The organism is Zarconia sp. (assembly GCF_057467645.1).
Genome location: NZ_JBRJXU010000021.1, coordinates 1 through 54,677, shown reverse-complemented (window position 1 = coordinate 54,677; position 54,677 = coordinate 1). Strand labels below are relative to the sequence as shown.

General features: G+C 50.6%; 37 protein-coding genes and 1 pseudogene. 15 read left to right on the top strand and 23 right to left on the bottom strand.

Annotated elements, in window-relative coordinates; genetic code table 11:
- Positions 1 to 531 precede the first annotated feature (531 nt).
- The 3 genes from AC2215_RS03565 to ybiA all read right to left on the bottom strand — a co-directional run bounded on the left by AC2215_RS03565 (position 532) and on the right by ybiA (position 6,218).
- On the bottom strand, positions 532 to 1,920 hold the full coding sequence (locus tag AC2215_RS03565; protein ID WP_486808577.1) for an ankyrin repeat domain-containing protein: 1,389 nt from the start codon (positions 1,918 to 1,920) through the stop codon (positions 532 to 534).
- A 231-nt stretch (positions 1,921 to 2,151) separates the two neighbouring features.
- Positions 2,152 to 4,839 (bottom strand): GAF domain-containing sensor histidine kinase, encoded by a 2,688-nt coding sequence (locus AC2215_RS03560; RefSeq protein WP_486808576.1) that lies wholly within the window; start codon positions 4,837 to 4,839, stop codon positions 2,152 to 2,154.
- A gap of 911 nt (positions 4,840 to 5,750) precedes the next feature.
- Complete coding sequence (ybiA, locus tag AC2215_RS03555) at positions 5,751 to 6,218, bottom strand: riboflavin biosynthesis intermediates N-glycosidase (RefSeq protein WP_486808575.1); 468 nt, start codon at positions 6,216 to 6,218, stop codon at positions 5,751 to 5,753.
- Positions 6,219 to 6,365: 147 nt separating this feature from the next.
- On the opposite strand from ybiA, the gene AC2215_RS03550 reads away from it, so the two are divergent.
- Positions 6,366 to 6,560 (top strand): hypothetical protein, encoded by a 195-nt coding sequence (locus tag AC2215_RS03550; protein ID WP_486808574.1) that lies wholly within the window; start codon positions 6,366 to 6,368, stop codon positions 6,558 to 6,560.
- 126 nt (positions 6,561 to 6,686) lie between these two features.
- Here the strand turns inward: AC2215_RS03550 and AC2215_RS03545 are convergent, their stop codons facing one another.
- The 4 genes and pseudogenes from AC2215_RS03545 to bioF form a co-directional block, all read right to left on the bottom strand.
- Positions 6,687 to 7,130, bottom strand: coding sequence for a hypothetical protein (locus tag AC2215_RS03545; RefSeq protein ID WP_486808573.1), 444 nt, complete (start codon positions 7,128 to 7,130; stop codon positions 6,687 to 6,689).
- Between the two features lie 908 nt (positions 7,131 to 8,038).
- Entirely contained in the window at positions 8,039 to 9,415 is a 1,377-nt protein-coding gene (locus AC2215_RS03540; protein ID WP_486808572.1) for a cytochrome P450, read from the bottom strand.
- Between the two features lie 349 nt (positions 9,416 to 9,764).
- Positions 9,765 to 10,496: pseudogene (locus AC2215_RS03535) on the bottom strand (polyprenol monophosphomannose synthase); the annotation flags it as partial.
- A gap of 661 nt (positions 10,497 to 11,157) precedes the next feature.
- Positions 11,158 to 12,312 (bottom strand): 8-amino-7-oxononanoate synthase, encoded by a 1,155-nt coding sequence (gene bioF, locus AC2215_RS03530; RefSeq protein WP_486808571.1) that lies wholly within the window; start codon positions 12,310 to 12,312, stop codon positions 11,158 to 11,160.
- Between the two features lie 407 nt (positions 12,313 to 12,719).
- Here bioF and AC2215_RS03525 point away from each other — a divergent pair, with 407 nt between their 5' ends.
- Positions 12,720 to 13,592, top strand: coding sequence for an MBL fold metallo-hydrolase (locus AC2215_RS03525; protein ID WP_486808570.1), 873 nt, complete (start codon positions 12,720 to 12,722; stop codon positions 13,590 to 13,592).
- A gap of 62 nt (positions 13,593 to 13,654) precedes the next feature.
- Here the strand turns inward: AC2215_RS03525 and AC2215_RS03520 are convergent, their stop codons facing one another.
- From AC2215_RS03520 to AC2215_RS03500, 5 genes are all read right to left on the bottom strand, one after another.
- Positions 13,655 to 14,395, bottom strand: a complete 741-nt coding sequence (locus AC2215_RS03520; protein ID WP_486808569.1) for a chitin deacetylase family protein — start codon at positions 14,393 to 14,395, stop codon at positions 13,655 to 13,657.
- A gap of 78 nt (positions 14,396 to 14,473) precedes the next feature.
- Entirely contained in the window at positions 14,474 to 14,761 is a 288-nt protein-coding gene (gatC, locus tag AC2215_RS03515; protein ID WP_486808568.1) for an Asp-tRNA(Asn)/Glu-tRNA(Gln) amidotransferase subunit GatC, read from the bottom strand.
- 225 nt (positions 14,762 to 14,986) lie between these two features.
- On the bottom strand, positions 14,987 to 15,493 hold the full coding sequence (locus AC2215_RS03510) for a photosystem I assembly protein Ycf3 (RefSeq protein ID WP_486808567.1): 507 nt from the start codon (positions 15,491 to 15,493) through the stop codon (positions 14,987 to 14,989).
- A 1,187-nt stretch (positions 15,494 to 16,680) separates the two neighbouring features.
- Complete coding sequence (locus tag AC2215_RS03505; RefSeq protein WP_486808566.1) at positions 16,681 to 18,189, bottom strand: UbiD family decarboxylase; 1,509 nt, start codon at positions 18,187 to 18,189, stop codon at positions 16,681 to 16,683.
- A 155-nt stretch (positions 18,190 to 18,344) separates the two neighbouring features.
- A complete protein-coding gene (locus AC2215_RS03500; protein ID WP_486808565.1) occupies positions 18,345 to 18,590 on the bottom strand; it encodes a hypothetical protein in 246 nt (81 codons plus the stop codon).
- Positions 18,591 to 18,714: 124 nt separating this feature from the next.
- Here AC2215_RS03500 and AC2215_RS03495 point away from each other — a divergent pair, with 124 nt between their 5' ends.
- The gene (locus AC2215_RS03495; RefSeq protein WP_486808580.1) at positions 18,715 to 18,927 is read left to right on the top strand and encodes a helix-turn-helix domain-containing protein; all 213 of its coding nucleotides are present in this window, start codon (positions 18,715 to 18,717) and stop codon (positions 18,925 to 18,927) included.
- A 206-nt stretch (positions 18,928 to 19,133) separates the two neighbouring features.
- Here the strand turns inward: AC2215_RS03495 and AC2215_RS03490 are convergent, their stop codons facing one another.
- From AC2215_RS03490 to AC2215_RS03480, 3 genes are all read right to left on the bottom strand, one after another.
- Positions 19,134 to 19,778 carry a leucine-rich repeat domain-containing protein gene (locus AC2215_RS03490; RefSeq protein ID WP_486808564.1) on the bottom strand — a complete coding sequence of 215 codons (645 nt, stop codon included), beginning with the start codon at positions 19,776 to 19,778 and terminating at the stop codon, positions 19,134 to 19,136.
- A gap of 15 nt (positions 19,779 to 19,793) precedes the next feature.
- Positions 19,794 to 20,339 (bottom strand): leucine-rich repeat domain-containing protein, encoded by a 546-nt coding sequence (locus AC2215_RS03485; RefSeq protein WP_486808563.1) that lies wholly within the window; start codon positions 20,337 to 20,339, stop codon positions 19,794 to 19,796.
- A gap of 196 nt (positions 20,340 to 20,535) precedes the next feature.
- Positions 20,536 to 21,852: a glycosyltransferase family protein gene (locus AC2215_RS03480; RefSeq protein ID WP_486808579.1), complete on the bottom strand. Its 1,317-nt coding sequence runs from the start codon at positions 21,850 to 21,852 to the stop codon at positions 20,536 to 20,538.
- A 189-nt stretch (positions 21,853 to 22,041) separates the two neighbouring features.
- On the opposite strand from AC2215_RS03480, the gene AC2215_RS03475 reads away from it, so the two are divergent.
- From AC2215_RS03475 to AC2215_RS03460, 4 genes are all read left to right on the top strand, one after another.
- Positions 22,042 to 22,512 (top strand): ankyrin repeat domain-containing protein, encoded by a 471-nt coding sequence (locus AC2215_RS03475; RefSeq protein ID WP_486808562.1) that lies wholly within the window; start codon positions 22,042 to 22,044, stop codon positions 22,510 to 22,512.
- 660 nt (positions 22,513 to 23,172) lie between these two features.
- Entirely contained in the window at positions 23,173 to 24,927 is a 1,755-nt protein-coding gene (locus AC2215_RS03470) for an adenylate/guanylate cyclase domain-containing protein (RefSeq protein ID WP_486808561.1), read from the top strand.
- 309 nt (positions 24,928 to 25,236) lie between these two features.
- Entirely contained in the window at positions 25,237 to 26,931 is a 1,695-nt protein-coding gene (locus AC2215_RS03465; RefSeq protein WP_486808560.1) for an adenylate/guanylate cyclase domain-containing protein, read from the top strand.
- A gap of 427 nt (positions 26,932 to 27,358) precedes the next feature.
- Positions 27,359 to 30,262, top strand: a complete 2,904-nt coding sequence (locus AC2215_RS03460; RefSeq protein ID WP_486808559.1) for a PD-(D/E)XK nuclease family protein — start codon at positions 27,359 to 27,361, stop codon at positions 30,260 to 30,262.
- Between the two features lie 360 nt (positions 30,263 to 30,622).
- On the opposite strand, the gene AC2215_RS03455 is transcribed toward AC2215_RS03460, so the two are convergent.
- The 3 genes from AC2215_RS03455 to AC2215_RS03445 all read right to left on the bottom strand — a co-directional run bounded on the left by AC2215_RS03455 (position 30,623) and on the right by AC2215_RS03445 (position 32,951).
- Positions 30,623 to 31,285, bottom strand: a complete 663-nt coding sequence (locus AC2215_RS03455) for a DUF2834 domain-containing protein (protein ID WP_486808558.1) — start codon at positions 31,283 to 31,285, stop codon at positions 30,623 to 30,625.
- Positions 31,286 to 31,340: 55 nt separating this feature from the next.
- The gene (gene deoC / locus AC2215_RS03450; RefSeq protein ID WP_486808557.1) at positions 31,341 to 32,066 is read right to left on the bottom strand and encodes a deoxyribose-phosphate aldolase; all 726 of its coding nucleotides are present in this window, start codon (positions 32,064 to 32,066) and stop codon (positions 31,341 to 31,343) included.
- 342 nt (positions 32,067 to 32,408) lie between these two features.
- A complete protein-coding gene (locus AC2215_RS03445; protein WP_486808556.1) occupies positions 32,409 to 32,951 on the bottom strand; it encodes a sigma-70 family RNA polymerase sigma factor in 543 nt (180 codons plus the stop codon).
- A 58-nt stretch (positions 32,952 to 33,009) separates the two neighbouring features.
- On the opposite strand from AC2215_RS03445, the gene AC2215_RS03440 reads away from it, so the two are divergent.
- The 3 genes from AC2215_RS03440 (at position 33,010) to AC2215_RS03430 (ending at position 43,484) form a co-directional block, all read left to right on the top strand.
- Positions 33,010 to 33,255, top strand: a complete 246-nt coding sequence (locus AC2215_RS03440; protein WP_486808555.1) for a peptidoglycan-binding domain-containing protein — start codon at positions 33,010 to 33,012, stop codon at positions 33,253 to 33,255.
- A 441-nt stretch (positions 33,256 to 33,696) separates the two neighbouring features.
- Positions 33,697 to 36,399 carry a type I DNA topoisomerase gene (topA, locus tag AC2215_RS03435; RefSeq protein WP_486808554.1) on the top strand — a complete coding sequence of 901 codons (2,703 nt, stop codon included), beginning with the start codon at positions 33,697 to 33,699 and terminating at the stop codon, positions 36,397 to 36,399.
- Positions 36,400 to 37,100: 701 nt separating this feature from the next.
- Entirely contained in the window at positions 37,101 to 43,484 is a 6,384-nt protein-coding gene (locus tag AC2215_RS03430; protein WP_486808553.1) for a translocation/assembly module TamB domain-containing protein, read from the top strand.
- Positions 43,485 to 43,974: 490 nt separating this feature from the next.
- Here the strand turns inward: AC2215_RS03430 and AC2215_RS03425 are convergent, their stop codons facing one another.
- From AC2215_RS03425 to AC2215_RS03415, 3 genes are all read right to left on the bottom strand, one after another.
- Positions 43,975 to 44,781: an amino acid ABC transporter substrate-binding protein gene (locus AC2215_RS03425; RefSeq protein WP_486808552.1), complete on the bottom strand. Its 807-nt coding sequence runs from the start codon at positions 44,779 to 44,781 to the stop codon at positions 43,975 to 43,977.
- Between the two features lie 158 nt (positions 44,782 to 44,939).
- On the bottom strand, positions 44,940 to 45,284 hold the full coding sequence (locus AC2215_RS03420) for an anti-sigma factor antagonist (protein ID WP_486808551.1): 345 nt from the start codon (positions 45,282 to 45,284) through the stop codon (positions 44,940 to 44,942).
- Positions 45,285 to 45,341: 57 nt separating this feature from the next.
- Entirely contained in the window at positions 45,342 to 45,758 is a 417-nt protein-coding gene (locus AC2215_RS03415; RefSeq protein ID WP_486808578.1) for a secondary thiamine-phosphate synthase enzyme YjbQ, read from the bottom strand.
- A gap of 77 nt (positions 45,759 to 45,835) precedes the next feature.
- On the opposite strand from AC2215_RS03415, the gene AC2215_RS03410 reads away from it, so the two are divergent.
- From AC2215_RS03410 to dnaA, 5 genes are all read left to right on the top strand, one after another.
- Complete coding sequence (locus tag AC2215_RS03410) at positions 45,836 to 46,048, top strand: hypothetical protein (protein ID WP_486808550.1); 213 nt, start codon at positions 45,836 to 45,838, stop codon at positions 46,046 to 46,048.
- Between the two features lie 874 nt (positions 46,049 to 46,922).
- Positions 46,923 to 49,937, top strand: coding sequence for an ATP-binding protein (locus AC2215_RS03405; protein ID WP_486808549.1), 3,015 nt, complete (start codon positions 46,923 to 46,925; stop codon positions 49,935 to 49,937).
- A 197-nt stretch (positions 49,938 to 50,134) separates the two neighbouring features.
- On the top strand, positions 50,135 to 51,430 hold the full coding sequence (locus tag AC2215_RS03400) for a sensor histidine kinase (RefSeq protein ID WP_486808548.1): 1,296 nt from the start codon (positions 50,135 to 50,137) through the stop codon (positions 51,428 to 51,430).
- 185 nt (positions 51,431 to 51,615) lie between these two features.
- Positions 51,616 to 51,861: a 2TM domain-containing protein gene (locus tag AC2215_RS03395; protein ID WP_486808547.1), complete on the top strand. Its 246-nt coding sequence runs from the start codon at positions 51,616 to 51,618 to the stop codon at positions 51,859 to 51,861.
- Positions 51,862 to 51,906: 45 nt separating this feature from the next.
- A complete protein-coding gene (dnaA, locus tag AC2215_RS03390; protein ID WP_486808546.1) occupies positions 51,907 to 53,265 on the top strand; it encodes a chromosomal replication initiator protein DnaA in 1,359 nt (452 codons plus the stop codon).
- A gap of 166 nt (positions 53,266 to 53,431) precedes the next feature.
- On the opposite strand, the gene AC2215_RS03385 is transcribed toward dnaA, so the two are convergent.
- A complete protein-coding gene (locus AC2215_RS03385; RefSeq protein ID WP_486808545.1) occupies positions 53,432 to 53,785 on the bottom strand; it encodes a hypothetical protein in 354 nt (117 codons plus the stop codon).
- A gap of 305 nt (positions 53,786 to 54,090) precedes the next feature.
- On the bottom strand, positions 54,091 to 54,677 hold a 587-nt coding region (locus tag AC2215_RS03380; RefSeq protein ID WP_486808544.1), incomplete at its 5' end, for a transposase.

The window sequence follows — 54,677 nt, the reverse complement described above, 5'->3', positions numbered from 1 at the left end:
CGCCCCAGTCGCAACCGGCTTCACCCCCCTCATCTTCCCCAGACGATGACTGGACGAGTTCGAGCAAACCCAATAAAGAAGACTGGTAAGAGCGAGTTGGGTTGAATGTGAAGCTAGGCAGAGGTGGCTTCGGGGGTAGGGAAGGAAGAGTACGAGCGTCATTGAGATTGAAGAGCTAGTGCTGCTACACAGAATTAACAATCTGTGAGTTCGGGATAAGCTGAACCCCTGATTCTGCCGTTACGGATTTTCAGCATTTGTCGGTCTCAAACCTGCATTCTCTCGTTGAGGCAGTTAAAAATCGACTCTTAACCCGAACTGACGTTAACGATGCATCTTGAAAAGTTGAACGGGACCCAAACCGACACATCCTGCGCCCACTTTTCGTAAAATGCAAAATGCTTACTATGCATAGCTTTGGGCGGTTGAGAACTGGGTACTTATTTCTGCCACACTGCACTAGGAGGGTCAATGCGTGACGAGCGCCTCATCACCGCGTCTCCGCGTCTCCGTCTCTCCCCCAGCTCCCCTTCAATCCTGCGCGCCATGGGCTTTGAGAAATTTGACGACCTCGGGATAGCCGTTAAATTCAGCGATCGCTAAGGCCGTGTAACCCCCGCGATTTTTTAAGTTGACCTGCGCTCCGGCTTTCACCAACTGCCGGACTGCCTCGAGATGACCTAAATGTGCCGCCCACATGAGGGCCGTTGCTCCCGCCTTATCTTGTTGATTGGGATCGGCTTCCCCAGCCAGTAGTGCCGCGATGACTGCGGTATCGTCGCGATCGGCCGCTTGCATGAGGGGGGTCTGTCCTTTTTTGTTCGTAACGTTGGCATTGGCCCCCAGTTCGAGCAGTACTTTTACCGTATCTGCATGTCCGGCTTCAGCAGTCAGAGCGATCGGCGTTTCCTCGAAATTGCGCGAGTTCACCGAGGCACCCTTGGCACCCAAAAGGGAAACAATTTCCGTATAACCGTGCATGGCCGCGACCAGTAACGGCGTATCCCCCAAGCGATTGCGATGTTGGGCGTCAGCACCGCGCTCGAGCAGTAATTTCACCATCGAGGTGTGACCTTCAACCACCGCCAAGTTTAATGCCGTGTCGTCTTCGCCATCCTTGGCGTCGATCTGCGCCCCGGCATCCAGCAAAAAGGTGGCGATCGCGGTGTATCCTCCTGCCGCTGCAGCCATGAGAGCGGTGGCTTCCGTTCCGTTGCGGGCGTTGACATCCGCTCCCGCAGTTACTAACGCCTGGACGATCGCCGTTTGACCGAGATCTGCCGCCAACATCAATGCGGTTTCCCCATCTTTATCTTGGGTTTCCAGAGCTACCCCAGCGGCAATAAAAGCCTCAACGGTGGCCATCTGCCCCATTTGAGTGGCTTGCATCAACAACGTGCGACTGTTGCCAAATCGAAGACCCGCATCTGCCCCCGCAGCTAAGAGGAGTTGCACCATTGGCGGATGCTGGTGGATGACCGCCAAGCGCAAAGCGGTATCTTTATCGTTATCTTGTAAATTCACTTGCGCCCCGGCTTCTAGCAACAAATGAGCGCACAACCGATCGCCGTTCAGAGCCGCTGCCATTAAGGCGGTACTACCATCGTCATTTCGGGCATTCGCATCGGTTCCAGCGGCGAGTAAATCTCTGACCGCGTCCAGGTGACGGTTAGCCGCAGCTAACATTAATGCCGTCACCCCGTGAACCCGGCGATGCAGGTTGAAATCAGCTCCGGCGGCGAGCAAGATCCGCAGGATTTCCGTAGTTCCGTTGGCGGCTGCAAACATGAGCGCGCTCGTGCCATCTTTATCGATCGCATCGACATTCGCTCGTCCTCGCCCGAGTATCTCTCGAATTAGTTGGAGTTCGCCTTGCCGAGCGGCTTTTAGCAGTAAAATATCGTCTTGAGAAGATGCCATGCCGAACCCCGAATTGTCCTGTGGGAGTGCCGCCATTTAGTATATCGGATCGCCGTTAGATATCTGGAGGAAAAGGGAGCTGGAGGGGACAAGGGGACAAGGGGACAAGGGGACAAGGGGACAAGGGGACAAGGGAGATGAATTGTGCCGACATCCGTTCACCCCATCCCCAACACCCCACACCCCATCACCCTAGGTCTATTTAGAATGTCAGGACCTGACGATCGGCTCTCAAACGCCGGCACGAATGGGAATGGAAATCCGAAACGTCGTTCCCAAATCGGGTTGCGAGTGACAATCAAATTTACCCCCATGTTTTTCCACGACAATTTGCCGCGCGATCGATAACCCAATTCCCGTTCCTACCCCAGGCGGTTTGGTGGTAAAAAATGGCTCGAAGATCCGAGAACGAACGGATTCGGGAATGCCGCAGCCATTGTCGGAAATTTCCACGATCGCCCACTGTTTCTCGACCCGTTGAGTCCGCACCAGTAGGGTGGGTTGGATGCAGTTGCCCCGTTCGATCGCCTCTTCTAGAGCATCGATGCCATTACTGATGATATTCATAAACACCTGATTGAGCTGACCGGCGTAGCATTCAACCGGGGGTAGGTCGGCATAGTCCTCAATGACTTCAATTTTGCCGCGATTGCTATTGGCCTTCAACCGATAGTGCAAAATCAACAGCGTGCTCTCGATCCCCTCATGAATATCCACCGGGGTCATCTGGGTCAAATCCAAACGGGAGAAGTTCCGCAGCGACAGCACGATCTGGCGGATTCGATCGGCTCCCATCTTCATCGAGGCGACCATTTTTGGCAAGTCTTCGATCGTAAACTCGAGATCGATATCTTCTGCAAGCTGTTCGATCTCTTCTGGGGGAGAGGGATAGCACTCTTGATAGAGCTTCATCAGCTCGATTAAATTATCGACGTATTCTAGGGTGTGGATGGAGTTACCGTAGATGAAATTCACCGGATTGTTAATTTCGTGGGCGACTCCTGCCATCAATTCCCCCAAACTCGACATTTTCTCGCTTTGGATGAGTTGCGCTTGAGCCTGTTTCAACTCATCGAGAGCCCGTTGAGCCCGTTGAGCTTGCGCTCGAGCGATGGTGGTGGCTTGTTTGCTTTGTTCGTAGAGTTCGGCTTGTCCGATGGCGATCGCCGCTTGGTTGGCCAGCTGTTCGAGCAGTTCGATTTCTGCCGGCTGCCACGCGCGGGTGCTGCGACACTGATGCAAAATTAACAACCCCCATAACTGTGCGTTCCACTCGTGGCGAATGGGAATCGTTAAATTGGCCTTCACCTGCAGCGACTGCAAAAATTCTCGATGGCACGGGGCCAAACTTTCATCGTCAGTATCTTCAATCGCCCGGATTTTACCTCTCGATGCCAGCCGCATCGAGTCGTTGGGAAAACATTCTGAGGGTTCTTTTTGTCCTAAAATCGACGACCATTGGCCCCGAACTTCTTCGACGGTGACTTCCCCCCACCCTTCGCGATTGAGTTGGTAGATGACCGCGCGATCGACATCGAGAAGCACGCTCACCTCCCGGACGATCGCCGATAAAATCGTGGGAATATCCAAAGTGCTGCGAATGCGATCGGTAATTTGTTTGCGCAGTTGACCGAATTGGAGGGATTGCTGTAATTTCGCGGTGCGCTCTCGCACTTGCAATTCCAGTGTGGCATTGAGCGATCGCACCTGTTGGTAAAGCTGGTATTGCTCGACGGCCATGGAGAATTGCTCCCGCAATGCTGTCGCCAGTTCCAGATCTTGAGCCGTCCAGGGTTGGGTTTGAGCGGTTTTTTTCTCCCGCCAGGTTTCAAAAGACGGTCGAGGATGCTGTTGTTTTTCGCGAGGGTCGAAATATCCCGCCCACAACCGCTCGGTTTCGACTTCGGCGCGGAAAATACTTAAATAGCCCAGATGCTGCTGGCGATATTGTAGGGGCAGAACCAGCAGACCGCGAAGGGCAGTGGAACGAAAGCTGGGGGCAACGGACTCTAAATGGGGTGCGATGTAGAGATCGTCAATGGCTTGGATGCAATCGCCACTCGACTCCTTCTCCCATTGCAACCATAATTCTTCGAGTTGAGTGGGGCGATCGAATTTGGGTTGCTCTCCCCAACAAATCAAATGAGCGTCAGCACTCAAGAACAAACGTCCCCCCGCACCGTTGAGGGCGTTTACCGTTCCTTTGAGGGCCGTCGCCAGTTCGATCGTCGGTTGAGCGTGCAGTAACGTGGCAATTTGGGTAATTGTGGCATCCCGTTGGCTTTTTGCTTGAGCCTGGGCTAAGAGGTTGGACTGAGCGATGGCGAGGGAAACGCGATCGACCACCATCTGTACCAATTCCACATTGAGTGGGGAAATTTCTTGCGGCTGGGAGTGATGAGAGACGAGTAACCCCCAGAGCCGATTTCGACCCGGTTGAGAGCCATCGAGCGCGTCTTCGTTCGCTAAAATCGGGACGACGAGGGAGGAAGCGACCCCCATGGCTTCGAGATACTCTCGATGGCACGGATCGAGGGTCCGATCGTCGATTTGTCCCGGTCGTTCTTCCTCAAACGAACTGCGAGAGATGGAGTTGGTTTGGCGATCGACAATGGAACGAACCCGCAGCTTGACGAACATTTCGCGGGCGGATTGAGGAATGTCATCGGCGGGAAAACTCAAACCGAGCAAAGAAGGTAGGCGATTCTCGTCTAGGGATTCCGCGATCGCTTTGCCACTGCCATCCTCGCGAAACCGATACACGAGCACTCGATCGGTTCCCAAGACCGATCGCACTTCAGCGGCCGTGGTCGCTAAAATTTCCTTGAGATCTAAAGACTGGCGAATGCGATGGGTAATACGGTGTAGCAACACTTCCCGCTCCAGTTGCTTGGGCGGTACTGGCGTGCTTTCTTCCATAGGGGTAAACCTTCCTTCCTAACGTTCACCGTTAGCTCGCTTTTGGCGAGATGCACGATTTATGGAACGCAATGTCAAGTTTGCACGCTCTAAGGGTGACGAGCGCCCAATCGACTCCCATCCTCTTCATCCTCGAGCGCCGATCTTGTGTTCTTCAAATGGGTAAACGACCCAGAGCGCTTGCACGTACGCCTCGTCTCAAAATGGTTTCGATCTCTCGATGGTGCAAGAATGGGATTTTTGTTGCGATCGAGATGTTGGCGATCGCACGCATCTAAGATCGCACTCGGATTGCTCAATTCAAAATTGACACCACAGCGACTAAATTGAAACTGATTTTGTAGGACGACGAGGTTTCAATATTATAAATAATAAATTAACGTTTTAGGCGACCTCAATCGATTCAAAAGAATTGACTTAGGCGAGATTATTCATCAAAACCTCAAATCCCGATCTCTCTCGAATCGCAAAAAACAGACTGTTTTTTCGGTAAATTGCCAATCTGCTTGCGAGGCAAGGGTTGGGAAAATTTTCGTCGAACCTCATGAATAATGCCGGTTAGGCGCAAAAATGGCGAACCGATCGAGAGCATCCTACTGACTTCTGAGGAATTGAACGTGTGGCGCCAAGAGCAGTCTGAAATCGTCTCCAGCTCCGATGCGACTCATTGAAAGTGTCCGATCTTCGCCGTCAGTGGTCCGATTAAAACCCCGATACAGCTTTTAACTTCAACTTCTGTCCAGCTAAAACGCCTGAAATTATGGCTGTCTTGCGAGAGTCTAAAGCTGTTTCGCACAAGGGACATAAAACCCATAGTGACCCCGTTGGCGTAGCCGTCCTGAAAGGGCGAGGAGTCTCTCATAACTGCTCAATGCTGACCGTGATGCTCTGTGTCATGAGTCGCGAATGGGTCAACGATGCTCAAAGTCTCGATCTTTCTGGCGAATTGCCTCGCGCACGCTCATAAGAATTTTCCCCAGGTGATTTTGACCGGTTTTATCCAAACCGCAACCCCAAAAGTAATCTCTCGGAGAATCTTCGACGATGGTTTCATCACCCGTTGCCAGTAACGTCTGTTGAAGCTCGGAATGGGTGATAAATTTGGCGAACACTGCCTCTCGCATCACCACCGTTTTCACCGAGTTCCAGTCTGGACGACAGGTGCGGGCGAGATCTCGACCTAATTGTGCCGCTTCCTCAGGTGTTGGAGCATTTCGGATCGTCACCATCAGAGGTTCGTCCGTAGTGCCAAGGAATTTATGAGCTTGGTAGTAATGTTCGACGGTCTGCCAGTCCTGACCTCCCAGATAAATACCGTGGGGCGAAAAGTTTGAGAAACAGCCGTAGGGATCGCTGACTTTATAAAAATAGATCGTCATACTTATCGAATGGGCAACACTCCCATTTCATCATCCCCGATAATGGGTAGAAGGTAAGCACTTCGCCTTGGGCGATTCGCTCTTCGCTAAAAATAGGCAAAGGGGAACGGGGAATGGGGAATGGGGAATCGGGAATCGGGAATCGGGATGAAGTACTTTGCTCCCCAGCAACCAGATGTAGCCAGTGCGATCGCTTTGCTCATCAAGAGGCTTGCCAACCGCCCGAATCTCATCCAGAGTCGGCATCCCGTCGACGTCGCGGTAGCAAAACTGACGTTATTACTGCAAAAAAAATCGATCGCGAATGATTCCAATGCGATCGATAACAAAGATAGTGTGTGATGTTGTTGATTCGAAACCGATCGAAAGAGTAATTCGATACAGAAATATCAAGCATATAAAAGACCGATTGATATTTCTGTATCGACCGATCGATCGAATCTCGATCTCCATACATTTTTAATTTGATTACTCAACAACCTCTTCAATAACTTCTTCAACGTCTTCGATGACTTCAATCATCTCAAGTCCTTCAAAAGCGTCAGCGTCTTCAACTCCTTCCATGTCTTCAAAAGCTTCGACTTCTTCAGTTTCGGTCTCGTCGATGACTTCAAGACTTTCAACTTCTTCAGTTTCGGTCTCGTCGATGACTTCAAGACCTTCAACTTCTTCAGTTTCAGTTTCCTCGATTATCTCAAGACTTTCAACTTCTTCAGTTTCGGTTTCCTCGATGATTTCAAGCCCTTCGACTTCTTCGATTTCTTCATACTCTATCGTTTCAAACGAAGTCATACCTTCGAGATCGGGGTTCGCCGGATTCGCATTCAACGGCGACATGACTCCCAAAGTACAACTGGCAGCAGCAATTGACAGTAAAACTTGCACGCGGATCGTAAATAAAGATGTAGACATATTTGTGAACTCTCCCCAAATTTAAGACTACATCCTAGTACGGATATTTAGTTTTTTCAACTTTAGTTTTAATAAAAAAAACTTATACTTTAAACAAACGTCAACATATTGAGAATCGATTGCAATTCTCGTCGAACTCTAATCTTTACAAATATGAGAAGGACTGGAATTCTTATATCTTAACGCCAGTTTTTGATAAGCCAAAACCCTGATGCTACCGTGACCCAGAAATCGGCAAAAACCAGATTCTGTCGTTGAAGCATTGAAAATTTACCACTTAACTAAAACTCAGGTTATCTTAATATTCTCAATATTTTTTCGATGGCAAGTCGGCTGAGAGTGGCGATCGAAACTTGAGTTTAAATGAGAATGAAACTCCATACTGGCAAAACGAATGTAGATTCATAACATGGACTTTCCATGACAAATGCTTCTGGCGGCAGAAAAATAGTCGATCGCCTGGGGTAAATCTCCGAGCGGGTGAGGAAAGCACTCCATTCCCCATTCCCGATTCCCTATTAACGTCAGTTTTGGTTAAGTTGTCTCACCCCAATGCTGACTCCGAGCGATGTTCGGGCAGGCTAGAAATTCGAGAGCAAGTCGATCGCACTGGGATGAATTTCCTTGCTAGTGAGCTGGGAACTTCATTCCCCATTCCCCACCTTCACCCGAAGCTATCTTATCCAAAACTGACGTTATTACTGAAAAAGTGTCATGAAAAGGGCCCAAACGGCTAGAACCCAAAAAAATCCCCATCGATGAGATGGGGGTCAGGTTGCCACTTACTATCTGATTACTCTTAAGGTATCCTGGCAATCTAGGTGACGCATCACCCTTGGTGGGTACTTTGCGAGGAAAAGGTATTACCCGATCGAACATGGTTTCCGTTTCCCCGCACCCAGAGATTGCTAACGCCAACCTTCCAACACCATCCGCACCCCTCCCGATGGACTCATCGTCAGACCCCGACGCACGGGACGCATGGGACGCCGATTGGTAGGGGTGAGTTTCATCTGCGAGAGTGCCGTTGCCAGTACCAGCTTCATTTCATACTGCGCGAACGCATAGCCGATGCAGCGACGATTCCCGCCACCAAAGGGCAAAAACTCGTAGGCCGAATACTTCTGCTCTAAAAAGCGATCGGGGTTAAAGCGATCGGGTTCCGGGTACAAATCTTCGCGATGGTGTATCAGATAGATATGGGGTAACAGTGCCGTTCCCGGTTCGCAACGATAGCCCATCACCTCAAACGGGGCTTGCAACACCCGCGCGAAGGTTGCCACCGCCACGGGATAAATCCGCAGGGTTTCGCTGCAGACGGCATTGAGATAAGGCAGTTTGGTAATTGCAAAGGGATCGGTTTGCCAATCGACGCTGTCAAGTTCCGATCGCAGCTTTTCGAGGATTGCCCGATCGCGATGCACCCAATAAAACGCCCACGCCAGCGCCGTTGCTGTCGTTTCGTGGCCGGCAAACAGCAGCGTCATCAACTCGTCGCGCAACTCCACATCACTCATGGCTTCTCCCGCTTCATCCCGCGCGGCCATCAGCAAGCTGAGAATGTCTTCTCCGGCGAGATCGGGATTTTGGCGGCGATCGGCAATTTCGGCATAAATGAGTTCGTCGACTCGTTGCTTCAAGCGCAAGTAGCTTCCCCAGGGACTCCACGCTCCCAAATCCTGGCGCAGTATCGGCAAAAATGTCATCGCCGAACCCAGGAGAGTGCCGCTTGTATCGAGTAACGCTTTGAGTAGTTGCCGCAGGCGATCGTACCGTCCCCCCACATCCAAACCAAACACCGCGCGCAGGATAACTCGCAGGGAAATTTCTTGGGTCGCTTCCCGAATAATAAAGGGTTTCCCGACTTGCTGTTGATGCATCACCTCTTCGGTAATCTCGCACATCAACTGACCGTAAGCCCGCATCCGTTCCCCGTGAAATGGCGGCATCAACAGTTTGCGCTGGCGTTGGTGGCGCTTGCCATCAAGGAGGAGCATGGAGTTATCCCCCATACTCGCTTGCATGAACTGTCGATTGGCCTCGCCGGATTTAAACAAATCGGGATCTGCTGTAAAAATGTCCTGTACCCCTTGCGGATGAGCCACCATCGTATAGGAAGCGTTGGCAAATTCGAGTGTAAATATATCCCCGTAGCGTTTGTGGAGTTTTTCAGCATAGGGCAGAGGACGGAAAATGCCAATGAGGGTTTGTAGCACTGCTGGCATATCCGCTGCCACAGGGGGTACAGATGATGGAGAAGCTGGAGGGGGAACGAGAGTCGTCATAGTTTAAATCTCCTGAAACGGAACGACACAAAACCCGTATATTTTTACTATCTAACTTATCCACGAACCTGACCAGGGAAGATCGGAAAGTTAAGCGGGAAGTTAATGGAACGTCAGTTCGGGATAAGACCGGTTTCCGGTGAAGGTGGGGAATGGGGAATGGGGAACGGGGAATGGTTTTAGATTTTGGGTGTGGGATCTCAGGATCGATCCGTCATCGGAAACCGTCTAAATCTCAATCGTCAATCGACCAGTCACACTAAATCTGGAGCTTGACAAACGAGCAATTTTCGCGCGCGTTTCACCCATACAGTCGCACCTACACCCGATCGTGTACTCTTCCCGATCTCCTAGAAAATCGCAATCGCCACAGGTGTTGCAAATATTCGATCGATTGCCGCAGCGTCACTTTACTCGCCCCTTCCTGGCGTTCTTGAAACACGTATCCCACTTCGGCAATTCGCTCGATATTGCCCCGTCCCAATACTTCAATGGCAATTTTGTACCCCACCGGGTCTAAAATGCGATCGGCGATCGCATCCCGACGAACGATAAAATAGCCACTCATCGGATCGCTCACCCGACTCACCACGCCCGGTAATATCAGCAATCCCAGTAACTGCGCCCCGCGAGAGAGAAACCGGCGAGAAAAACTCCATTCGCTTACCCCCCCATCTTTGACGTGGCGGCTGGCAACGGCAAAATCCACCCCACCATCGAGGGCCGCGAGCAGTTTGAGCAAGGTTTGCGGGGGATGCTGGAGGTCGGCATCGATCGCCCCTAACCATTGTCCCCGCGCCACTTGCCAACCCCGTACGATCGCCGTCGAAAGTCCTCGTTCTCCCTGACGGCACATCACCCGCAGTTGAGGATATTTCTCCATCAACGCGCACGCCACATCCCAAGTGCGATCGGGACTGCGATCGTCCACAACGATTAATTCGTACTCTCCGGGCAATACTCGATCGAGGAGTTGCGTCAGATTCTCGATCAGAGTGGGGAGGTTCTCTCGTTCGTTGTAAGTCGGAACCACCAGCGAAAACTGAATTGAGGTGCGATCGGTCTTGGCAATCGCCGGAATCCGTAACGGAGTCGAGGGTTCGACCCAAAAATTTGGGGTCGGGAGACGGTCTTGGGAAAGAGCATCTGGCAACAGTTCGATGGCTGCGATCGAGGGTGTCGCACGACTCGAAGATTTTGAAAGATCGGTGTCAGTCAGCTTGGAGAGCATGGAACCCTGAGATAGAGACGCTCGCTTATTTTATCGCTCCGTCTTCATCGATCCACCCACTTCTCTAGCTCAATCTTTCCAATCTTTGCGGTTTCTGGGAGCACACCCATTCGTCAGGAGCAGTGTGGTAGGCCATGACGGATTCGTTATTCATGGGAAAAAATTGATGAGATCGGCGATTATCTTCATGTTTTGAGTTTCGTAAATAACGTCAGTTCGGGATAAAAAGTGTCGTTTGGGGGTGGGGTGTGGGGTGTGGGGTGTAGGGGGCGATCGCGAGTGCTTAGAGTCGATTAGAGCTAGTGGGGTGAGAGGTTCTTCTACTGATGACTCGAATCGACATCAGTACGCTCGACTTTCAAGTATCCTTAACCCGAACTGACGTTAACCGTAGTGGCGACTGCTATATTTTTCCTACTTGTTCACCTCAGGATTTGCCACTTATTACTTATCACTTATCACTTGTCACTTCTTACTTATTACTTATCACTTCTTACTTATTACTTATTACTTAAAACATCTCTCCCAAAACCTCCACCAATCGCTCGAGATGGGCGGGTTCGTGGGTTGCCATCACCGTCAACCGCAGACGACTGGTGGGAACGGTAGGAGGACGTACCGCAGAGGCGAAGATGCCGGATGCTTGCAACTGTTTCCCCGCAGCGACGACGCGGGCGGGATCGTCGAGGGGCAAACAGACGATCGGGGATTGAGAAGGAAGTGGTGCAACCGGTAAGTGACGCTTGAGTAACTGTTGCAGATCGGCGACATTTTGCCAGAGTCGTTCCCGACGCTGGGGTTCTTGGCAGACGATCGCGATCGCCTCTCGGGCAGCTGCGGTATCTGCTGGAGATAACCCAGTGGTATAAATCCAACTCGACGCTCGATTTCTCAGAAAGTCAACCAGCTTTGCCGAACCGGCGACGTAACCCCCCAAACTCCCTAGGGCTTTGCTGAGGGTTCCCATTTGGATCGTGGGGCGATCTCGAATGCCGAAATGCTCGGCGCATCCAGCCCCCGTTGCCCCCAGTACCCCCGTAGCGTGAGCTTCGTCGATGAGTAACATACACTCAAATTGCTCGGCCGCATCCAACAGTTCCGGTAGCGGACATAAGTCGCCATCCATGCTGAAAATGCTATCGGTAAGAATTAACGCCCGTCGGTATTGGTGTCGGTAGGCTTCAAGTTGGCGTTGCAAGTCAGCGATATCGCCGTGGCTGTATTCCACTACCCTTGCCCCCGACAGAATTGCCCCGTTTTTCAGGCTAGCGTGATTATAGCGATCGCTCAATATCAAATCCCGCTTACCCACCACTGCGGCGATCGTGCCTAAATTTGCCAGATAGCCGGAACTAAAGACGATCGCATCTTCCGTCCCTTTGAGCTGGGCGATCGCTTCTTCTAAATCTCGATGGAGTTGCCGATGTCCGCTCAGCAGCCGGGAACCGGTACTACCGGTGCCGAACTTCTCGGTGGCAGCTACCGCAGCCCGAATCAAGCGCTCGTCTCCCGCTAAGCCGAGATAATCGTTACTGGCAAAATTCAGCAGCGATCGCCCATCGACTTTAACGATCGCACCGGGAGGTGTTTCGAGGGTTTGAGGCGCTCGATACCAGTTGGCTTTGTGGATGGCGGCAAGGGATTTATCGATCCAGGCATAAACCATGATTTGATGTCTCGTTCCAAGTCTGGTAGGGGCGATATCGAGTTCGGTTGAAGACTGAATAAATCGCTCGCAAATTCACCGTGAGGTGGGTACCGGGGGCGTGGAGAGTACGAGCGGAGAATTGGAGATTGAATCCGCGAGAGTGTCCTCGATTATAACTTTAAGCGTCAATTCAATCGATTGAGTATTTCTGCTGATTGTTAATCCATAATCGTTATGATTACAATTTAAACATTCGGAAAAAACTCAAAAATCGATCGAATCTCAAACGGATGCAAAGCTCCCGTGTGGGGGATGGCAATCTTTCTCCACTTCTCAACCCATCAGAAATCATGGGTTCGGGCAACAGGAGTTAAATCCTGAAGTGTATTCAACAACGTTATTCAATCACTACTCTCAATCAGACTATGGCTACTCTCACCGAACGTCGTCCTCAAAATATCGAAGGGGATTTCTACGTCGATCGCACCTGTATCGATTGCGATACCTGCCGCTGGGTTGCGCCGGAAGTCTTCCATCGGGCCGGGGAAAAGTCGGCCGTTCACCACCAACCCGCGAACGAAGCCGAACGCCTCCAAGCGATGCAGGCTCTTCTGTCCTGTCCCACTGCCTCTATTGGCACGGCGGAGAAGCCCAAAGATATCAAAACCGCCCAGCAAAGTTTTCCCATCCCCGTCACCGAGAACGTCTACTACTGCGGCTATCATTCCGAAGCCTCTTTCGGTGCAGCCAGCTATCTGATCGTCCGTCCCGAAGGCAATGTTTTGGTGGACTCTCCCCGCTTTGCGCCGCCATTGGTGAAGCGCCTAGAAGAACTGGGCGGCGTGCGTTATATGTACCTGACTCACCGGGATGACGTGGCCGATCATCGCAAGTTTCGCGATCGCTTCGGGTGCGATCGCCTGTTGCATACCGACGATATTACGGCAGATACCCAGGATGTGGAAATTCCCCTCTCTGGAACCGAGCCGATCGAATTTGCTCCGGATTTGCGGATTATTCCCGTTCCCGGACATACCAAAGGTCATACCGTCTTGCTATATGGCGATCGGGTGTTATTTACCGGAGACCACCTCGCCTGGTCTGCGCGTTTGAACCATCTGGCTGGGTTCGATCGCTTTTGCTGGTATTCCTGGCCCGAGCAAATTCGATCGATGCACAAACTCAGCGAATACTCTTTTGAATGGGTTTTACCAGGTCATGGTCGCCGCTACCATGCAGATCGTGCGACGATGCAGCAACAAATGCAACAGTGCCTTGATTGGATGGAAACTGTTTAGCGAAACCTGGCCATAATCCCTGCTCTCTCGTTGACGGTACATCAGGGATATCGATCGCGGTTTTAACGCTCGGAAGGGGGCAGCAGTTCTGAGAGGGTAACGATGCGGTATCCCTGGCGTTGGAGTTCTGGCAATACGATCTCGAGTACTGATGCGGTGCGATCGCCTCTATTTCCCCCATCGTGCAGAACGATTATATCGCCGGGGCGCACGTTGGTGAGGATGTGACGGACAGCAAATTGGGTGGAGGGAATGCTGGTATCGTAGGGAAAGACAGAACCGAGAGCCACCCGATAGTTATGTTTTTCAGCGGTGGCAATCATTTCTTTGTCGTACCATCCCGATGCCGGACGCAACCAACTGGGGGTTACGAAGTTCGATAGTACTGCCTCGGCTTCGAGGAGGTTGGCTTCAAAGTCTGCGGGGGAAAGGTCGATACTGGGTTCGTCTTCCGTGAGGTGGTTGCCCAGCTCGTGTCCTTCGCGCATCGTGCGCATCACGAGAGATTCGTTGCCCGAAATTCGAGAACTGATGAGAAAAAAGGTGGCGCGGGCTTGATGGCGGGCGAGGACTTCCAGGATTTTGGGGGTGGCGATCGCATCGGGGCCGTCATCGATGGTAAGGGCGACAACGCGATCGTCGGTATCGCTAAAGTAGACGACCCCCGGCGCGATTGCAGAAACGATCGACAGCAGCCACCGGGGTTGGAAAAATAGCAGGGCTATTGTAACTAAGGCGATCGAACCCGAACCCACGAATCCCAACCCCAACCATCGCCAATTTAGACTATTTAAAAATGTCATGTATGGTACTGCGTGCAGATATCGTTACATGTTTTCTGGGTTGGGGAATGGGAGTCGGGAAATCGGAAACGGCTAGTCCTATAAAATCTTTGGCACTCGGAAGTAGTCACCCTCTTGTTCCGGTGCTGATTCGAGAATATCATCCCGGTTTGCATAGGGTTCGAGATTATCCGCTCGAGTGACGTTACTCACATCGATCGCCCGAGCGGTCGGCGGTACATCATCGGTATTAAGTTCGCTCAACTGATTGAAATAGTCCAAAATACTGCTCAATTGCGTTGTAAATTGCTCTTCTTCTGTTTCTGTCAGTTCCAGTCGCGCTAGATGAGCGACTTTGCGAACTTGTTCTCGATCTATAGTACTCATAGTTCTTGGGGAGTCTTATTAGAATTTAACGATTTTGAGGAACTAACAATAACCGATAAAGCTATTCTTTTGATATAAAAAAAAACGAAGCAATATCGATTAATTATTGGCGTTTTATTGAAAACTTAGCGACGATTTGAGTCACAATTCGATTGTTTTCGATCGCCAAGCAGAATGCACTCACATAGATTTTCTCGACCTATTTTATCGAGAAGAACCAGCCAATTACATCGAACGACCAGTATTTTTCAACCAGTTTTGGGCCTCGATGTAGTTATTCGGCGCGAGGCTGACGGCTTGCTTCCAGTAATCTGCCGCCCGATCGAAAAAATCTTCCGCCCCTTCATTATCCCCCGCTTCCTTTGTCTTTTCTCCTTTGTAATGGTAGATGACGGCGATGTTGTTGAGCGCTTGGGGCATCTGGGGGTTGAGTTCGAGGGCTTTGTTGTAGTCTTCGAGGGCGCGCTCGTGTTCGCCGTTACTGGCGTGAATCAGCCCCATATTGTAGATAATATAGCTGCGATCGGTGGGATCTTCTTCGAGTTTGAGGGCTTCTTCGTAGTTGTCCATCGCCTCCGCATACTCGCCATCGGCTTGGGCGGACATCCCATCGCGATAGTAGGCAAAGGCTTCTTTCGATCGTTTGTTTGTCGGCAGCATCTTGAGAATGATGTCTGCCATGACGGTGAAGCTTTTGTCGATAAAGTTATCGTTTTTCTGTGTCCGAGGCATAACAATACCGTGGGTTTTCAAGCGTAGATTGTTTATACGTGGATCTTACTACCATTTTCCGACGCGATCGATATTGCGACTTCAATCTACACACCTGGGGCGATCTCTGAAACTCTTTAGATTTGGTTTAGGTTTGTCGATGTCTTACGGGTTAAAGGTTTGAGGGGTGTTGCCAGTTTTGTCGTGGCGATCTGGCGATTGTCATAAAAATAAGGACTAGGAATCATTCTTGGTTTTGGATTCCTAATCCTGACTTTTGAATTTGAGGGGTTTCCATTAATTCGGCTTCTTCTGAAGAAGCCTAGTGCAATGCGGCAGAAATAACTACCCAGCTCTCAATTGGTGAAAGCTATACACAGTAAGAATTTTTAATTTTGCATTTTGCATTTTTAATTCTGCGTAGCAGCACTAGGAGCTTCGAGAAGCTGAAATTCAAGCTTTTTACGAAGAGTTTCCATTAATTCGGCTTCTTCTGAAGCCTAGCAGTTGGCTCGAACGATGGATCGCGTCGTCAGCGATGTCAAGTTTCCATTAATTTGGCTTTTTCTGAAGCCTAGCAGACGCCGGACTGCACCAACATGCTGACGATTACCACCAGTTTCCATTAATTCGGCTTTTTCTGAAGCCTAGCAGATGGAGGAAGAAAAAATATGAACTGCAACTCTGCTTAGTTTCCATTAATTCGGCTTTTTCTGAAGCCTAGCAGGGCGCATCCTGAGATGCTTGCCCTAAAAGAACCCTACCACAAAAATACAAGCACCTCCCCTGTTGTTCGTACAACCTCATACACCTTCCCTTTAAAAATTTCCCAAACCCAGACCTGGTAAGGCGCGGGCGTTTTGCAAACATCTGAATCGCTCAAACCTCGAATCCGGAAGCGTTTCCAGGTTTTTGCTCTCAAGAAGATCGATCGCAATCATTGGTGCTTGTATTTTCTCGGGGGAAGACATATTCGATCGGGCATTTTCTTTCTCCCTCTGCCTACTGTGCGGAGGGCGTTAGCGTTAGCGCAGCCATGCCGCAGGCTATAGCCTACGGCATGGCTATAGCATTTGGATATTTCAGATGTCGTTTCTCCAATAATTTATCGCCCAAATGCGCGCGCCCCTACAGCCTCCTCTACCTTTCCAACTGCCTACCTGCAAACTCTCTTAAATTCCGAATTCGGAATTCGGAATTCCAAATTCTTACCCCATCTCGTATCCGAACTTATTGGGATCGACTTCGCTTAAATCTACATCTGCCAAACCGTACTCAGCCCAGCGACGTTCTACCATTGCCGCCACATCGGCATCGGATTCTAGGGGTTCTCCCCATTCATGTTCCGTTTCCGGAGCAACTTTGGTGGTGGCATCGATACCCATGCGTCCCCCCAAACCCAGCTTCTGACTGGCAAAATCCAAGGTATCGAAGGGGGTATTCGGGAGGATAAATACGTCGCGGGAGGGATCGACTTTCGAGGAAATCGCCCACACCACCTGACGGGGATCGCGAATGTTGATTTCCTTATCGACGACGATGACGAATTTAGTGTAGGTAAACTGGGGCAGGGCACTCCAAAATGCTAATGCCGCCCGCCTTGCTTGCCCCGGATAGGCTTTATCGATCGAAATAATCGCCGCTTTGTAGCTGAGGGCTTCCATGGGCAGGAAGAAATCGATAATTTCCGAGACTTGCTGGCGCAGAATCGGGGTATAAATGCGGTTGAGGGCGATCGCCATCATCGCTTCTTCTTTGGGGGGACGACCGCTAAACGTCGTCATATAAACCGGGTCTTTGCGGTGTGTCATGCAGCCGAAGCGAATCAGGGGCGAGTCTTCTACGCCGCCGTAGTATCCCATGTGGTCGCCGAAGGGGCCGTCGGGCAACATTTCCCCCGGTGTAATCGTGCCTTCGAGGACGAACTCGGAATCCGCCGGCACTTCCAAATCGACGGTTTTGCACTTGGCGAGGGGAACCCCCGAACCGCCGTAGAGTCCAGCAAATAGCCATTCTGAAAGGTCGACGGGAATCGGCGTGGCGGCGGCCATGATAATCAGGGGGTCAACCCCGAGGGCGATCGCAATTTCGAGCTTCTTGCCTTGTTCTGCGGCTTTGCGTAAATGCCGCGCCCCCCCGCGCACCGACAGCCAATGCACGGTCATGGTATTCTTCGACTGCAACTGCAACCGATACACCCCCACGTTCGGCGTTCCCGTTTCGCAGTCTTTGGTAATGACCAGTCCCAGGGTGATGATTTTGCCCGCATCGCCGGGATAGGGGCGAATCAGCGGCAGTTTGTTGAGATCGAGATCGTCTCCTTCAACGACGACTTGCTGGCAGGGGGGGAAGAAATTGCGTCCCGGTTTGGCTTTGACGACATCGAAGAGAACTTTGCCAAATTCGATCGCCTGAGAGATTTTCTTCGGGGGTTTGGGTTGCTGCAACATCCCCAACTTCTTACCGAGTTCTTCTAACTCCTGGGGTTTTTCCATATTCATCGCCCAGCAGACCCGTTCTTCGGTTCCCATCAGATTCACGGCGACGGGATGGTCTGCCCCTTTGACGTTCTCGAATAGCAGTCCGGGGCCGCCTGCTTGCAGCATCCGGTTGGAAATCTCCGCAATCTCCAAATCCGGATCGACGAGGGCGCTAATGCGTCGCAGTTGTCCCCGGTCTTCGAGCAGTTTCAGAAATCCCCGTAAGTCTCTCGCCATCGGTCTGTTGTCTGGGTGAAGGGTTATTAATATAACTTAACATTATTTGTTGATGGGGAATTGGGGAGAGGGCGAAGCATTTGGACTTGTCAGATTTCGTTTTTCTCATTATTTATCGCCCAGATGCTTTGCCCCTACAGTGTCCTCGGCCTCCTCTAAACGGGATCGAAAATTAGAACGTAAGAGACCTCGGGATGGAGGCATTTGAGGGTATTGAGGTAATGTTCGGCGACGTTGCGCTGGCGGGTGCGGGAGACGACGGTGCGCTGCATCTTCGGTAACAGGCGGATGACGCACCAGGGATGGAGGCGATTTCGGTAGGATGTATCGAGGTTGGGTTTGTCTGAATTCGGACAAACTAAACTTGTTGCCGTTGCGATCGGCAATTGAGTTGGTATCATGGTTTTACCTTCTTTTTTGAGGAAGAAAGAACGATCGCTTTACGGGTTTTCCAGGCACGAAGGCGATCGCTTTTCAAGATTAGAATTATCAAAGAACGAATACTCGTTCTTTGTCAAGTGCTACATGGGCTTAGTTAGGCTGCGGATTCGAGAACTGGCACGAGAGAGCAACTGGACGCTCAAAGAAGTTTCCCATCGTTCGGGGATTCCCTACACCACAGTTACCACCTACGCGCGATCGCCGGGAATGGCGACAGTGGATGCCACGGCGTTAATCAAACTGGCGCGGGTATTTGACGTGATGCTCGAAGATTTAATTGAAGTTGTGGAAGAATAGACGAGGTTGATGCTTTGACGGGTTTGATGGGAATGCGAGATCGCCCACTCCTAACCTTCGAGGGGCTCAAACATGCCTTTTTTAGAATAGGTACTGATTCCAAAATTCGATCGCTCGTGCTTTTTAGATTAATTTTTCCCAAAAGTCGAAATTATTTTTTAACTCGATTGCCTTTGATGCCATGGAAGTAGGGTTGTTCGAGGCGATTACATCTCGGAAGAAATCGGCTCGAGCGGGTGTTCGTCTTTACAAATAGATTCTGGCTTAACAGGGCAAGTGTCGTCACCAGACAGTGGATTACCGCCGATAATTAGAAACGTCAAGTTTGTCAGAGTCGACAAAGGCGTGACATCGCGAATTTGATTTCCACTCAGAGTCAGAGAGGTTAAATTTATTAAAGAAGAGAAAGAGGAAATATCAGTAATTTCGTTTTCGTCTAGAGCTAAATGATTCAAATTGGTTAGGCTCGATAGAGGATTTACATCGATGATTTGATTCCCAAACATTATAATTTCTGTCAAGTCCCTCGAAGACGCTAAAGGTGAAATATCAATAATTTCATTCCAGACTAAATTAATTGCCTTTAAATTCTGTAAGGAAGATAAGGGTGTAATATCGCTAATTTTATTGACTCCCAAAGCTAGGAACTCTAAGCTATCTAAAGAAGAGAGAGGAGTCAGATCGGTAATTTGATTAATACCTAAGTTAAGCGATGTTAGATTTGTTAGAGAAGATAAGGGTGCGATATCAGCGATTTTATTTTCGAAAAGTGTCAGGTCAGTTAATTGAGTCAAAGAAGCCAGAGTTGTAATATCCTCGATCTGATTTTCATCTAAACTGAGTTCGGTCAAATTGGTGAGATAAGATCAAGACTGGATATCTCGAATTGAATTTTGAGTGAGATTCAGCTTTGTTAACTGCGTCAATGATGATAAAGGGGTAACATCGTGAATTCTATTATTATCTAGATGCAGTTCGGTTAATTTAACGAGAGTAGATAGGGAAGAAATTGTTTGGATTTGATTCCACCCTAAATTAAGCTTAGTTAAATTCTCTAAATAAGAAATGGGAGATAGATCCTGAATTCCATTCCCGAATAAATTTAGCTCCGTTAAATTATTCAACGAAGATAACGGAGTAATATCTTGAAGTTGATGGTTTTCTAGATCGAGTTTGGTGAAACTAGATAACTGTTGCTCTGCCCTTTGGCAATCTTGCGTTTTGACAATTTCCAGCAGCACTTCAACCGTGCGTCGTGACGCGGGTGTTAAATTTGCTTTTCGATCGCACCAATCGGCAAAGCGATCGAATTCTAGATCTTGGGCTGGTACAATCCCACTCTGTCCGATCGCGATAAGAGAAATAAGAGCGATCGCTCCGTTTTTAATATTCAGTATTTGAGAGATTTTCATTGTGTCGATTGCCAAAATATGATACATCTTGGCGGCCAAGAATGGGGTCGTACTATGTTATCGACCAAATACATTATTTTTATTCAAAAAAAGATGCATCTTTCAAGCAAATTTATAAAGCGTCTCTAAAAACTCAATATCGATCGGAAAATTAGGAGTGGATATGCTCAATAATTCGAGGTTGCGATCGCATAATTTAGCCTTTACTTCGATCTCTCAAAACCTCTCCCACTAGTCCCGCCAGCTTTTTTGCCGCCCCCAGTTGACCCCGCACCTGCCGCAAACGAATTCGCATCGCCTCCAATCGTTCCGGATTTTCGAGATAGTCGCAGGCGAGACGGGCGACGGCATCCGGTTCCAAACGACCGATGAGTTCCGGGACAATTTGTTCTTGCGCCCAAATATTCGGCCAGGCTAAGCAGGATGCCCCGGCTTTGCGAGTCAACCACTGCCACGCACACCAGTTCACCAGCTTCGCCATCCCCGTTCCGACAACTGGTAGATTTACTAGTAAACCCGGCAATCCATCCCAGGCGCGCATAGCATCGAGTTGTTGAGTGGGAATCAGAACCAGCATCGGCACGGCTAGAGAACCGAGTTCGGCGGTATTTGCCCCCACCGTCGTCAGACACAAGCGGCACTGGGAGAGCAAATCGTAGGGGGGAGTATGAGGCCACAAATAGACCTTCAATCCCGATCGCGTTTCTAAGTACGCCGAGGTTGTCTGTTGCCCGCAACGAAAACAATCTGCCTCGAATTTGAGTTCGGCTGCCGTCCAACCGAGGGCGCGAATGGTCCGGTTGTGTTGGGGGTTGGCGAACCGGGCGAGGGTTTCGATATCCAGGGTGGGGGCCACGGGAACGACGAAGCGGGTGTGGGGGCGCACGCTGCGGATACGTTCGGCGATCGCTAACTTCAAGGGAACGCCCTGAGTAAGTTTGAGAGATTTCGATCCTGGAAGAATGCCGATGAGTTCGTCAGGATTGTCGGATTTGTTTGCTGGGGGGGGTTCGTCATGCGATCGCGACACGTCCGCCATCAAATCCCCCACCACGGTAAACTTATCGGCATATTTCGCCGCTACCCCAGCCATCACCGTCGGTTTCATCACCCCAAACCGATCGATCCAGCGATGCCACCGCGCCTCCCATTCTGCATACACCACCGTCCGATATCCCAATCGACGGCTTAAAAGTACCGGAAAAACTTGGTCTCCCCCCAAAAATAGGATCGCCCCATGTTGCCGCCAGTCCCAATTCTGGGCCGTTTCCCCCCGCAGCAGAAATTGCCAAAATGCTTGGGGGCCCTGAACGCGATCGACTTCTGGATACGATCGGGCAATCTCCGCTTCCCGGCCGCTCGCATTCGGACAGGGAGACAATACCACGGAAATGCGCACCCGATCGCGGTCTTCCCCCAGTTGTCGCCGCAATTCCCCTACCACCGGACGCACCCACGTCGTCACCTCTCCCGGCCCGTTGGACAAAATTAAAATATCGATCGCGTCTGTCATCTTGTTATCGTTAGGAGGCTTAGAAAGCAGGTAACAGTTGGCATTGGCAACAGGGAAGAAAATATAATATCCATCATCTGTCACCCTCCCCGAGTCCCCGCGTCCCCGCGTCCCCGCGTCCTCCCCTCCCCCTGCCCGAACGTTAAAGAAATGGGATAATCTATTGGTTGCCCAGAATTGCGATCGCAGATGACCGATTTCATTCAAGCCGTCCAAAACGGCGATGTTTCAGCCGTACGAAGTGCCATTGATGGGGGTACTGATGTTAACGCCACCAACGCAGAAGGAACCAGCGCGATCGCCCTCGCTGCCGAAGCCGGACACCTGAAGATCGTACAACAACTGGTGGCTGCGGGAGCGGATATCGACCTGGCAGACAAGGATGGCTGGACGGCGCTGATGGCAGCAGCAGGAAGCGGACGCAAGGACATTGTAGAAACTCTGCTCGATGCCGGGGCAAATGTCAATGCCAAAACCAACTTCGGTTTGACTGTGTTGATGTGTGCCGCTGGGGGCGGTAAAACGGAAGTCGTGCAACTGTTGCTCGATCGGGGTGCAGATATTGACGCCAAGGATAATAACACCTGGACGGCTTTAGTCTGGGCTTCTCAGGAAGGACATCAGGCCGTTGTGGAGTTACTTAAGGCGGCGAGAGGTTGATTAAGTAATAAGTAATAAGTGATAAGTAGGATGTGTGATACGGCGCTCTGATTTTCCCTAAATAGAACCTGAAAGTCCGTTGTCACGCATCTAGTGCAGCGCGGCCAAAATAACTGACCAGTTCTCAATCCGTGAAAGCCCTATGTACTCTTCATTATTATCCGAATTCAAATAAATACTAATATCTAATTTAGAATCACAATTGACGTAGCTTTTTCGACGCGGAAGCTCATCACATTTATAAAAATTACGACGCTCTAGATAATCGAAAAAATATTGTGATTTATTCCAAAAAAAGCAATCGGTAACATCTTGAATTAGAGATGAGATCGTAATCTATCGGTCGTTCATTATATTTGAAATATAAGAATATGCTTTTGGAATCGATCGAAACTCGATTAAGATAAATTATGTAATAAAAATAAGTTGCGAATTTGCAAATTTCTAAATTCTAAATTTCGATCGAACGATAATTTTTATAAGTAATTATTCCCATTTTCGATCGGATGACTTGTCGAGCCGAGATTGAGGGTAACTGTTATAACAGAACTGAGCCGGAATGCAATCGCGGCTGAAATCCCCGAATGGGAGATAATCCTGATAACCCATCGTCTTAGATGAATATTTTAAAGAAGAGTCTAAATCTGGGTGGGATGTAGCATGTCAACGATCGTCCATCGCCAACAACCCAAAATTTCCCTCGGCGTCAAAATTTTTGGTATTGCCACCACGATGCTAGCACTGCTAGGGGTCGTGGCATATGTTTCTTCGAATCGACTGCGACAGGTCAATCGCGAAATCCAAAGTTTGGCTGAGTATACTATTCCCATTACCGATCTCGTTGCCCAAGTTGATATTTACGCCCTCGAACAACAAAAAAACACCGAACGCCTGATTCGGTATTACCAGCTCGATTCCCCAGATTGGTCGCGCATTGATGAAGAACGGGAACAATTCGATCGACGCAGGCTCCTCGTGGATGAAGAGTTAGCCAAAGCCGCTAAATTGACGGTAGCAGCGCTCGATCGCGCTCAAATCGATGCCAACCGTCAAGTCTGGTCTGCCATCGAACCTCAATTAGAACAGATCGAACAAGAGTATCAAGACTTACACGATCGCTCCATTGCCATTTTCGAGTTACTCGAAGCCGGTCAATTCAACGCAGCGCGTGAGTTAGAAGCCCCCCTCGAAACCGATGCAGATAATTTTGCTCGCCAGATGGAAGGGTTAGTCTTAGAGTTAAAAGCCTTCACCATCCAAGCGAGCCAAACGGCAAAAGGTCACCAAGCCTTCGTCCAGCACCTAAGTCGTTCCGCTGCCATTATCGCGACGGTGTTCGGTTTGTTCTACGCTTCCCTGGTGACGAGGGGTTTGGTGCGCCCGATGCGGCGACTGGTCAGCAGTATGGAATCGGTGCAACAGGGGAATTTAGACACCTATGTTGAGGTCAAAACCACCGATGAAATTGCCACCTTGACCCGAGCCTTTAATGAGATGGTCAAGGAATTACAACTCAAGGCAAGGCTCGAAGATACCTTTGGCAAATATGTCGATCCGCGCGTGGTGAAACGACTGGCGACCCGCTCCGAAGAAGCACAAACTCAGGGGGAGCGAAAAGTGATGACGGTCTTCTTTTCTGATATTGACGGGTTTAACGCCATTGCCGATACGCTCAGTGCCGAGGAACTGGTTGAGTTTACCAATCGCTATTTAACCCTGATGTCAGCTCCCGTTTCCAACCATTCCGGCGTCATCGACAAATTTATCGGCTCGATGGTGATGGGGTTTTGGGGGTCGCCGTTTACTAGCAAAACCGAACACGCCGAACTCGCTTGTTATGCAGCTTTGGAGCAACTTGCGCGGCTCGATCGATTGCGCGAACTCGTCGCCGAGTTTTCCGAGAAACTGGCAACCACAATCGAGATCGACCTACACGTGGGTATCGCCACCGGATTGGTTGTCGTGGGTAATATGGGGTCTGCACTCTCGAAATCCTACACCGTCATGGGGGATACGGTGAACGCAGCATCCCGCCTTAAAGGAGTGGGTAAGCAATACGGCATCCCCATCGCCCTTTTGGATGCAACCCGAAACCAAGCAGGGGAGGCGATCGAAACTAGAGAAATCGATCTCGTACAAGTCGTTGGCAAAGAAGAACCGGTGCGCGTCTACGAACTGCTTGGTCGTCAAGGAGAAGTGGAACCCGAAACCTTAAACTGGCGCGATCTTTTCGAGAAAGGTTTAGTCGCCTACCGAATACAAGATTGGGAGCGGGCACAACAATATTTTCAAACTTGCAAACAAGTTCAGCCTGACGATCGCCCCACGGCAATATATCTCGATCGCATCCAAACCTTTCAAAATCATGCCCCAGGGAAAGATTGGGATGGGGTGTGGCGTTTGACGAAGAAGTAATAAGTAATAACGCCATGTGCAACTTGTACGAGCCAAAACCTGACTACACGGGGGGAAGGGGGAAGGGGGAAGGGGAAAAGGGGAATTTTTCGACTCGCTGACCATATGGCTTCGCAAAAAGAGCGCACACCGCGTTAATAAGTAATCAGTAATCAGTAAATAGCTCGGAGCAGCAATTTAGAGTGGGCATTTTTTTTATTTTTATGTTGAGATTGGTTATCTACTACCCACCGCAACCCACTGCATTTTCTCTCGATAGAGCATTAAAAATTCGGTTTTAGTTAATTCTTAAATTTAAAATTTATAACTATGTTTCGTTTTCGTCCTTCTATTCCCATTGGCATCAAAATTTTTGGAGTCGCCACGAGTATGTTGAGCTTGCTGTTGGGAGTTTCCTATGCCAATCATTACCGAATCGGTCAAGTGACGAAAGAGTTGGTTGATATTGCCAAATATATAACGCCGATTGGGGAAAAGGTAACAACCATAAACGTTCGCGTTCTCAGACAAGAAATTCACTTCGAGCGGATTTTGCGATATTACGAAGAAGACTCAGTCGATCGAGATAGTATCGATCGAGAATTGAAAAAATTTGAAGAACTGGGGACTCTCGTCGATGTAAAATTGGCTGAGGCGGTTTCTTTATCTGAGGATGCCATTAAAGATGCTCGAAAAATTGAAGATGCAGTTGAGTTTGCCCGTCTTCAACCGTTGTTATTGTTACTCGAAGAAGAGCATCAAAAACTTCACGATCGCAGCCTTGAAGTCGTCCAACTTTTAGAAGCTCAGCGATTGCAGGAAGCCGAACTGCTCGCCGAGAAACTCGAAGAGGACGATAACGATTACGATCGGCGAGTTCGACAGATCGTCCTCCAACTTCAAGAGTTTACCGAAGCTTCCACTTGGAAAGCCGAAGAACGGGAACGGAGTACTCTAGAACTGAACCGGCGGGCAACCACCGTAGCGATAGCCGTTGGGATTCTGTTTTCTTCGGGAGTGACTCTCAGTTTAATTCGTCCGGTGCGCAAACTCGTCGGCGGTATCGAGGAAGTCGAACACGGGAATTTGGAGGCACGGGTTGCGGTTAAAGCCAAGGACGAAATCGGGACGTTAGCGGACTCGTTCAACCGGATGATGGATGAGGTGCGGCAAAAAGAGCGACTTAAAGCCACCTTCGGACAATATCTCGATCCGCGAATCGTGGATACCCTCATCCACCAACCTGGTGGTTTCAACACCAGTCAAAAGCAAGTGATGACGGTCTTTTTCTCAGATATGGCCGGGTTTAGTACTATCAGCGAAATGCTCACCCCCGAAGGATTGGTTAACCTCATCAACGAGTACTTGACGCTGGCTTCAGAACCCATCGTCCAACACAACGGGGCGATCGACCAATTTATCGGCGATGCGGTCAAAGCGTTCTGGGGACAGCCTTTCGTCAGCGAAGCCGATTGCGCCAAACTCGCCTGTTATGCGGCACTCGACCAATTGTCCCAACTTGAAAAGCTGCGCCGGAAGCTGCCGGAAATCGTCGGATTTCGCAAGGGATTGCCCCGAATTGACGTGCGAATTGGGTTGGCGACAGGGGAGTTGGTGGTGGGAAATATCGGTTCGGAAAAGTCGAAGTCTTATACGGTGATGGGTAAAGCGGTGCAGGTGGCCGAGCAACTGGAGGGGGCCAGCAAACGCTACGGAACGACGATTCTGATGACGGAAGCAACGAAAGTTCTCGCCGAAGACAGTATTGAAACGCGGGAAATTGACGTTGTACAGTTGACGGAAAAAGACGAACCGGTACGCATTTACGAGTTGCTCGGTTGTCGAGATGCGATCGATCCAAACATTGCTCAGTTGCGCGATCGCTTTGAAGCGGGATTGCAGGCATACCGCCAGGAAAATTGCTCCCTCGCACGATCGCACTTTGAAGCCTGTTTGAGTTTGAAAGCCACGGATGGACCGACTCGTGTCTATCTCCAGCGGTTAGAACAACGAGTGATTTCATAGTCGCGCTACGGGAATTTTTTGGGACGTCGCCGATTGAGTTAGGCGAACGAGATTCTATTCAAGCTCTAGATCGAATTGAGGTATCCACGCTGAATGTAGCGGAAAAAATCGATTTATAGAACAAAAATACTCTATCCGTAGACATATTGGGTCGTGTCGCTCGAGTGAGTTAACCGAGCGATCGAACTCTCGATCTTTCCAGGGTTTGGTTTTGACTCTAAACACTCGCGATCGCCCCACACCCTGCACTCTACACCCCACACCCAACCGATACTTTTTATCCCGAACTAACGTTATTCATGATTTTTTCAAACTCTATTTGAAAACTTGTGAGATGATGTAAAAATCATTTTAAAGTGGCGATCGAATCTTTAATTTTACCTGCTATTCTGATGCTTTTAGGTAATGCGATCGCTCCGGAGAGTTTATGATGCGAACGGTTTACCTTCACTCATCTTGCCAGATTGTCATTGAGGGCGATCGCCAAACAGTTATTACACCAACGCTACAAATTGCCCGATCGCTAAACGTTCCCCACCAAAGTTTAGAATCCCTCGCCCAACAGGTTTGCCACCGCCACGGCATCACCGTCGCACCGATTTTACTCGCCCATCGAACCCTACAAACTGCTGTCAAAACAGCGATCGACCCTACCGATATCGAAGGTACGGCGCGGGCATTTTCCAAGGCGGTAAAATCCATCCTTCGCGCTGGAATTGACTTAGAATCCCTCGCTTCGGTACAGCAGCCAAAAGTTCGACAACTCGCTCATCTCACCCGAACGTACCAACAGCAACTCGCCGATCGAAATACGATCGATTCCGCCCAACTTCTATGGCGTGCGAGCAGTCTAAAATGCGATCGGCAACCGTTATTTATCTACGGCTATTTCCAGCCCCGTCCCGATCGACTCGAGTTTATCGATGCGATCGCCGATGACGGTAGTGCGATGGTGTTGCCTTGCACGACAGAGGATGCATTCGCCGATAATCGTGCTGCCATCGATTGGTTGCAAAAACGGGGATGGGAAATTGTTGAAGATTCTTCCGTTGAAAATGCACCAGTCGAAAAAGTACCGACAGAGTTCGATCGAAATTCCGCACTTCCCATTCCGAATTCCACATTCCTAAACCCCATTTCTCCCCTTTCCGAATTCCGAATTCCGAATTCCGAATTCAAACAACACACATACCCCCACTCCGAAGCCGAAGTGCGTGGCGTTCTCTCCCAAGTCAAACAACTCCTCACCGATGGGGTAGCGGCGCGGGATATCGTTCTGGTGGCGCGAGATGATGCCGCCTACGGTCCGATGCTGCTCGATGTTGCGTGGGAATACGAGTTACCGGTGCGGGCATTTTACCCCGTTCCCCTCACCGCCACTCGGTTGGGGGCGTGGGTGCGGCTGTTGCTCGAAGTTGTCGGCAGTAACTTTCTCTTCGAGGCAACGGCAAAACTGCTGAGTCATCCCCTAGCTGGGGTGAAATTGCAGGGAGTGTGGGCCCAAGTTCGATCGCAGCATCCTCAAGGTTTTCGTCCGTGGCAGAAATTCGCCAAACCCGCAGGTATCGATTTATCGGTTTTGAAATGGAAGAAAAAGGATACGCGATCGAACTGGGTGCAGCGATTGCGCGATGCCCTCGATGGCTTTGAAATCCGGCAGCATTGCGCGGGGAGGGCGCGGGAAATCGTGGCCTACTACAAGTTTCTCGAAGGACTCGAAGCCTCAATGCAACCGGCAACGGAACGGCTGGGGTTGGCGGAATTTACCCGCGAAATTGCCGATAGCCTCCGCTTGCTATCGGTTCCCGCCCAACCGGGACGCGGGGGAGTGGAATTGCACGTTCCCCAATCGGTGGCAGGGACTCGATATGCCCATGTTTTCGTGTTGGGGATGGCGGAAGGAATGTTTCCCGCCCCTCTCGAAGACGATCCAGTGTTGGATTTCTTCACCCGCAAGCAACTGTGCCGTCAGGGGTTGACCCTGGAATCGATCGCCCAGGTGACTCGCCGGGAAGCCTTATCGTTTCGGTTCCTGTTGCCAGTAGCGACTCATACCCTAACCTTTTCCTATCCCCAACGGATGGGGAAAGCCGAAATGCTGCCGAGTCCGTACCTAACTCCATTGGCACTGCAATCCCAAACTCCGGAGGTGGCTTCGGCGAGTTTGGAGGAAGCCCGGAAAGTTGCGCTAGGGCAGTACGTTCGGGCTTCGGGGGCTTCGGAAGCAAGATGTTCTCATGTATCGAATGGTTCTATTCCCAATGATGCGTTGGATTTGAATAGGGATGGGGCGAATGGAAATGATTCTATTCCGAATGGAAAAGTTGCTGCCCTCAAAAATGGTCGTGGTAACGGTCATGTGAATGGCAATCAGAATGGCAATCCAAACAGCAATCTGAATACAATTGAAACGATCGCCGCTTCCCTGGACGATCCCCTTTTCTCCCATATCGTCGCGGCTTGGCAAATCGAGCAACATCGAGAAAGCGCCAATCCCCACGACGAATACGACGGGGCGATCGCGATCGAGATCGATCCGGCGAAGCGAGTCTTTAGCGCCTCTCAACTGACACAGTTAGGACAATGTGGGTTTAAGTGGTTTGCCGGACACCTGCTGCATTTAGATGAATTGGACGAAGCAGAAACCGAACTGAGCGGTAGAACGCGGGGACGACTCTATCACAAAACCCTAGAACTGGCGCTGCAAATGGCGCGGGGGAAGCCGGATTTGCGAGCGGGGATGCTCGAATCTTTGGACGCAGCGTTTGCCCAAGCGGAAGAGTCGGAACGGCTGGGGGAAGTTTCGGCATGGGAGGTGCGCCGTCCGGAACATCTCGATCGCCTGCGCCGAACCATCGCCCACGACAGTTTTTTACTCGATGGGGCTGAGGTACTGGCGACGGAGCGAACGTTTGTGGGAACCTGGTACGGTCTGAAGGTGGAAGGTACGGTCGATCGCATCGACGATACCCCCGACGGGTTGCATTTGGTGGAATACAAGAATATTTCCAGCAAACCCACCGCCGCCAAGGATGCCCAAGGGAAAGCCAAGTTAGAGATTCAGTTACCTCTCTACACCCAAGTCGCCGCCGAAGCTCTATTTCCCGATCGCCCCGTTGCCAAAGCCTATTACTATTCGATATCCAAACAAAAGGCGATCGATGTCAAAACCGACGATACCGAATTAGCTGAATTCGTCGATCGCATCAAAGGGCAACTGCGCCAGGGAGACTATCGCGTCGAACCAGATGTCGATGGTAAGGCGTGTAATTATTGCGCCCAAGATGTCGTCTGTCGCAAAGGACCGAGGTTACATCGGAAGCAGGTTTAGGAATGGGGTGTGGGGTGTGGGGTATGGGGAAAGACGCGGTGACACGGAGACGCGGTGATGGGGAGAGAATTAAAAATTAAAAATGGGGAGGTTGTAGGGGCACAAGCATTTGAGCAATAAATTCTGCAACAAACGAAACCTATAGCGCTTCTTGTGGTTTATTTACACTCTTGAAAAAATCCTTTTTTTCCATTCCCCGTTCCCCGTTCCCCGTTCCCCGTTCCCCATGACTGAAAATCTGTAATGAAAAGGGCGCGAACAGCTATAACATATCCAAATGCTTTACCCACCCGAGTGTAAGAAAGACACGAGCACACTTCGGATGGGGAGAAGGGGCATAGCTTCGCAACTGACCCATTGTCAATTGTCCATTGTCAATTGTCCATTGAAATCTGGTAGAGGAGAGCGAACGCATAGATATGCCAATGGCCCCAATAGCGGCACCAACGACACCGCCCAAAAGGCGATCGAACTTTCCATCCCCCGTTTCGCCATATCATCGCCGAGTAATGTGGGAAACAACAGACTCAGCATACAAAAATCCAAACTCATGACGTGGATGAACCGACGGGTTTGCCACTGAGTGACAAAATCCGCCCAATCAGCCCCCTGCAAGCCGTAGGCAATTATCGCGGCTGCCGCGACGGTGAGCACAATGCCTGTAATCCGAGAATCCCACAACCGGATCGATCGCGTTTTCTCGCCCGCAAATTCCCGATTCGGTTGCCGCAATCCCAAGTACGGCAACAGGGCAAATGCCCCCAAGCCAAAAGACCCCAGCACAAACGGCCACGCCCCGATTTTCTGTCCCCGTCCGTCAGCAAACAGCAAACTGGCATAAACCGCGGGCCAAATTCCCATCAGGTTGAATAGGGCAACGATGAGGGGATTGATGCCATCCCAATTACCGGCGGATAGGTTTTTTATCAGTTCCAACGTGTCGGGGCGATCGGGCGGTGCAAAAAGAAATGCATAACCGATAAATCCCAACCAAATTGAAAAAAAGATGATTTTTCTCAGCATTAATTTCAAAAGCAAATTTCAAGGGGCTACCCAGTCTTTCCCCACACCCTATACCCTACACCCCATCCCCATCCCCATCTTCTTCTCCTGCCATTTCTCGCTGTTGCAACAACGTCATCCCATAGGAAGTCCCTAAGCGAGTGGCCCCAGCTAGAATAAAATCCACGGCATCATCGTGGTTGCGGATGCCTCCGGAAGCCTTGAGTCCCGCCTGTCCTTTCGTCACAGAGGCGAGAAACTTCACATCTTCGATTGTCGCACCGCCATTCCAGCCAGTAGAGGTTTTAATAAATTGCACCCCCGCATCCAGACTCAGTTCTGCGGCGATGCGCTGTTCTTTAGGTGTGAGCAAGTTGGTTTCCAAAATTGCCTTCACCGGTTTTCCCGTCTCTTCGCAAATTTCCCCCAGTTCCCGGTGCACTTCATCAGTTTTGCCCATTTTCAACCAGGCTAGATTGATGACGACATCTAATTCTTGCGCGCCGTTTTCCACGGCTTCGCAGGCTTCGTAGAGTTTCGTGGCTGAGGTGGTTGCCCCGGTGGGAAAGCCGATAACGGTACAGACTTTGGGGGATTTCCCGTGGAGGAATTCGGCGGCGAGGCGCACGTAACTCGGATAAATGCAAACTGCCGCAAACCCAAATCGATCGGCTTCGGCACACCACTGTTCGACGTATTTGGGGGTTGCCATAGAGTTGAGGAGGGAGTGATCGATGTAGGGGGCGATGTCAATTTCGGGTCGAGTTTCCACGATATTGTTGGGAGAGGTGCGATCGGGCAATGAGATGCAATTCGATTGAGAGATATCGATCTCGCTCTCAAACGCAAGACTGCCTTATTTTATCGAGAAACGAGCCATTGAGAAACAGATAGGGCGCGGGCGAACGGATTGACAGTGAATCAAAAACCCCTAACAGACCTTCGATTGCGATCGTTATTCTTGAAAAAGACTTGACGTGCTTGAAATTTTTCAAGTTTGAATGGGATTTACAATCGAGCTTTTCGAGGTTCAATCTTTCGGCTCGATGATGCTTTTTTTGAATCGAAACAGACGTAAATATCTCACACCACACTTTCAATCGAGAAGTTTTGACCAACTTAACCTTCGAGTGAATAATTTCAACTATCGAATACCGACATTTAACTCTTCCAAAGACGAATGAAACAGCTTCCTCAGTCGCTTTAGCGCTCGAAAGCCTTGTTGTCTTAATGTTGCTGGATTCGTGGAGCAGTGCGCCCCATTTTCTAATCGCTTGCCAATTTCTTGCCAGGATAAATTATCTTGCCCATAGCGCAACTGTAAGATCTTTATATCTTTCTGTGCCATTTTAGACAAAGCCGATTTGAGTGCGATATAATTAGGGTCATCAGTCTGACAATCGTCTACATTAAATTGTGGCAAAACTGAGACAACAATTAAATCCACTTTGTGGGTCCAATTGCGCATTTTATTGCGTTCGCGAGAGCGTTCGTGAATGACATTAAATGCAGTAGACCGAATCCAAGCCAGTGGTTTTTGAATCGGAGTTCCAGAGTCAATGAGTTTGCACCCACGCACGTAAACGTCATTGAGAATTTCATCGGGTTCGTGATTCCACAAACGAAATTGCCGCAACCGTTGCTGAACGGACGTAAACACGGAATAAGCTTCGGGAGTGTTCGGCATCACGAGAGTCCGAAATTCTTCATCAAAGCGCTCGCGAGCCTGAGAATTATCTGGGGTTTTGGGTCAACCTCCTCAGGAAGCCGTGCCAGCCTTTGAAACGGCTAAAAACCGAAGCGATCGCTTTGGAGATGTGACTCGCCAACTTCAAAGCCGATTGCGAGAAGAAGGATTCTATCCCGGTCCAGTGGATGGGGTTTTGGGTCGGCGGACTCAAGAAGCCGTCCAAGCTTTTAAAACCGCAAAAGGAACCAGCGATGGCTCTGGGGAGGTGACTCAACTCTGCGTTGTGTTGGGGTTATCCTAAAGAGCGCGACTCAAAAAAGTCAAGTGCGGTACGAGGGTACCGTACTTGAGTGGGTTTGGGTTGATTTTGAGGCGTTTGAATGGACTTTGAGGAAGTTTGAGGGACTTTTCGAGCGATCGCTCGACTTGTTGGATGCCAACGCCAAACCTGTTTGCAAACCTTAAAAGAATGCGATCGTCTATCGATGTATTCTGGCGAGGGAAAATTCAGGTACGACCTTGACGCAACTCGATAGGTGTGTGCAATTAATAAGGAAAGGAAGGAACGAGTCGAGGGAATTCCCATTCGACTCAAAATTCCCCTGCCCGGAGATCGGCGATTCTTGTCGATTTTGCGCGATCGGGGATATGGTGAGATTACCTTCAGTGTCTAGAGGGCGATCGTCCCCACCCTTCCCCATCCGACTGTCCCGTTAGTGTCTTGGTCGAAGCGAACCGTCTCATGTCAACCCTGGTAATCGTTGAATCTCCTACCAAAGCCCGTACCATCCGCCAATACCTGCCAGCCACTCATCAGGTCGAAGCGTCCATGGGTCACGTGCGCGATCTCCCCCAATCGGCAAGCGAAATTCCCGCAGCGGTCAAAAAAGAAAAATGGGCCCAGCTGGGGGTAAACGTCGAGGCTGATTTCGAGCCGATTTACGTTGTCCCCAAGGATAAGAAAAAAGTTGTCAAGGCCCTCAAAGATGCCCTCAAAGAGTCAGACGAACTAGTACTGGCTACCGACGAAGACCGCGAAGGAGAAAGCATTAGCTGGCACTTGCTACAAGTCCTCAAGCCCAAAGTGCCCATCAAGCGGATGGTGTTTCACGAAATCACCGAAGAGGCAATTCAAGCGGCCCTCAACAACTGCCGCGACCTCGACGAACAACTCGTCCACGCCCAAGAAACCCGACGCATTTTAGACCGGCTGGTGGGGTATACCCTCTCTCCCCTGCTATGGAAGAAAGTTGCCCCCAAACTCTCTGCCGGTCGGGTACAATCGGTCTCCGTGCGCCTGCTGGTCATGCGCGAACGGGAACGCCGCGCCTTCCGCCAGGGTAGCTACTGGGATTTGAAAGCCAGCTTAGAGAAAGATTCGACTCCCTTTGAGACCAAGCTGGTTTCCGTGGGCGGGACGAAAGTGGCAACGGGGGCAGATTTCGACGAAGCCACTGGGAAAATCGCCGCCGGACGCAACGTCCTCCTCCTGAACGAGGAAGAAGCGCGTGCCCTCCAAGAACGCCTCACGGATAAAACCTGGACGGTTGCCAAACTCGACGAACGGGCTTCCAAGCGCCGACCCTCTCCCCCCTTCACCACCTCCACCTTGCAGCAAGAGGCGAACCGAAAACTGCGGCTGTCGGCGCGGGATACGATGCGCATCGCCCAGAACCTCTACGAAAATGGCTACATCACCTACATGCGGACGGATTCGGTGCATTTGTCTGGACAGGCGATCGCCGCGGCCCGCGAATGCGTCGAACGCAAGTACGGCACGGAATACCTTTCCCCCGAACCCCGCCAATATGCCACCAAAAGCAAAGGGGCCCAAGAAGCCCACGAAGCCATTCGTCCGGCAGGAAACCAGTTCCGCATCCCCAAAGAAACGGGACTTAAAGACCGGGAACTCGCCCTGTACGATCTGATTTGGAAGCGGACGGTGGCGTCGCAGATGGCCGATGCCCAACTTACCTTTATCAGCGTCGATTTGCAGGTGGAGGATGCCAAGTTCCGCACCAGTGGCAAGCGCATCGACTTCCCCGGCTTTTTCCGCGCCTACGTGGAGGGGTCCGACGATCCCGATGCCGCCCTGGAAAATAGCGAGGTACTGTTGCCCCGGCTGGCGGTGGGGGACAATCCCAACTGCACCGAAATCGTCCCCGTGGGTCACGAAACCCAGCCTCCAGCGCGGTATACAGAAGCCTCGCTGGTGAAAACCCTCGAAAGCGAAGGCATCGGCCGACCCAGTACCTACGCCAGCATCATCGGCACGATCGTCGATCGCGGTTACGCCCAGATGAACGGGAATGCCCTGGTGCCGACGTTTACCGCTTTTGCCGTCAGCGGCTTGTTGGAAAAACATTTCCCCGATTTAGTCGATCCGGGATTCACCGCCAAAATGGAAGCCACCCTCGATCGCATCTCCACTGGGGAAGCGGAATGGTTGCCCTATCTCAAAGGGTTTTACGCCGGAGACACCGGACTTGCCACCCAGGTGAAAGAACGGGAAAGCGAAATCGAACCGGCCGAAGCCAAAACCGTCGAACTCGAAAACTTACCGGTGAAAGTTCGCATCGGCAAGTTCGGACCGTACCTGGAAGTGGAAAACGACGGGGAGACGGTAACGGCGTCCATTCCCCACAACCTCACCCCGGCGGACTTGAATCCGGAACAGGTGGAAGTTCTACTCAAGCAAAAAACCGAAGGCCCCGAGAAAGTCGGGCTGCACCCGGAAACCGGAGAACCGATTTACATCCTCATCGGCAGCTACGGCCCCTACGTGCAGTTGGGGGAAAAAACCGAGGAGAATCCCAAACCCAAACGGGCATCGCTGCCCAAAGGGACGAATATGGAAGATGTCACCCTGGAGATGGCAGTGGGGTTGCTGTCGCTGCCTCGCCTGCTGGGGGTTCATCCGGAAACGGGGAACAAGATTCAGGCGAGTTTGGGACGCTTCGGACCTTACATCGTCCATAAAAAAGGCGGCGAAGAGGGCAAAGACGATTACCGTTCCCTCAAAGGAGACGACCACGTTCTCACCATCGAACTCGATCGGGCCTTGGCAATTCTCGCCGAACCGAAAAAGACGCGGGGACGGCGTGGGGGCACGAAAAAACCCTTGCGAGAACTGGGCAATCACCCCGAGGATAACGAAGCCATTAATATTTACGATGGTCCCTACGGTGCCTACATTAAGTACAAGAAAACCAATGCCAGCCTCCCTGAAGGGGAAACGGCAGAATCCGTGACGTTGGAGAAAGCGTTGGAGTTGTTGGCGGCGAAGTCATCCACCTCGAAGTCGAAGAAAACGACAACGAAGAAGTCTACGGCGAAGAAAACCACCGCCAAGAAAACCACCGCCAAGAAAACTACAGCGAAAAAGTCTACCGCCAAAAAAACCACCGCTAAGAAAACCACCGCTAAGAAAACAGCGGAGTCGTGATAATGGACAATTGACAATTCGTTAGTTGTTGTTATTCCTCCAATCTTCCGCATCCTTCCAGATTTACTGGGGATGCGGTTTTTTGGTGTTAAGAGTGAATGTGGGCGAGAAATCTTCAGCAAGCTTCCCTGTAGATCTTGACGAACCTAACCCACTGTTACGGCGAGATGCCATGTGGAGGCGTAAGTCCTGATAGAATAAGTGCGCGCTCGATTTTAAGTTAGCAATATTTATTTGAGCTGCCCTGCCAGCAGCCCCGCGCTCTGTTTGGCGGCGATGTAAGGAATCTTTGATTCCGCGCCGTGCCAAATGAGCGTCGGGATATTGGCAGGTCGGGTACAATACCCAAGGCAGGTAAAACCAATAAGTGCTAACTGCCGCCTGTCAACTCAAACAAATTCAATAAAAGAACCGGTGCGGAGGGGCATCCCGTGTCGTCAATAAAGCTTACCGAGTATCCGAACCGTTGGGTGGAGTTGGTAAGAAGCCCGCGCTCTCCCATCAGGGGAGCGTCGGGAGTATGTCACTTAGCGGTATTTCAGGGGAAATTGGCAAGGGATGTGAGTTGCGAAACTTTCCCTTGTTTCGATCGAGGTGCATCCTTTCACAACAAGACAAACCTTAATTGAGATCGGAACTCAACCCGTCCTCGATCGTTCTATTGTGGGTAGGCGATCGGCTAGTGTTCGAGGAGGTGCATCATGACCCCCACTCCCCCCACTCCCCCGGAATCTGAGTCAGGTTCTCCATCGACTATCGGTCGTCGCCTCCTCGATTTTGCCAAACGACCCGCTTCGATAATTGCCCTAGGTGTTGTCGGTTTGGCGGTTGGGGGCGGTTACGTTGCCATTCGACTGCTGGTTCCCCGCCTCGTTCCCGGTATCGTCGAGACGCAACTGGAAAATGTGCTGAATCGGGATGTAGAAATTGGGGCGATCGATCGATTTTCTTGGACGCTGACGGGGGTTCGGTTGGGGGAAACGACGATTTATCCGGGGGAGGAGGACGAACTCGAGGTTTCCGTTAAAGCGATCGAGGTGAACTATAACCCATTACCCCTGATTGGACGGAACTTACCCGTTCGGCTGACGCTGGTGGAACCAAAAATCTATGCGGCAGAGGATGAGGAGGGGAATTGGGTGAAGCTAGATTTGAACCTCCCCAAAAGCGATAAAGAACCCCCCATCACCCTAGAACCCGATATCCGAATTCGGGATGCCCAAGTGACGCTGCTGCCCTACGAGGCTACGACTCCGGTGACGATCGCCGCCGATGGATCGGTGCGGGTGCGCGATAAAATGACCCGAGGGCGGTACGATTTAACGGTGAATGTTGCCGATGGAGAAGTTGCCCTAGCGGGGGAAAGTCGCCTCGATACCGCCCAAACCAAAGCCGCAGTTCGCCTCAACAACATACAACTCGCCCAGTTGAGTCCGCTGCTGCCTCCGGATATTCCCGTTCGCATTGAAGATGGGGAAGTGGGGGGTAATCTGAATGTGGAATTGCCCAGCGTAGAAGAGTGGCAATCGTCCACCCTCCAAGGGGTTCTGCAACTACAAGATTTAGCCGCCGAAACTGATTTTATTACCCAACCCGTTACCGCCAACGGGTTGTTGCGTTTTGTGGAACAGCAGGTTCTCATCGACGAACTCCAGGCAGAGGCGGGGGAGGTTGCAGTGGATGTGGGGGGAACTGCCGATCTGGCGGAGGGGTTGGATGTCAATATAAATGTTTTGCCTTTCGATATCGCCCAGGCTGCGGAGTTGGTGGCGGTAGAACTGCCGATTGGTATTGCGGGAAGGGTGGAAGCCCAAGCCAAGATTGTCGGGGATATCGAGAATCCAGAAATTTCGGCTGCGGTTCGCGATCGAGATGAGATTGCCGTGGATGTGACGGAATACGCCCCAGTATCGGTGGCGGTGTTGGCAACCCAGGTGGATGTGGCGACGACGTTAAATGATGTTTTAGCGGTTGTCGAAGAGGAAGACTATACGGGAATTCAAGCGGATGCCGAGATTGAGTTGGGGGTGAATGAAGGGACGATCGATATTTCGACGGATGTGGAAGAAGGGGCAGTAGAAGTCGTTGTTGAATCGGGCGAACTTTCCCTCAATCCGATTTTAAATGACCTGGTGCCGGATGTTCCCGTGGCGTTGGCATTACTCGGGGCAAATGTTGTCGCGAGAACGGAAATTGACGAGATTCTCGCGGCGGTTTCAGATCGAGATTTTTCCGGGCTTCAGGCGGATGTGGATGTGACACTCGCCGCCAATGAAAATCCGATCGATGTCAGTGCCATTGTTGAGGAAGGAACGGTGGATGTTGCCGTGAATTCGGGATTTATCGAACTGGGCAATCTCCTAGATAACGTCTTACCAGATTTTCCCTTAAATCTTGCGGTGACGAGTACCGATATTAATGCAACCGGGGAGATTGAGGAAATCATCGGGGCGATCGAAACGCAAGATTTATCGGTTCTCGATGCTGATGTAAATGTGGGTTTGGTGGCGAATGAAGGGAACATCGATCTTGATGCTGTGGTCACAGAAGGGGCGGTTAATTTAGATGTAAATTCGAGTTCGATCGCCCTGAATAATATTATTAACTATTGGGTTCCCGATTTACCGATTTCCGCTACCCTTTTAGGGGCAAATATTAATGCGGCATCGGAAATTAACGAACTATTAGCAGCGGTTGAGACCCAAAACTTTTCCGGGATTAACGCTAACGCCAACGTCCAACTTGCCGCGAACGAAGGCAGTATCGATATCGAGACTCAAGTTCGTTCTGGAAATCTCGACACGACGATAAATTCCCGGCAAATTCAACTGAGTAACTTGGTGCCCGACTTGCCCGTTTCGGTGGCGTTGCAAGAGAGTCAAGTTGATATCGAAACGTCGATTTCTTCCCTACTTCTTGCGGCCAAAACTCAAGATTTAACCGGAATTCAAATCAACGCCGATACGCTGCTGGGGGTGAACGACGGAACGGTGAATGCCAACGCCCGCATCGATGGGGGGGCCGTGGACGTGATGGCTGATATTAGCGCCATCAACTTAGATAATCTAATACCAGATTTACCCGTCGCTGTGAACTTCCTCGGCGGTCGGGTAGATTTGAATAGTTCTGTGGATGCGATCGTCGCCGCAGCCCAAACCCAGGATATCACCGGACTCAACGCCAACGCCGACTTACAACTGGCCGTCAATGGCAGTGCCGTCAATGCCAACGCTCGCATCGATCGGGGTGGGGTGCAACTGGCTGCCGATACCGCCCCCATCGCCTTGAGTGCCTTCGTTCCCGACTTACCCGCCTCCGTAGCCCTGCTCGATTCCGACCTGCGCTTAGACAGCGATATCGGTACCTTAATCGCCGCCGCTCAGTCTCAGGACTTTTCTGGGGTAAATGCCGAAGCCGACCTGTTGCTGGGGGTTGCAGGGGGTCGTGTCGACGCGATCGCCCGCGTCAATTCCGGGGTTCTGGATATCTCCGCCGATACCACCGCCATTCCTCTGAGAAACCTCGTCCCCAGCTTACCCCTGGCGGCGACCCTTCTCGATTCCCAACTCAACGCCACCCTAGGGATTAACGCCCTAGTCGATGCCGCCCGAACCCAAAACTTTAATACCCTCAACCCCTCTGCCTCTGTGAACGCCCGCCTGGGGGTGGGTGGAGGCATCGTCGATACCACCGCAAATTTAGCAGGTGGGGGCTGGCAAACTTCGGTAACGGCCAACAACCTCAATCCCAGCCAAATCCTCCGCCAAGTTGCCGCCACCACCGGTAACAAACTCTCTCCCAAAGACGAACTGCCCCCCCTCAATGCCCAAATCGACCTCGCCGGCCCCTTAGAACCTCTCCTCGCCTTGGGGGCATCGCCGATTCCGGTTGCTGCCAATAATATCGCCGTCCAACTGGGGCAAGAAACCGTCAACCTCAACGGCGATCTGGTGTTGGCAAACCTCACCACCGCCCCGGATATCGGCAATTTAGACTTAGCGATCGCCGCCCGGTACAATACGGCCCGACTCCCCCTAACGCGCCTTATCCAACAAGCCAGCCTCGGGACAGTCTCCCTTCCCGACACTGCCCAGATTGGCGGCAGCGTCGATTTTGCCGGACGATTGCAAGGGCGAAACCTCCTCAGCAACCCCCTCGCCCCCGGTAATGTCAACCTCGTTGGCGATTTGCAACTGGCAAACCTGCGGCTGAACGAGATTACCTTCGATCCGGTTTTAGCCGGAGATGTGGTGGTGCGAACTGGAGACGAAATCGCCATCGACTTGCGGGGAAATCGCGATCGCATTGCCGCCCGCCTCGAACCCACCAATCGCCCCAACCTTCTTTCCCTCCCCTACCTCCCCGTCTCCTTCGATTTGCGACAAGGGGAAGGAACTCAAACCCCGATCGTCGCCACCGGACGGCGAAACGGGGATGTCCTAGATGTGAATCTAGAAAACTTTTCCGTCGCCCTACTCAATATCGCCCCCGCCACAGATTTAGGTATTCGCGGGGCGGTGACGGGGGACGTTTCCGGGGAAATCGCCCTCAATCTGTTTACCCTGGAAACGGCCGGTAGCGTTGCCATCGTCCAACCGGGATTGGGTTACTTACAAGCTGATGCCTTTACCGGGAACTTCGCCTACACCCACGGTAGCGCCCGCCTCAACGATGCCGTCTTGCAAATCGGCGATAGTCGCTACGACGTAGAAGCGGGTATCGACATCGATCTCGATCGCCTCCTCGCCGGGGACTACAACCTCGCCGCCAGTCCCATCTACGGTCGGGTAAACGTAAATGAGGGCTACATCCAAGACCTGATCGCCCTGGGGAACTGGTTCGATATCCAAGACATCATTCAACGGGGTGGCATCGGTTCCCCCAATCTCAGTATCGGGGAATTAGATTTACCCTCAGTCGGTTTGCCCGAACGTTCCCTCATCGCCCAACTCAACCTCTTCGCTGCCATCAACGCCCGCCTCCAGGAACGGGCGGCTGAACTCCTCGCCGTCGGGCCGCCCACCCAACTCGATATTACCGGCAGTTACACCGCCAATTTGGAAGTGGGAGGAACCATCGGCAACCCCTCGGGGAACTTCGCCTTCGATGCGGTCGATTGGTTGTGGCAGCCGCAACCCGAGTTTTTAGCGATTAACGATCGCCTGGGATTAACTATCGAACAAGGACGGACGATTCAAATCGATCGCATTGTTGCCCGAGGCAACCTAGAAGACGGGCAACTCACCATCGAACCGGCGCAGTTGCAAATCGAAGATGCGATCGCCTCTCTCACCGCCCAAGCTTCTACCACAGCAGTATCTGGGGAGGTAAAAGTGGAAAATCTCTCCCTCGATACCATCGGCAACTTCGTCCAAATTCCCCCAGATGTCGCCGGAACGATCGAAGTCGGGGCAACCTTTGGCGGCAGTCCGGAAAATCTCCCCGCCAACTTGGAACTCAACGGGCAAGTGGCGATCGAAAATCCCAGTTGGAAAGGTCAACCCCTCGATACCCTCGTGGCCCAGTTCGGTTACGACGATGCGTTATTTCGCTTGGCAACCCCCGAACCCTCCTACCTGGATGTCACCGCCGAGTTCCCCTATCCCACCACCCCAGATAACAATTCGATTGCTTTGAACGTTAAGGTTTCCACCGAAGCGACGGAACTCCTCCCCGTCTTCACCAACGGACAAGCTGAGTGGGTTGGAGGGGATATGGCGTTGAATTTCAGTACCTCCGGAGAGTGGGATTCCAACACCGAAAACCCATCGGTATTACTCCCGGTGCTGCTGGGCAACGCCCGAGGTAACATTACCCTGGAGAAAGCCACCCTCAAAACCGCCGCCTTGGAAGAAACCCTCACCCTCAACGGCGAACTGGAGTTCGATCCCTTCGCCATCACCGCTAACGACATCCTGGGCGAGTTTGGCGGCAGTACCCTTTCGATCGCCGGAACCCTACCTACCTTCGTTCCGAAAAACGATATCGAACCCTTTACCATCACCCTCAATGAAGGGGAACTCTCCCTAGACGGTCTATTTGAAGGAGAAGTCGATGGCAAGGTGATTCTGACCGGTGCGGCCCTGGCTCCCGTCATTTCCGGAAACGTGCGGGTAGCCGAGGGTAAATTTACCGTTCCCGTGGTAGGTGGTGGGGGCGGAAACTCTACCAACACCGAACTTGTGGCCCGTTCCGAGTTCGAGACGGCGTTGGAGTCCGATGCCGACGATACCTTGCCCGTCATCCCCACCTTCGATAATTTCCAGGTCGAAATCGGCGAAGGATTCCGCATCGAACGATCGCCAATTCTCGATGTCCGCATTGACGGGAATCTCGCCCTGAATGGCAGCGTTTTCAACACGCAACTGGAGGGATTGGAACCCGACGGTACGATTAACGTCACCCGCGGGGTTATCACCATTCCCCTCTCTCAAACCTTGCTGCTGTCGGGTCAGGGCAACCAGGGACGATTCTTCATCGTTCGCGGCAGGCCCCAGCAGGTGGTCTTTCTGCCGGAACGGGGACTGCTCGATCCCTACATCAATTTGGAGTTGGGAACCCTGGTGTTTGAAGACCGGCGCAATGTTCTGCGCGATCGCACCGAACGGGAAATTCCCGACCCCGACCTGGTTATCAGCCGCCGTCCGGAACAGATTAACGTCCGCATCGACATTGATGGGTACGCCCAAGAAATCGTCTCCTCTCTGCAAAATCGCGGCATCGACGACGATTTACCTCCCTCGGTCACCATTACCAGTACCCCTGAACGCAGCAAAGCCCAAATCGTGCGCTTAATGACTGGGGGTATCATCACTGGTATTGAGGAAATTGCCAGTCTGCAAGGGGAGGAACTGTTGCAGTTTGCCCTGCTGCGATTTGTCGTGCAACCCGTCGCCGACGATATTATCTTCCAGATTGAAGATTTTGCATCCAGTGCCGGGAAAAAAGTGGGGTTGCGAGACTTGCGCGTTTTCCCGATCGGTCAAATTGAAGCGGTTTATGATATCGATGACGATTCCTATCTAACAACCACCTACGATTATGAGTTTGGGGATGTTCGGGTGGAGTACAATTTAAGGTTTTAAATCTCCGATCGATACCTTAAGATTTCGACCCAAACCCGATGACTGAAATCTTCTAGACTTATACTCCCAAAATTGCCAGTCTAGCGATGGATCGCATTGACCGGACTCAAGATAGACTGTAGTGCAATGCGGCAGAAATAACTACCCAGCTCTCAACCGTTGAAAGCTATACACAGTAAAAAGTTTTCATTTTTCATTTTGCGAAAAGTGAGCGGTGTCAGTTTCTGTCCCGTTCAACTTTTCAAGACGCATTTTTAATTCTGCATAGCAGCAGTAGCGGCTTGAAGAGCAATGTTTGTACACACGCATTTTTTTCCTTCAAAAATACCAAGGATTGCTCAAGCTGATTCGCTCATCTTTTGGTAATCGTTCTAAAATCAATTGCTTTACAAACATTTTGATTCATATCATACTCCCTTATACAATTAATTTTGTATGTGAGAAGACTTTTAGGTTAGTTGAGATTAATTAAAGGTTGACAATTAGAGATTCAATTGCAAAACTCTGCCTCTAATTTAATATAAGGAAACTTTACCTCAAACCAATCCTTCCAAATCCGTTCTGCCTCCTCGCTCGCGAGAACGGAATTCACAAACTCTTCCCAATCCTCATCCCCTTCCGGCAAAATCATCCCGTAATACTCGCAACTCAGCGGTTTTAAGGGAACCAATTGATAGAGATTCAGCGGTAAACCTCGGGTGACAATTTCCCCAATCAGTAAAATACCATCGCTAGCAAACGCATCAATTCGATCTTCTAAGGCTTCAATTGCTCTAAATTTTCCCGTATTCCCATAAAAAGATTGAAGCGTTGTTTGAGGATAGCGTTCCCGAACAAATGTTTCCGTCGTCGTCCCTTGTAAAACACCAACAGTCACCTCATCTAAACTGCCTTGATAATCTAGATTACTGCGACGGTTGGTTTTAATCAGAAAATGGGTTCCGGAAATAAAAAAAGGCTGGGAAAAAATAAATTTTTCAGGATCGTCACGCACGGAATTCGGTCCGCATTCGAGGTGAACCGTGCCATCAGCCACTAATTCAAAGCGATTTGTTAAGGTAGACGTATAAATATCGACAATAATTTCGTAGGGGATTTCTAACTCATCCTGAAGCTTTTGTTTGAGGGCAGCGATCGCATCGACACAATACCCCGTCAGCATGCCCTCACCATTTCGATAGCTGATGGGGGGCGCATCTTGCCGCAAACCAACTTTGAGAACGCCCGTCTCTTTAATTTCTTCTAAAATTGAAGTAGCAAGAAGGGGTTGTAAATTCGCGAACAGCGAGAGCGACAAAACAATTGGAAAACTTTTTAAAAGACTTCTCAACATATTTTCCAACAATGGGTGTTTTAAAACTCGATCGAACCCACAGATATAGCAACTATAGCAACTGGCATATTGAGGAATTCAAAATGATGTATACCTTTTTTATCTCGATTCTTAGCTATCACTTATGACTTATGACTTCCCAAAGCCTCCATTCCCGTATCCAGTGTTTCGTAAGTCTCGAAAAACGCCAAGAATCCCGTCACTTCCATCGTTTCTCGAATCTCCTCCACCAGTCCAACGAGTACCACTTGGCCGTCATCTTCTCCCACTTGTCGGTAGAGATGCAGCAACATCCGCAAACCCGCACTGGACATATAGGGCACTTGGGCCATGTTCAACAGTACCTTACCGGATATTTTCGCCATCGGTAATATTCGTTCTTGAACCTGGGGGGCCGTATTGGCATCGAGGTCGCCAATGAGATTGACTAGGGTGATGTCTTCGAGGGTTTCGATCTGAATGTTCATATTGAAGCGCTAAAGTAGAGTCTTATCGTCCCCTCACCCCGGGTGCTAACGAGTGAATTAATTTCCGCTAATATGGACGACGAGTTCTCGGTGGTGACGGTGCTGACGGTGTTCCCAAATGTAGATACCCTGCCAAGTTCCCAATACCAAACGACCGCGCGAAATGGGGATTTGCTCTGAAGTATGGGTAAGTGCGGTACGGATGTGAGCGGGCATATCGTCAGGCCCTTCCGCACTGTGGATATAGTAACCACTTTCGGGGACGAGTTTGGCAAAAAAGTTTTCTAAATCGACTAAAACGTCAGGGTCGGCATTTTCTTGAATGACTAGGCTGGCAGAAGTATGGCGCAAAAACAAGGTACACAACCCCGTTTGGATGCCGGCTTCGCTGACAGTCGCCTCGATTTGGCGGGTAACGCGGGTGAGGGATTTGCCGCTGGTGTGAATTCTCAGAGTTTGCTGGTAGTGATTCACGATCGGGGGAAGTGGAGTGTCGATAATTAATGTACCAGTCGATCGTCTTTTCATTCCCAGTTCAATGCAAAATTCCGGTGGCAAAGTGCGATCGTCTCGATCGAAAACCCAATTTGATAGCAGTCGCCACATTGGGTGCGGACAGCTCAAATTCACACCAGTATCTCTATCCCCCCTGCGGTCGGCGTTCCCTTGCTAGTTCGCAGGGCAAACGCATCTTAACCAGTCATTCCCATCGCGATCGCCCCGTCAGACAGACACACGATCGCACCTTCGTCACCGGCTCATGAATCATCCAGGTTAACCTCAGTTCGGGTTAAGGATACTTGAAAGTCCAGGATGTGATGTGGATTCGAGTCATGAGTAGAAGAACCTCTCACCCCGCTGGCTCTAATCGACTCTAAGCACAAGCTCAAGCAGGAAACTTTACCCCCTACACCCCACACCCTACACCCCACCCCCAACCGACACTTTTTATCCCGAACTGACGTAGGTTAAGATGCGTTTGCCCTGAGTGTATCGGTTGAGAGGTTATTTATAACGTAAATCTTAAGCTCATGTAGGGTAGCCAGCGATATGACCTTAGCGCAGCTGCCCCCAAAAAGCTAGAATATGCTTCGCGAACCCATGAGTAGATCCCCTAATTCAATCGTCAATCCGCCCTCGAGCGCCGTATTTTCGTGAGATAAATTGCTCTTAATATTCCCTCGATCGATGGTTTGGGAATGTGGTGCATATTGCCAGAGGAGAGAAACAAAGCAGGCAGAATGGGAACAGTATTCAACCCGATCGTAAGGAGTCAGGGAATAAATTTCGCTTACTCTCGATTCAAGGGTTTGATATCTAAAGATCTAGCTTGAAGTTCAGATAAAAGTTATTTTATAATATTTCATTAGAAATAAAAAAAAATTTAAATTTATTTGTTATCTCTGATACTTTTTTTGAATTAAATAACAGAAACTTTAGAGTCGATCGGTAAATTATAAAATACAATCTAAAAATTTAGGCTCGCTCTTCGGCTAGGCAGAAGAGGTTCGAGCGCTTAGCTGAGTTTGCCAAATAACTTTTATGTGGGAAATCCTGACCGAGCGACTTGATTTCGTCGGGTCTAGTCAGCCCGGTAGCAATTACTTCGGGTTGATATCCGCGAACCAACTGTACGGGATGAGCAACCTTCTAATCGCGATCGCGGACTTTGCGATTGTGGTCATGCTCGTCTACTTCGTCCGCAAGCACCCGAAACTTGAATTTCCTAAGGCGATCGTTGCCTTCGCCGTCGTAGTTCTCTTGTGCGGAGGAGAACACCTGCTCGACATCGTATCTCTATGGTCTCCAACCCACTGGCTTTGGGGTCTCGAGCGCAGTATGACGGTTTTGGTCTCCTGGTATAGCGCCATTGCCCTGTTTCGCTTACTGCCGTATCTTGTAGACCTACAAACTCCCGAACAGCTAGAAGCAGCAAATCAAGCGCTCGCCGGGGAAGTGACCGAACGCCAAAATGCCGAAGCCGAGTTGCGCCGCGCCAACGAAGAACTCGACGATCGCGTTCGCCAGCGCACGATCCAATTAGAGTGGGCCAATGCCGACCTCGAGCGGGAAATCTTGCGCCGCCAGGAGGTGGAGTCGGTCTTGCGAAAGAGTGAAGGTCGCTTGAAAACCCAGCAAGCGGGATTACTTGCCCTGGTACAAATCCAAAAACGTTACGAAGGCAACTTTGGGGAGATGCTGCGGGAAATCACCCAACTGGCAACCCAAATCCTCGATGTGGAACGGGCGAGCATTTGGTTTTTCGAGGACGATCGCACGATTCTTCAGTGTGCCAACTTATACGAACGGACAACCGAGAAACACACTCAGGGGATGCAACTGCATCGCGATCGCTATTCGACCTATTTTCAGGCATTAGAAACCGAAGGCGCGATCGTTGCCAATCACTCCAGTTCCGATCCGCGAACGGCCGAGTTGTGCCAAGCCGAGCTCACACCGTTTTCGATCGCTTCGATGCTCGATGCCCCCATCCACCTCCAAGGGCAAACCATTGGCGTTATCTGCCTCGAACACACCCACACCCCCCGAATCTGGTCTCTCGAAGAACAGAATTTTGCCACCTCTCTTGCCTATACCTGCGCCCTGGCCGTGGAGTCGCGCGATCGCCTCCAGGCAGAAGTCGCCCTGCGCCAGAACGAACAACACCTGCAAGAGATTCTCGAAGAAATGCCGGTAATGCTCGATGCGATCGCTGCCAACGGAGAAATTGTCCTCTGGAACCGGGAGTGCGAGCGGGTTACCGGATATGCCGCCGAAGAAATCGTCGGCAATCCCGATGCCTTCAACCTTCTCTATCCCGATCCCGCCTACCGGCAACAGATGATAGCCGCGTGGCAAGTGCGGGGCAACAACTATCGCAATTGGGAATGGGACATTACCTGCAAAGACGGCAAGACTCAAACCGTCGCCTGGTCGAATATTTCCGATCGCTTTCCCATTTCCGGTTGGGATTCTTGGGGAATTGGGGTGAACGTGAGCGATCGCAAACAGTTAGAAGCGTACCTGAGAAAAATCGCCCGACGGGAACGCGCCAATGCCGAAAAAGTCCGGGCAATGCTCGAGCGCAGCCGAGAGCAAGCCGCTCAACTGAGTCTCGCCAAAGAAGCGGCTGATGCGGCCAACCGAGCCAAAAGCGAATTCCTCGCCAACATGAGCCACGAATTGCGGACTCCCCTCAACGCCATTCTCGGCTTCAGCCAACTGATGAATCGCGATACCTCCCTCCCCAAAGAGTATCAGGAGTATTTAAGCACCATCGATCGCAGCGGCGAACATCTCCTGGCCTTAATCAACGACATTCTGGATATGTCGAAAATCGAGGCCGGACGAGTCACCCTCAACGAAGATAGCTTCGATTTGTACGAGCTGCTCGATAGCCTCGAAGAACTGTTGCAAGTGCGATCGAGATCCAAAGGGTTGCAACTGGTTTTCGATCGAACCTCCGACGTTCCCCGGTACGTTCGCGCCGATGAAGCCAAATTGCGTCAGGTCTTAATCAACCTGCTCGGCAATGGGATTAAATTCACCGCCACCGGAACCGTCAGCTTGCGGGTTTTTGCCATTGAGTCTCCCGAAGAAGAAGAAATGGCACCGGATTCTCCCCCCCGCTTATGGCTGCAATTTGAAGTCGAAGATACCGGCTCCGGCATTTCCCCCGAAGAGCGCGATCGATTATTTGAACCCTTCGCTCAAACCGCATCGGGTTTGCGGATGCGCCAGGGAACGGGTTTGGGATTGCCCATCGCCCGCAAATTCGTCGAACTGATGGGGGGAGAGATGACCGTCGAGAGCGAAGTGAATTGCGGATCGCGATTTTCCTTCACGCTCGCTCTCACACCGGTGATGCAAAATGCCATCGAACCCACCCAACCCCTCGATTGTCGTAAAGTCATCGGCTTAGCATCCCCTCATGAGGGCTATCGGATCTTGGTGGTTGAAGATCGGTGGGAAAACCGCCAGCTGCTCGTGAAACTGCTAAGTTCTGTGGGGTTTGACGTGCGAGAAGCCACCAACGGTCGAGAAGCGATCGAAATTTGGGAACATTGGCAGCCACACCTGATTTGGATGGATATGCGCATGCCGGTGATGAACGGCTACGAAGCCACCCGCGAGATTAAAGCCAGAGAAGAAGAGCAACGATCCTCCGATGGCGAGACTCCCGCAGATGGGCAAAAGGGCGATCGCGCGCCAACGGTGATTCTTGCTTTAACGGCGAGTGCCTTTGAAGAAGACCGCCAGAAAATCTTAAAAATCGGCTGCGATGACTTCGTGCGCAAGCCCTTTCGCACCGAAGAACTCTTCGCGAAAATGAGGCAATACCTGGGAGTGGAATACATTTACGAAGTCCAAGAACTCACCACTTCTAGCCAAAATCCAACCGACCAACTCACCTTCGATCGTCTCAAAGCGGAAATGACCACGATGTCGATATCGTGGCTGGAGCCATTTCACCACGCTGCATTGCAATGTAGCGATCTGCTGATTTTCGAGCTACTCGAACAACTGCCTCCAGAACGAGTTTCTGTCGCGGAGGCGATAATAGAGCTAGTGGAAAATTTCCAGTTTGATGTGGCGATCGAGCTGGCAACATTTGGTCTGCAGAACCAGACAGATGACCGACAGCCCGGATAAGCTTGTCGTTCCGATTGTCTGTTCCCGTTACCCGAAACTGCCCGAACGTTTTTCGATCGCAGGTCGCGCTCATTTATCGATACCAGCAAGAGTACGAGAATTCTTTCCCGGCTATTGAGTTTTGACGAGATCGCCTACAGTAAGCTGCATGCCAACTTCAGAATTTTACCGAATTCGCTCGAACGGCTCTCAAATCTATGACCTCCAATCAACCCGATATTTTAATTGTTGACGATACCCTCGACAATATCCGCTTTCTATCGAAAATGTTGCTAGAGCGCGGGTATAACGTCCGCAAAGCAATTAGCGGAACCATGGCAATGACGGCCGTGAATGCAGTCTTGCCCGATCTGATTTTACTCGATATTAATATGCCGGATATGAACGGATATGAGGTTTGCGAAAAGCTAAAATCCGATCCAAAAACTCGTGGGGTTCCCATCATTTTTTTAAGTGCTTTAGATGATGTATCCGATAAAGTTAAAGCCTTTCAAGCCGGCGGAGTTGATTATATGAGCAAACCTTTTCAGTTTGAAGAAGTTTTAGCGAGGATTGAAAATCAACTCACCATTCAACGGTTGCAAGCACAATTACAAGCCAAAAATACCAAACTGCAAACGACCGTAGAAAATTTGCAAACCACCCAAGAGAAACTCATTCAGAAAGAAAAAGCGATCGCCATCGGACAACTCGTGGCTGGAGTGGCTCACGAAATTAATAATCCCGTCAGCTTTATTTACAGTAATCTCGTTCCGGCGCGAGAATACATTCAAGACTTACTCGAGTTAATCGAACTCTACCAGGAAGAATATCCCGAACCCACCCCAAAGCTTCGCGAGAGAATGGATGAAATTGACCTCGATTTTCTCGATTCCGACTTGCAAAAACTGTTAGACTCGATGCAGTCGGGAGCCGATCGCATTCGGACGATCGTATTGGGATTGCGCCTGTTTTCCCGATTGGACGAAGCCGACATCAAAGCGGTTAATTTGCACGAAGGTCTCGACAGTACTTTGATGCTCCTGCAACATCGCCTCGAATCCGAAGATAATCGTCCGAACATTAAAATTCTCAAAGACTACGGCGATTTACCGCGCGTCACTTGCCATGCCAGACGGCTGAATCAAGTCTTTTTAAATCTTCTCAATAATGCCATCGATGCGATCGAACAGAAGATGAAAGAAACTCCCGCTTTGAGCCACCCGCAAATTCAGATTCGCACTCAAGCCATCGGTGAGAATCGAGTTGCCATCGCGATCGTTGATAATGGCAAAGGGATTCCCGAGGAAGAGCGCTCTCGATTGTTCGACCCTTTCCACACGACCAAACCCGTCGGAAAAGGGGTCGGATTGGGTTTATCGAGCAGCTATCAAGTCATCGTCGAGCAACATCACGGCAAACTAACCTATAACTCGTCGCCGGAAACGGGATCGGAGTTCGTGTTCGAGATTCCCATTGAGCCTTCGAGTGTCTCGATGTATCGCAATTCGTGACGGGAATGGGGGAGCTGACAAGGAATGATTTTGAACTTTCAAATGGATTGGAGCCGGAGAAGTGGGGGGAAGAGCATCGCTACTGACCCATAATTGTCTATTGTCCATTCTCCATTACCCACAAATGCTCAGCCGGACAGAGATTGGGTTAAAATACATAATCTCGATCGTTCTTAGGTGATTTTATGCCCCCAACCTGGCCGCGCAAACCCGATCGAAGCGATCCGGAGTTCCGACGCTTCGGAGACCGCGTCAACTATGCATTTCACGTTGCCGTCTTCTGTGCTGGGAACTCTGGTTTGTGGTTTATCTATAATCTGTATCGATTGGATGGGTCTTGGGCCATCTGGACGACCGGAATTTGGACGGGGGTGCTGTTACTTCATACCCTTTACGTATTTGCGATCGCCGATTATTCCGCCGAAAGTTAGTAACTGTCGTAGCTTGGCGTGCAATGAGATGACGAGGTAGATTCGGTGGAAATCTCAGTAGACCAGCTCTGGCGTCGGGTTCTAGAGCGTTTAGAAGTACAGCTTAACCGACCCACATTTGAAACCTGGATTAAAACGGCCAGCGCCGAATCTTTGGACGCGCATCGTTTGGTGATTCGGACGCCTAACCCCTTTGCGCGCAATTGGCTGCAAAAGTACTATCTCAAAACCATTGCCGATGTCGTGGCTGAGATTCTCGGCTATGAGGTGGAAATTCAGTTGAGTACGGCGCAAGGGGATGTTGTTACCAACAGTGCGGAAGCAGAAATGCTCTGGCCGCCACCCGAGGAAAAAAAACCCACTCGTCACCTGCACGCCAAACCCCCGCAACTCAATCCCAAATACTTGTTTTCCCGGTTCGTCGTCGGATCGAACAATCGCATGGCCCATGCGGCGTCTCTGGCAGTTGCTGAATCTCCCGGTCGCGAATTCAATCCGTTGTTTCTCTGCGGTGGGGTGGGGTTGGGAAAAACCCATTTAATGCAAGCCATCGGTCACTATCGCCTGGAAATTGATGGGGATGCGAGAATTTTTTACGTGTCGACAGAGCGGTTTACCAATGACTTGATTTCGGCAATTCGTCGAGATAGCATGCAGAGTTTTCGCGACCATTACCGAGCTGCAGACGTACTTTTAATTGATGATATTCAGTTTATCGAAGGGAAAGAATACACGCAAGAAGAATTTTTTCATACGTTTAATACGTTGCACGAAGCGGGCAAGCAAGTGGTTTTGGCCTCAGATCGCCCGCCCGATCGCATTCCTCGATTGCAAGAGCGCCTTTGTTCCCGGTTTTCCATGGGGTTAATTGCCGATATTCAAGCTCCAGATTTAGAAACCCGAATGGCTATTTTGCAAAAGAAAGCCGAATACGAAAATATGCGTTTGCCCCGAGAGGCGATCGAATATATTGCCGCCAGTTATACGTCGAATATTCGCGAGTTGGAAGGGGCACTTATTCGGGCGGTGGCGTATATTTCCATCTCTGGATTGCCGATGACAGTAGAAAATATCGCCCCGGTTCTCAATCCTCGAACCGAGAAAATTGAAGCCTCTCCCGAAGCCATTTTGCAAGCGGCAACGGAAACCTTTAATATCTCGATCGAGGATTTGAAAAGTAACTCTCGCCGTCGGGAAATCAGCCAAGCGCGGCAAGTTGCGATGTATTTAATGCGTCAATATACCGATTTGAGTTTGCCCAAAATTGGCGAAATTTTTGGCGGCAAAGACCACACGACGGTGATGTATAGTTGCGAAAAAATTGCCCAACTGAGAAATACCGATCCCAAGCTCAAACAGACTCTCGATCGTCTTAGCGATCGGATTCAGCTTTCTGATAGTTAACGTCAGTTTAGGATCGGAGAGTTTCTGGCGAGGATGGAGAACCGGGAATGGGGGAAATTTTTAATTGAATTTTTATAGCAGTCGCCACTCAAGTTAGGACACCAGAATACTGAGGATGTATTTTCCCTCTCTGTTCCCTCTGCTCCCTCTGCCTCTCCTGCCCCATTCACTCTAGTTCCATTTTCGCAAAGTAGTCTTGCAGCAGCTTGTGCATAAACCGATAGCGACCGCCGATCCGTTGCAGCAGCAGGCGTTCGGTGCAGTAGTTCAGGAGCAGGTCGAAGCGGAGGGGGACGTAGCGGTTCCAGGCGAGGACGAGGCGCAGGGCGATGTGTTTGATGAGGGCATCTGCGCCACCTAAAGTGAATCCAGCCAAGATGATAAATATTGCAGAAAATAATATTGCGCAAATAATCCCGCGACTCAGATCGGGATCGAGAAGCGTGAGGGAGAAAAGGAACTCTAAAAGGAATTTGAGAGGAAATACGGCGATGGCGGCAATTGTGACTATAATTGCCATATTTTGCTGTGAATTTTTTATACCTTGATTGGGGGTTATTTTCGTTTGTATTTCAACTTGACCTACCTCTTGACCTACCTCAATTAGAACCCAAGTTATACTCATGGTGAGACCAAAGGTTAGAGCTCCAATGAGACCAAGATATAGACTACCAATGAGAGCTCCAATGAGACATATAAAGGGACCTGGAAAGAGAAATATAATTAACTCATTAATTATATTTTTTCTAATTATTTTTATTATTTTTTTTGCACTTAAGTAGGTAGGTGTGGAAATCTAAAGGTAGATAAAGGAATGTAAAGTAATTAGCCAGAATTGAATCGGAACCGCTCAACCCGACACCCACTCGCGTGTAACCTCGCATCCACCCCATCCATCACTGCATAGGCTAAATCCAGTTCATCGGAGAACATCCGTCCGGCAATTTCTTCTTCTTTGAGGTGTTGCCACTCCAACTCAATTGGATTCATCTCGGAGCAATATTTAGCAAAGAAGAAGATGTATAACCCACTCGCCTCCCACTCGAGCATTTTCTCTTTGACGGCATTACTCGTATGGATTGGGCCACAATCGACAGCAATCACCCGAATTCGTCCCTCACGCTCAAACTCAGAGGCGGCAAGTGCTGCTTGAGCGTCCATCATCCGGATATAGCTGTGAGCGGATATTCCCCCAATGGCGAGACCATAATCAAAGCGCACCCCCGGTTGCCAGATTCCTAAAATACTCACCCGACGACCACGACGGCGAGTCTGTTCGAGTCGCTTCTGCTCCCCTTGGAAATAGTAGCTATAGCTCACTTGACTCCACTGGGAAAACCCAGACTCATCAAGATACAGCAGATCGATTTCACCAGTGGCGGCGGCCCATTGGAGCATTTCTAGCTCCGCTT

Bases quoted from the DNA above. Each gene is read 5' to 3' on its own strand.
- AC2215_RS03565 (WP_486808577.1), bottom strand. From the start codon at position 1,920: ATGGCATCTTCTCAAGACGATATTTTACTGCTAAAAGCCGCTCGGCAA.
- AC2215_RS03560 (WP_486808576.1), bottom strand. From the start codon at position 4,839: ATGGAAGAAAGCACGCCAGTACCGCCCAAGCAACTGGAGCGGGAAGTG.
- ybiA (WP_486808575.1), bottom strand. From the start codon at position 6,218: ATGACGATCTATTTTTATAAAGTCAGCGATCCCTACGGCTGTTTCTCA.
- AC2215_RS03550 (WP_486808574.1), top strand. From the start codon at position 6,366: ATGAAGTACTTTGCTCCCCAGCAACCAGATGTAGCCAGTGCGATCGCT.
- AC2215_RS03545 (WP_486808573.1), bottom strand. From the start codon at position 7,130: ATGTCTACATCTTTATTTACGATCCGCGTGCAAGTTTTACTGTCAATT.
- AC2215_RS03540 (WP_486808572.1), bottom strand. From the start codon at position 9,415: ATGACGACTCTCGTTCCCCCTCCAGCTTCTCCATCATCTGTACCCCCT.
- bioF (WP_486808571.1), bottom strand. From the start codon at position 12,312: ATGGTTTATGCCTGGATCGATAAATCCCTTGCCGCCATCCACAAAGCC.
- AC2215_RS03525 (WP_486808570.1), top strand. From the start codon at position 12,720: ATGGCTACTCTCACCGAACGTCGTCCTCAAAATATCGAAGGGGATTTC.
- AC2215_RS03520 (WP_486808569.1), bottom strand. From the start codon at position 14,395: ATGACATTTTTAAATAGTCTAAATTGGCGATGGTTGGGGTTGGGATTC.
- gatC (WP_486808568.1), bottom strand. From the start codon at position 14,761: ATGAGTACTATAGATCGAGAACAAGTTCGCAAAGTCGCTCATCTAGCG.
- AC2215_RS03510 (WP_486808567.1), bottom strand. From the start codon at position 15,493: ATGCCTCGGACACAGAAAAACGATAACTTTATCGACAAAAGCTTCACC.
- AC2215_RS03505 (WP_486808566.1), bottom strand. From the start codon at position 18,189: ATGGCGAGAGACTTACGGGGATTTCTGAAACTGCTCGAAGACCGGGGA.
- AC2215_RS03500 (WP_486808565.1), bottom strand. From the start codon at position 18,590: ATGATACCAACTCAATTGCCGATCGCAACGGCAACAAGTTTAGTTTGT.
- AC2215_RS03495 (WP_486808580.1), top strand. From the start codon at position 18,715: ATGGGCTTAGTTAGGCTGCGGATTCGAGAACTGGCACGAGAGAGCAAC.
- AC2215_RS03485 (WP_486808563.1), bottom strand. From the start codon at position 20,339: ATGAAAATCTCTCAAATACTGAATATTAAAAACGGAGCGATCGCTCTT.
- AC2215_RS03480 (WP_486808579.1), bottom strand. From the start codon at position 21,852: ATGACAGACGCGATCGATATTTTAATTTTGTCCAACGGGCCGGGAGAG.
- AC2215_RS03475 (WP_486808562.1), top strand. From the start codon at position 22,042: ATGACCGATTTCATTCAAGCCGTCCAAAACGGCGATGTTTCAGCCGTA.
- AC2215_RS03470 (WP_486808561.1), top strand. From the start codon at position 23,173: ATGTCAACGATCGTCCATCGCCAACAACCCAAAATTTCCCTCGGCGTC.
- AC2215_RS03465 (WP_486808560.1), top strand. From the start codon at position 25,237: ATGTTTCGTTTTCGTCCTTCTATTCCCATTGGCATCAAAATTTTTGGA.
- AC2215_RS03460 (WP_486808559.1), top strand. From the start codon at position 27,359: ATGATGCGAACGGTTTACCTTCACTCATCTTGCCAGATTGTCATTGAG.
- AC2215_RS03455 (WP_486808558.1), bottom strand. From the start codon at position 31,285: ATGCTGAGAAAAATCATCTTTTTTTCAATTTGGTTGGGATTTATCGGT.
- AC2215_RS03445 (WP_486808556.1), bottom strand. From the start codon at position 32,951: ATGCCGAACACTCCCGAAGCTTATTCCGTGTTTACGTCCGTTCAGCAA.
- topA (WP_486808554.1), top strand. From the start codon at position 33,697: ATGTCAACCCTGGTAATCGTTGAATCTCCTACCAAAGCCCGTACCATC.
- AC2215_RS03430 (WP_486808553.1), top strand. From the start codon at position 37,101: ATGACCCCCACTCCCCCCACTCCCCCGGAATCTGAGTCAGGTTCTCCA.
- AC2215_RS03420 (WP_486808551.1), bottom strand. From the start codon at position 45,284: ATGAACATTCAGATCGAAACCCTCGAAGACATCACCCTAGTCAATCTC.
- AC2215_RS03405 (WP_486808549.1), top strand. From the start codon at position 46,923: ATGAGCAACCTTCTAATCGCGATCGCGGACTTTGCGATTGTGGTCATG.
- AC2215_RS03400 (WP_486808548.1), top strand. From the start codon at position 50,135: ATGACCTCCAATCAACCCGATATTTTAATTGTTGACGATACCCTCGAC.
- AC2215_RS03395 (WP_486808547.1), top strand. From the start codon at position 51,616: ATGCCCCCAACCTGGCCGCGCAAACCCGATCGAAGCGATCCGGAGTTC.
- AC2215_RS03385 (WP_486808545.1), bottom strand. From the start codon at position 53,785: ATGGCAATTATAGTCACAATTGCCGCCATCGCCGTATTTCCTCTCAAA.